We start from the raw sequence: 57121 nt of genomic DNA, 5'->3' as shown, positions 1-57121 counted from the left end.
AGTTCGCGGGCTGCGGAACGCGCACGGCTCACGACGAGCGCGGCATAGAAGCGCTGCATCAGGCCTGGCTTGCTGGCGCGGGTTTCGCCATGGGTCCGGCCCGGTACGGGCAGCAGGTCGGCATTATCCAACACATAGGTCATGGGTCTATCTCCGAAAAACGAAGGACAGTCCCGGTCGCTTCCTCGTTCTCTTATGCGACTAAGGTGGGGTCATTTCGCACTTGCGAGAAGATATGTTCGCATATGCAAGATATGCAAAAAACGCATGCAATCCGTCCATATCCGTTAATGTTTGCGTAGATTGCATAACCAGACAGCACAATGCGATCTCGGCAGGCAGCGCCGTCCCACGGAACGGGCAGCGCCCCGCCGACGCATTTGCGCTGGCGCTTTCGCGGACGCGAGGCGACGATGGCCCGACCTAAGCCGGACCCTGCCATGACCGATTCGACCCTGCCGACCTGCCGTTTCCAGTCCTTCTCCGAGCCGAGCGACCCCAAGCTAGTTGCCGGCCGCGTCGCCGCCCTGCGCAAGGCGCTCGCCGCGCAAGGGCTCGACGGCTTCGTCATCCCCCGCGCCGACGAGCATCAGGGCGAGTACGTCCCGGCCCATATGGCCCGGCTCGCTTGGCTGACCGGCTTCACCGGCTCGGCCGGCAACGCCGTGGTGCTGGCCGACAAGGCCGCGCTGATCGTCGACGGCCGCTATACCATCCAGTCGGCCGAGCAGACCGACACCACGGTCGTGACGCCCGTGCGCATGGAAGAGACGCCGCTGGAACGCTGGGTCGAGCAGAACCTGCCGGTTGGCGGCAAGCTCGGCTACGATCCCTGGCTGCATACGGTCGATGGTCTCGCCCGCCTCGAAAAGGCTGCGGCCGCGGCCGGCGGCAGCCTCATTGCCGTCAAGGCCAACCCGATCGACGCGCTCTGGAGCGACCGCCCGGCGCCGCCGACGGCGCCGGTCAAGGCACACCCGGCCGCCTTCGCCGGCGAGGACAGCGTCTCGAAGCTCGCGCGGATCCAGAAGGCGCTGACAGAGGCCAAGGTCGACGCGCTCGTCGTCTCCGATCCGCATGCGCTCGCCTGGATCTTCAACATCCGCGGCGGCGATGTCGAGCACACGCCTCTACCACTCGGCTATTCGATCGTCCCGCGCGAGGGCCGGCCGACCGTCTTCCTCGCACCGGAGAAGATCACCAACGAGGCGGGCGACGCGATCGGCGCGGTCGGCGAGATCGCTCCACCGGCCGAGCTCGACAAGCAGATCGCGAAGCTCGGCGCAGCCAAGGCCAAGGTCAGGCTCGATGCCACGACCGCGGCCTCCGCGCTCGCGACCCTGATCCGCGAGGCCGGCGGCACGCCCGATGCTGGCACCGACCCGATTGCGCTGATGAAGGCGCGCAAGAATGCGGCCGAGCTGGATGGCGCGCGCAACGCCCATCTGCGCGACGGCGCCGTCATGGTGCGCTACCTGTCCTGGCTGGCGCGCGAGGCGCCGAAGGGCGGTCTGACCGAGATCGACGCGGTGGCCGCACTCGAGGCCGAGCGGCTCAAGACCGGCCTGCTCAAGGACGTCTCCTTCACCACCATCGCCGGCGCCGGCCCCAATGCGGCGCTGCCGCATTACCGCGTCAGCGAAGCCACCAACCGCAAGCTGGAGCCCGGCATCTTCCTGGTCGATTCAGGCGGCCAGTACGAGGACGGCACCACCGACATCACCCGCACCATGGTCGTCGGCACACCGACGGCCGAGATGCGCGACCGCTATACCCGCGTGCTCAAGGGCCATCTCGCGATCTCGCGGCTGGTCTTCGTCAAGGGCACCTCGGGTGCCCAGCTCGATGCCTTCGCCCGCCTGCCGCTCTGGCAGGGCGGCTTCGATTTCGATCACGGCACCGGCCATGGCGTCGGCAGCTATCTCTCGGTGCATGAAGGACCGCAGCGCCTCTCCAAGCTTGGCACCACGCCGCTGGAGCCGGGCATGATCCTCTCCAACGAGCCCGGCTACTACAAGCAGGGCGAATACGGCATCCGCATCGAGAACCTGATCGTCGTCGAGGAGCGGGACATTCCGGGCGCCGACCGGACGATCTACGGCTTCGAGACGATCACCTGGTGCCCCTATGAGCGCGCCCTGATCGAGAAGGACATGCTCGATGCCGGCGAAATCGCCTGGATCGACGCCTATCACGCCAAGGTCTGGGACAAGCTCTCGCCTCAGGTCGAGGGCGAGGCGAAGGCGTGGCTGGAAGCGGCTTGTCGGCCGTTGTGATCGGCATCGTGGGGCCGCCTTCCCTTCTCCCCTTGCGGGAGAAGGTGGCTCGGCGAAGCCGAGACGGATGAGGGGTCGCGCGACCTCTGCCGTCATTGCGAGCGTAGCGAAGCAATCCAGGAGGACGTAGAGCTCTCCCGCCCCTGGATGGCTTCGTCGCTTTGCTCCTCGCAATGACGGCAGAGGTCGCGCGACCCCTCATCCGCCTGCCGGCACCTTCTCCCACAAGGGGAGAAGGGCGATGCTCACATCACCATCCTGAACCCGACCACCGCGATAACCCCGACCGCGACCACACCCAGCAAGGGCAATCGCGTCGCCGCAAGCGCCGTCACCGCCGCGGCGGCGGTCTCCGCCCAGCCGGTCGCGAGCGCGCTCGGCGCGATCACCGCGATCAATACGGCTGGCGGAATCGCGTCGAAGGCGGCCTGCGCCCGTGGCGAGAGGCTGAGACGGCCAGCGAGAGCCAGCCCGGCAACGCGCGTGAAATAGGTCACGATCGCCATACCGAGGAAGGCGAGGAGATTGATCGGATCGACGCTCACGCCTTGGCCTCCTCGGTGACCGGCTGCTCTTCGCCACCGGCGGCAAGCCATGCCGCCAGCAATCCGCAGAGCGCTCCCGCCGCGACATGCCAGGGCGGCCCGACGAGCCGATAGGTCACGGCCGAGGCGATGCCGGCTGCCGCGACCGTCCAGAACGTCACCCGGCCCTTCCAGAAGGCGGCGACGAGCGCGATGAACAGCGCCGTGAAGGCGAAATCGGCACCGAGCCGCTTGGGATCGCCGAGCACTGCGCCGATCATCGCGCCGAGCGTCGAGTTGATCAGCCAGCCCGAAACGAAGGGAATGACCATCGCGAACCAGTAGGCCGGCGTCAGGCGATGCGTGCGGGCGCGCTTCTCGGCCAGGGCCCAGTTCTCGTCGGCCATGTAGTAGAGGCCGAGGAATTTCTGCCAGCGGCTGAAGCCCTGGAGCTTGGGCGCCAGCGAAGCACCCATCAGCACATGGCGCGCGTTGATCAGCAGCGTCGAGAACACCAGCGCGGCGACCGGCGCCGGGCTCGCCCAGAGCTCGATCGCGGCGAACTGCGCCCCGCCGGCGAAGACCATGATGCTCATCAGGAAGACTTCGAAGGGCGAGAGCCCCTTGCTGGCGGCGACCGCCCCAAAAAGCAAACCGATCGGTGCCGCGGCCACGGCAGCCGGCCAGATATCGTTCAGGCCGCGCTTGATGTCGTCACGCATCGTAGACATGGAATCTTGGTTCTCTTGAAGCTTATTGTTCAGCCGGCATGCGCCGCGCGAAAGGCGCCGGGCGTCACCCCAAGCCGCGCCTTGAAGGCCCGCGTTAGATGCGGCTGGTCGCAGAAACCCGTCGCCGCGGCCACATCGCCCAGGCTCTCGCCGCGCCGCAATCGCTCGCGCGCCCGCCGGACGCGGATATCGATGAGATAGGCATGGGGCGTCAGCCCGGTCTCGCGCCGGAACGCCCGGATCAGATGATGCCGGGGCAAACCGGCAAGCGCGGCAAGATCGGCCAGCGACAGGTCTTCCTCGTAGCGTGCCTCGATCGCCCTGCGCGTGCGCGCGACCGGCCCATCCTCGCGCCCGACCGCCTGCACGGTCAGATCGGCATGGCGCGCCAGCATATGGGCATAGGCGCGTAGCAGCGCTTCCTCTCCGGCCAGCGCGTCGGTGCCTTCTTCCAGCAGACGATGCGCGGCGCTGAACAGCGCGGCACCAGCCAGGTCCTGCACCACGGGATCGCGGAAGAACGGCGTGCCGACAGCCTCATTTCCCGTCAGCGAAGCCGCGATCTCCTGCATCAGTTCGACGGAGGGGTAGCTCATCCGGTAGCGATAGCCGCCCTCGCTTGGCGCTCCGTCATGGACGTCGAGCGGGTGGTTCATCACGATATCGCCGGGGCCGGCGCGGAGCTTCTGCCCGCGCGCATGCCAGATCTCGCAGCCCATCTCGATCGTGCCGATCGCATAGGTGTCATGGGCATGCGGGGCATAGGCATGGGTGCGGAAGGTCGCGGCGAGGAATTCGAGTCCGTCGAAGCGGCGCGCGGCGAACAGATGCGCGCTCTCCCCCGCCCTGAGCGGGGTCTCCAGCAAGGCCTGTTCCTGCGAGATCGACTGCATGCCCAAAGATAGCGCAGAAGCCCGCCAACCTGTCTTGAAGAAAAGTGATCGGGCGCATCACGCGCCCGATCGGTTCAGCCATCTGATCATGAGGCCTCAGAGGGCGTGCGCGGCAGCGCCTGCTCCCACCCGTTCGGGGCTCTTGGAGCCCAGCAGCAGCACGCCCAGTCCGCCAACCAGCGTAGCGACAGTCGCATAGGCGATCACGCCGAGCGTCCCGAAGCCATCGACCAGCAGGCCGCCGAAGATGGCACCGCTCGCAATCGCGATCTGGAAGGCGGCAACGATCAGCCCGCCGGCCGATTCGGCCTCCTCTTCCGGCGCGACCCGCACCAGCCAGGTCTGGAAGCCCACCGGGAGCGCGCCGAAGGCGAAGCCCCAGAGCCCGACCGCGATGGCCGAGGCGAGCGGCGACGCGCCGACGAAGAGCAGGCTCACGCCCACCAGCGCGATCAGGAAGGCGCCGAAGATCACCGAGGCCTTGGCGCTGCGTGCCGTGATCGCCCCACCGGCGAAATTGCCGAAGAAGCCGCCGACGCCATAGGCCAGCAGGACGAGCGAGATCGCCTCGACCGAGAGCTTGGGGATCTGCTCCAGGAACGGGCGAACATAGGTGAAGCCTGCGAAATGCCCGGAGATCACCACGACGATGCCGGCAAGCACGAGCGCGATGCTGGGCTGGCCGAGCAGGCGGAACAGCGTGCGGATATCGGGCGAGCCGCGCGCCGGCAAACGCGGCAGCACCGCGATCTGGACGACGAGCGTGGCGACGCCGACCAGCGCCGAGAGCCAGAACACGAAGCGCCAGCCCATCACGTTGCCGAGATAGGCACCGATCGGCGCGGCGCTGACGGTGGCGAGGGAGACGCCGGCGAAGATCAGCGACATCGCCTTGGGCAAGGCGCTGGGCGGCACGAGCCGCATCGCGGTCGCCGCGACCATCGACCAGAAGGCGCCGAGCCCGATGCCGAGCAGGACGCGGGCGAAGAGCAGCGTCGTCAGGTTGGTTGCGACAGCCGCGATGATGCTGGAGACGATCAGCAGGCCGGTCAGCGACCAGATCACGATGCGCCGGTCGATGCCGCGGGTGACGATGGCGGCGGCCAGACCAGCGATAGCTCCGACCACGGCGGTCGCGGTCACCGCCTGTCCGGCGGCGCCGACGGAGACGCCGACATCGGCCGCCATCGGGGTCAGCAGGCTCGCCGGCAGGAACTCGGCCGTGACAAGGCCGAAGACGCCGAAGGTCAGAGATGTGACGGCGGCCCAGGCCGGCTTGTCGCGGGCCTCCTCGGCTGTATCGTCGAATTCGATTGCAGTGGCAGACAGGGAATCTGACATGGGGTTCTCCATGAGGTTGCCGGAAGATGGGCGTGGCCTCATGGAGTTTCCATGCTATATCATCCGCATCTCATGACTGTTCGTCCAGGATTGCCATGACCGCTTCCGCCGACCACCTGACCGAGATGCTGCGGGGCCTGCGGCTCGACGGCGTCGATTACAGCCGCTGCCAACTGGCCGCGCCCTGGGGCATCGTCTATCCGCCGACCCATCAGGCCTATTTCCATTTCATCTCGCGCGGCAGCTGCTGGCTGAAGACGCCGGCCGGCGAATGGCTGGAGCTCGCGGATGGCGATGCCGTGCTGCTGCCGCGTGGCGGCGGCCATGTCCTGGCAAGCTCGCCCAAGGCCCTCGCCTCCCCGCCCTGCGAGTGCCGGGTCCGCGAGTCCTATGGCAATATCTTCGATGTCGAGGGCGGCGGCACGGGCGAGCATATGCTGCTCTTCACCGGGCGCATGACCTTCAATGTCGATCTCGACCACCCGCTGCTGCGTCTGATGCCCGACCTGATGCGGATGAGCGATTTCATCGCTGACGAGCCGGCGCTCCCTCATCTGCTGGAGGCGATGGGCCGCGAGGTCATGCTGGACCGCGTCGGGGCCGGCGGCATCCTCGCCCGCCTCGCCGATGTGCTGGCGGCCGCGATCATCCGCGCTTGGGTCGAGCGCGGCTGCGGCGCCGCCAAGGGCTGGGTCGCGGCCGCGCGCTGCCCGACGATCGGCAAGGTGCTGGCGGCGATCCACGCCCATCCCGAGACCGACTGGACGGTCGAGAGCCTGGCCGAGCTGATGGGTGCCTCACGCTCCGGCTTCGCCGAGCGCTTTGCCGAGGTCGTCGGCGAGACGCCCGCCCGCTATGTCGCGCAGGTGCGGATGCATCAGGCGCGGCAATGGCTCGCCCGCGACAAGTTGCGGATCGCGGTGGTGGCCCAGCGCCTCGGTTACGAGTCGGAAGCCTCGTTCAGCCGTGCCTTCAAGCGGATAACCGGGGTTGCGCCGAGCCAGGTACGGATAGCGGGTGAAGCGGCGCCCGCCGCGATGTTCACTCCGGCGGTTGAGGCGGCGGAGTAGGCAACGTCTCATGCGTCTTGGTCGGGCTTGACCCGACCATCTCAGGACGAGAAGGCGCCCTCTGGTCATGAGATTCTCGGGTCTGCGCTTCGCTCCGCCCGAGAATGACGAGCCTGTTCAGCCGCCCACCAGCTCAAACCACCCCGCCTCGTCGATCACCTCGACCCCGTGCTTGGCGGCATCCTTGAGCTTCGATCCCGCACCCGGTCCGGCGACGAGCAGGTCGGTCTTCGACGACACCGAGCCTGCGACCTTGGCGCCGAGCCGCTCGGCCATCGCCTTGGCCTCGTCGCGAGTCATCCGCTCCAGCGCGCCGGTAAAGACCACGATCTTGCCGGCCACGGGGCTGGCCGAGGCCACCGCCTCCAAAGGCTGCGGCGAGACCTGCGCCAGCAGACGGTCGAGCAGCTCCTCGTTATGCGGCTCGCCGAAGAATTCGATCAGCGCCTCGACCACGGTTGGGCCGACGCCGTCGATGGCGTCGAGTTCCTGTCGCTCGGGCGATGCCTCATCGGCCGCGGCGATGCCTGCCGCTCGCAGCGCCTCTAAGGAGCCGTAATGCCGCGCCAGCAAGCGCGCCGTCGTCTCGCCGATATGGCGGATGCCGAGCCCGAAGATGAAGCGGTTGAGCGGCGGCGTGCGCCGGTCCTCGATCGCATCGAACAGCTTGGCGACGCTCTGGGCGCCGAAGCCCTCCTTGGCCTTGAGCTTCTTCAGAGGATTGGCCGCGTCGCGCGCGGCGAGCGTGAAGATATCGGCGGGCTCCCTGACGGGCAGTTCGGGATCGCCGTGGAAGAACTCGATCTGCTTGTCGCCGAGCCCGTCGATATCCATCGCGTCGCGCGAGACGAAATGCTTGAGCCGCTCGACCGCCTGCGCCGGGCAGATCAGGCCGCCCGTGCAGCGACGGATCGCGTCTTCCTTGCCGCTGCGCGGGTTGAGCTCGCGCGTCGCATGGCTGCCGCAGGCCGGACAGAGCGTCGGGAACTCGTAGGGCTTCGAATCTGCCGGGCGCTTGGCGAGATCGACCGCCTCGACGCGCGGGATCACATCGCCCGCTCGCTTCACCGTCACCGTGTCGCCGATCCGGATATCGGTGCCATCGCGGATCGGCAGGCCCTTGGAATCGAAGCCGCGAATGTAGTCCTCGTTATGCAGCGTCGCATTGGTCACGACGACGCCGCCGACCGTCACCGGCTTCAGGCGCGCCACCGGCGAGAGCGCACCGGTGCGGCCGACCTGGATATCGATCGCCTCCAGCACGGTGGTCGCCAGCTCGGCCGGGAATTTATGCGCGATCGCCCAGCGCGGCGCCCGCGAGACGAAGCCGAGCCGCGCCTGCAGCGCTAGCTCGTCGACCTTGTAGACCACGCCGTCGATATCGTAGCCGAGCGTGGCGCGCTGGCTCTCGATCAGGCGATACTGCGCGATCAGCTCCGCTACGCTTTCGCAGCGCTTCATCAGCGGGTTGGTGCGGAAGCCCCATCGCCGGAACGCTTCGACAACGCCGAACTGCGTCGGAGCAGGCAGCACCGGCATCTCGCCCCAGGCATAGGCGAAGAAGCGCAGCGGCCGCGCGGCGGTGACGCTGACATCGAGCTGCCGCAGCGAGCCTGCCGCCGCATTGCGCGGATTGGCGAATTCGGGCAGCGCCTTCTCGCGCTGGCGCTCGTTGATCCCGGCAAAATCGGCATGGCCGAGATAGACCTCGCCGCGCACCTCGGCGATATCAGGCACATCCGGCCCGGCAAGCGTCCCGGGGATTTCCGAGATGGTGCGGGCGTTGAGGGTAACGTCCTCGCCCTCCTCGCCATCGCCACGCGTCGCGGCCGCGACCAGCTCGCCCTTCTCGTAGCGCAGTGAGAGCGAAAGCCCGTCGATCTTGGGCTCGGCGGTGAAGGCGATGCCGTCTTCCTCCTTGCGGCCGAGGAAGCGGTAGACGCGTCCAACGAACTCGGCGACGGCTTCATCCGAGAAAGCATTGTCGAGCGAGAGCATCGGCACGCGATGGCGGATCTTGGCGAACTTGCCCGACGGCTTGGCGCCGACCTTGCCGCTGACGCCCTCGGCCTCCTTCAGCGCCGGAAAGGCCTCCTCCAGCGCGACGAGCCGGCGACGCTTCGCGTCATAGGCGGCATCATCCATGATCGGCTGGTCGTCCTGGAAATAGGCGTCGTTGGCGGCCTGCACTGCGGCCGCGAGCAGCTTGTGCTCGGCTTTCGCCTTGCGTGGCGTCAGCTCCGCGATCGGCGTTTCGGAGGAGGTGGAATCTGCGGCGTCGCTCATGGCAAACCATTAGGCGAGATGATCGTGACGAGGAAGGGCAGGAACCGACACCTCGTGCCGCTCCAACCCACCCTCAACCCTCATCCTGAGGAGCCGCGCAAGCGGCGTCTGGAAGGATGTTCCGGGAGTCTCCGGTGATAGCTGAAACATCCTTCGAGACGCAGCATTCGGCTGCTCCTCAGGATGAGGGCTATGATCCTCGAGCGGCTCACATCCGCGCGAAAGCCTGCGACAAACCGGGCGTTCGCGCGTATAATTCCAGCGCTGGGAATTGGAAGCTCGACGCCGCAGGCCGTTGACGCCAAGGTTCACGTCGACAGCCATATGGCGAACCGGGCCGGAACCGGGAGACACGCCATGGCCAATCTCGACGGCACAGTTCATGACATTGTTTCGCTCTCGCAGCCGCGCATCAGGACCATCACGACACGGGACCTGACCGAGGCGCTGCTGCGCGGCTGGGAGGATTTCAAGGCGCAGCCGAGCCACCTCGTCTTCGTCGCCCTGATCTATCCCGTCGTCGGCATTCTGCTGGCGCAGCTCACCGTGAGCTACAACATCTTCCCCCTGCTCTTCCCGCTGTTGTCGGGCTTCGCGCTGCTCGGCCCCTTCGCCGCGATCGGGCTCTACGAGATCAGCCGCCGCCGCGAGAAGGGCATGGATTCATCCTGGGTCCATGCCTTCGAAGTGCTGCGCTCGCCCTCGATCGGGCAGATCGCCCTGCTCGGCGCGATGTTGACCGGGATTTTCCTCGCCTGGCTCTTCAGCGCCTGGTTCCTCTATCGCGGCCTGCTCGGCCTGCCCGCCGATGTCTCGACCGCCGATTTCCTGCGCACCGTCTTCACCACCGCGGATGGCTGGATCATGATGGTGATCGGCAATTCGATCGGCCTGCTCCTGGCGATCCTCGCCTTCTCGATCTCGGTCGTGTCCTTCCCGCTGATCATCGACCGGCATGTCGATGCGCCCACAGCGATCCGCACCTCGATCGCTGCCGTCGAAGCCAATCCGCGCGTGATGATGTATTGGGGCCTGATGGTGACCGGGCTTCTGGTGCTCGGCTGCCTGCCGATGCTGGTCGGCCTGATCGTGGTCATGCCGGTGCTCGGCCACGCCACTTGGCATCTCTACCGCAAGGTCATGGGCTGAGGTCCGCAAGCGCCAAGGGGAACCTTTGGCGCCTAAAACGGGTTCACCCCCTGCCAAATCGAGCCGGAAGGCTCCATTCCGTCAGGGGGTTTTTCATGAACAACATCATTTATCTCGTCGGCCTCGTCGTGGTCGTGCTCGCCATCCTCTCCTTCCTCGGCCTGCGCTGAGGAGGGTGGTGGAAAGCGCTCACCCAACGGGCGGCGACGCGAAGCGCACCGATCTTCAAAGAACTAGCGCCGTCATCCCGGGCTTGCCCCGGGATGACGGCGCTTTTGTGTAAAGGCTGAAGCTCAGCCGCGAGGGCCGCCGCGGGGCTTGCCCTTGCCGAAAGGCTTGGGACCGCCCGGACGCCCACCCTCGGGCTTGCCGGCGAAAGGCTTGCCCTTCCCCTCATACGGCTTCTTGAAGCCACCACCCGGCTTGCCATCGTCACGGCGCGGCGGGCGCGCGTCGTCGCGCGGAGGCCTGCTGTCGGCGCGATACGGCTTGCGCTCGTCGCTCCGCGGCGCGCGTTGATTCGCGTCCCGGGGCTCGAAACGCGGCCGCTGCGGCCTGTCGTCGGCAGCAGGCTCATCGCCCCAGCTCTTCCGCGGCGCGGCCGGACGCTCGGCCTTGTCCCCGAAGGCCTTGGCCGGGCGACGCTCGGCCTCGGTCGTCGGCTCGATCACGATCTTGTCGCGATCCGGAATGCGCACCGACTCGTAGAAGCGATCCGCCACATCGGCATCGATCTCGACCTTGGTCTCGCGGTCGAAGATGCGGATCGCGCCGACCTCGTCGCGCGTGATCCGGCCACGGCGGCACAGCATCGGCAGGAGCTGGCGCGGATCGGCGCCCTGCTTGCGGCCGATATCGAGCCGGAACCAGACAGTATCGCCGCGCGGGCCGGCCGGCTTGCGCGCGCGCTCGCCATCCTCACCCTCGTCACGGCCGAACGGGCGGCGCTTGGCGGCATAATCCTCGTTCGTGCGGACCGGGCGGCGCTCGTCGCGGCCGAAACCGGGATCGCCGACCTCTTCCGCCGCCGGCAGGCGGGTACGGTAGAGCCGGACCAGCGCGGCGGCGATGTCGCGCGCCTCGCGGCCCGCCATCAGCGCGTCGATCATGCCGGCATCGTCCTCGGAGCCGTCGCCATTCAGCAGCGGATCGGAGAGCAGGCGCTCCTGGTCGAGAACGCGGATCTCTTCATCCGTCGGCGGGCCGATCCACTCGGCCTCGACCTTGCCTTCCATCAGCAGGCGCTCGGCCTTGCGGCGGCGCGACTGCGGCACCAGCAGAACGCTCGTGCCCTTGTTGCCGGCGCGGCCCGTGCGGCCAGAGCGATGCTGCATCACCTCGGAATCGTTCGGCAGCTCGGCATGGATGACGAGGTCGAGCCCCGGCAAATCGATGCCGCGTGCCGCGACATCGGTTGCGACGCAGACCCGTGCACGGCCGTCACGCAGCGCCTGGAGCGCGGCGTTGCGCTCGTTCTGGCCAAGTTCGCCGGACAGTGCGACCGAAGTGAAGCCGCGCTCCAGCAGGATCGCCTCGAGATGGCGCACGGCGTTGCGGGTGTTGCAGAAGACCAGCGCCACCGGCGCGTTATGGAAGCGCAGCAGGTTGACGACCGCGAGCTCGGCTTCCTTCGGGAAGACGCGCACGGCCTTGTAGGCGATATCGGCATGGCCGCGCCGGGTCGCTTCCACCTCGATGCGCAGCGCATCGCGCTGGTAGCTCTGGGCGAGCTGGACGATCGCCTTCGGGAAGGTCGCCGAGAACAGCAGGCTGCGCCGCTCTGCCGGTGTCGTCTTCAGGATGTATTCGAGATCGTCCCGGAAGCCGAGATCGAGCATCTCGTCAGCCTCGTCGAGCACGACGGCCTTCAGCGCGGAGACGTCGAGGCGGCGGCGCTCGATGTGGTCGCGCAGGCGGCCGGGCGTGCCGACCACGATATGCGCGCCCTCGTCGAGCAGCATCGCCTCGCGGCGCGGATCCATGCCGCCGACGCAGGAGATCACCCGCGCGCCGGTCTGGGCATAGAGCCAGGCGAGCTCGCGCTGCACCTGCAAGGCGAGTTCGCGCGTCGGCGCGATGATCAGGGCCAGAGGCTCGGCGGCGGGGCCGAGCTTCTCGGCCGTGCCCAGCAAGGTCTCGCCGATGGCGAGGCCGTAGGCGATGGTCTTGCCGGAGCCGGTCTGCGAGGAGACCAGCAGGTCGCGCCCGCGGGCAGCATCTTCGATGACGGCACTCTGCACCGGCGTCGGGTCGGAGTAATTGCGATCGGCGAGCGCGCGCGCGAGCGGCGGGCTCGTGAGAGAAAAGGACATACGATAAAGGCCTAAGGGTTGCGGCGCCGACGAAGGAACGGCGCGAAAGCGTGACGATGGGTTCAGGCGGCACTAGAGCATCGGACCGAAAGGCGGAATGCGCTTCTCGGCAAATCCGATGCCAAAACAAAGAATTAGATCGCCCCCCGTCATCCCGAAGGACATATGGCGATCTAACGGGCATGCTGCACCATCGGATGACAGCGGCTCATAAAGCAAAGTGACACAAAAGGAAATGCGGCATTCCCGCGCCCCGCGCAGGGCTGAGCCGGGCCGGACGCGCCTTGCCGGCCCGGCGTCCCCGCCACTAGCTTCCGGCCTCATCGACGATGCGTGATGCCGAAGCGGAGAACACCAATGGTCCAGCAACCCCGCCGCATCGGCGCCTATGAGGTCCAGATCCTGCATGACGGCGTCTTCGAAGCGCCGCTCGATGTCCTCATCCATGCCGATGGCGAGGCCGCCCGCGACGAGGCGGTCGCGCGCTGGGGCAAGCCGAAGGTCAGCATCACCGTGAACTGCTTCGCGCTGAAGGGCCCGGGTGGCATCGCGCTGATCGATACCGGCACCGGCCCGTCCTGGGGCGAAGCGATGGGCCATGCGCCGAGCGCCATGGCCGATGCGGGCATCGCGCCCGAGGACGTCGCCCGCATCCTGATCACGCATCTCCACGGCGACCACGCGCTCGGCCTGTTCGACGGCGACAAGGCACGTTTCCCGAACGCCGAGATCATCGTGCCCGAAGCCGATTTCGGCTTCTACGGCGACGAGGCCAATCGCGCACGGACGCCGGAGAAGAAGCAAGGCGCCTTCGCAATCACAGCCACATTGAAGAAGAACTATGCCGGCCGCATCCGCGCTGTCCCGGCTGGCGAGGCCCATCCGGGCATCAGCTTGATCCCCCTGCCCGGCCACACCCACGGCCATAGCGGCTACCTGATCGAGGGCGACGGCGAGAGCCTGCTGCTCTGGGGTGATGCTCTGCACCTCTCCGATCTCCAGGCCTCGGACCCGGATATCGGCTTCGTCTACGATTTCGACGCCGCGACCGCGCTGGCCTCCCGCCGCGGCATCCTGGAGCGCGCCGCGCATGAGAACTGGCTCGTGTCCGGCGGACATGTCGAAGGGTTCAGGCGGGTGATCAAGAAGGGCGCCGGCTACGAACTGGTCGCGGCCTGACGGCCTCAGCCCCGCAGACCCGCCGCCTGCAGCAGGCGCCCGGCCGCCGCGCGGGCTTCCTCAGTGATCGAGGCGCCGGCCAGCATCCGCGCGATCTCCTCGCGCCGCGCCTGATCCTCCAGCGCCGTGACCCGCGTCACGGTGCGCGAGGCCTCGCCCTCCCCGGCCGATTTGGCGATCAGGAAATGCTGCCCGGCCTTGGCCGCGACCTGCGGCGCATGCGTCACCGAGATCACCTGCACCCGGCCGGCTAGCCGCGCCAATCGCTCGCCGATCGCATCGGCCACGGCACCGCCCACGCCCGTGTCGATCTCGTCGAAGACCAGGGTCGGGGCGGAGCCGCGCTCGGCCAGCACGACCTTCAGCGCCAGCATGAAGCGCGAGAGCTCACCGCCGGAGGCGACCTTCATCATCGGCCCCGGCCGCGTGCCCGGGTTGGTCTCAACCCAGAACTCGACCTTGTCGAACCCCTCCGGCCCGCGCGCGTTCGCATCGCTGTCGATACGCGTGATGAAACGGGCCCGCTCCAGCTTGAGCGGCGGCAATTCGGCCTTTACCGCCGCATCGAGCCGCGCCGCCGACGCTTGCCGCGCCTGCGACAGAGCCTGGGCCAGCCCGACGAAGGCCACTTCCGCCTCGCTCAATTCCGCTTCGAGCCGTGACAGCGACGATTCGCTCTCGTCCAGCGCAGCAAGATCGCTCGCCATCGTCGCCGCCAGCACGGAGAGCCCATCGACCGGCACATCGTATTTGCGACCGGCAGCCCTGAGCGCGAACAGCCGTTCCTCAATGCGCTCCTGCTCACGCGGGTCGTATTCTGCGGCGCGCGTCGCGGCGGCGAGTGCCTCGCCGGCCTCTTCCAGCGCGACGATCGCAGTGTTGAGTGCGGCGATCGAGGGATCGACCAGTTCCGGCGCCTGGCCAGCCCGGCGCTCCAACCGGCGCAGCACGGCGGCGAGCGTCGGAATGGCAGAGGATTGGCCGCCGACCGCCTCATAGGCTTCGTTGAGATCGCGTGCGACCTTCTCAGCCTGCATCATGCCCTGGCGGGTCGCGGCAAGCGCATCCTCCTCGCCGGCCTGCGGTGCGAGCTTGCCGAGCTCTTCGACGGCATGGCGCAGGAAATCCGCTTCCTTGCGCGCCGCCTCGACCCGCAGGCGCTGCGATTGCAGGGCCTGCCGCGCCCGCTTCAATGTCTCGCTTGCACCGGCGACCGCCTCGGCCTGCGCTTCCAGCCCGCCGAAACCGTCGAGGATCGCGCGGTGCTGGGCCGGATCGGTCAGGGCGCGGTCGTCATGCTGGCCGTGGATTTCGACGATCGCGGCGCCGACCATGCGCAGAATCTGCACCGAAACCGGCTGGTCGTTGATGAAAGCGCGGGTGCGTCCGTCGGCATATTGCACGCGGCGCAGGATGAGATCGCCATCGGTATCGATCTCCTGCGCCTGCGCCAGCTTGCGGGCGGGATGGGTCAGCGGCAGGTCGAAGACGGCACTGACCTGCCCTTGAGCCTCGCCATGGCGCACGAGCGAACCGTCGCCGCGCCCGCCGAGCGCCAGCGCGAAGCCGTCGAGCAGGATCGACTTGCCCGCACCGGTCTCGCCGGTGAGCACGCTCAACCCCTCATGGAAGCCGAGATCGAGCCTGTCGATCAGGACGATGTCGCGAATCGAGAGCTGCGCCAGCATCGGCGCTCACGCCTGTCTTTGGAGACGGAAGGGTTGCCCGTGGCCCGTCATGCGAGGGGCCTCCTCTCTCGTCAGAGGCGGTTCAGCCCAACGATCCCGCCGACCGTGCGCGAGAAGCCCTGGAAGGCACGGCTGATATAGGAGCCGCGATCCTCGCGAGGCTCCAGACCGCCGCTCTGCAGCAGGGCATAGGCGTCCTTGTACCAGGGGCTGTCGGGGAAGTTGTGCCCGAGGACGGCTGCCGCCGTCTGCGCCTCGTTGGTGATGCCCAGCGCCATATAGGCCTCGGACAGGCGCATCAGCGCCTCCTCGACATGGCGCGTGGTCTGGTACTTGATGATGACTTCGCGGAAGCGGTTCACCGCGCCGGTGTAGTTGCGCTTCTCCAGATAGTAGCGCCCGACATTCATCTCCTTGCCGGCGAGCTGGTCACGCGCCACCAGGAGCTTCTCCTTGGCGTCGATGACGTATTCCGACTTCGGGTAATTGGCGATGAGCTGTTCCAGCGCCTGGATCGCCTGGCCCGTCCGCTCCTGGTCGCGGGTCGCGTCCGGGATCTGGTTATAATAGGACATCGCCAGGATGTACTGAGCATAAGCCGCATCCGGGCTCGCCGGGTTCTGCGCGATGAAGCGCTTCGAGGCGGTGATCGCCTCTTCCCATTTCGACGCCTGGAAATTGGTATAGGCCGTCATCAGCAGGCCCTTGCGGGCATAGGGCGAGAACGGCGCGGTCTTGTCGATATCCTCGAACCGCTTCGCGGCGCCTTCGCTGTCGCCGCTCTGCAGGCGGGCGAGGCCCTCGTTGTAGAGCTTGTCGGCCGGCGTCACCGGCGTCAGGTCCGGCTTGTAGACCTCCGGCTTGTCGAAGGGATTGAGCGAGGACAGGGTATCGCAGCCGCCGAGCAGCAAGGCGGCGCCCAGCGCGAGGGGGATGCCCCTGCGCGGCGAAAGACCGCGATGGATTGCCGGAAGGCTTTGCCGCGTCACGCTCACGTCGTCCGTCCTCTTTCGATCGTCCCTCGTGCATCGGACCGAAAAGTGGAAGCCACTTTTCGGAACAATCCGATGCTGAAACCAAGGCTGGGTCGCCGCTTTGCGTCTGGTCGGACGCGTGGCGATCCAGTCTCCGGGAAGCATGCCTTACCTCAGACGCTTCCCCCGCGCCACTGCCGAAAATCGGTTATGACGGGATTCCGCATCGCTGCGGCATCTGGGACAAAAACCCGGCGATAGGAAGGCGAAGCTGCGTTTCGCCGCGCCTGGAGCCTCCGGCAAAACCCGGAGGGGCCTCTCAGTGCAGGTCCGGTGCGAAGGCGGCCGGCGCAGCGGCAGCCATCTGCACGGCGCGCGGCGCCGCGAAAACCGGCTGGGATTCGACGATCGCGAAATTCGCGCGATCGGCGAACAGCGCCTGGAGAATCTGGACATTCATCCGGTGGCCGCCGCAATAGGAGCGGAACTCGCCGATGATCGGATAGCCGGCGAGCGCGAGGTCGCCGATCGCGTCGAGCACCTTGTGGCGCACGAATTCGTCGCCGTAGCGCAGGCCCTCGGGGTTGATCACCTTGTCCTCGCCGACGGCGACGGTGTTCTCGAGCGAGGCGCCCTGGGCGAAGCCCGCCTTCCAGAGCTGCTCGACATCGCGCATGAAGCCGAAGGTGCGGGCCTTCGAGATCTCGCTGGCATAGGCCTGCGCGTCGAGGTCGAAGACCTTGCGCTGGCGGCCGATCACGACGCTGTCGAAATCGATCTCGACATCGAGGCGGAAGCCATGCTCGGCCGGCGCGAGCTCGGCGAAGGCGCGGCCCTGCTCGATGCGGACCGGCTGGAGAACCTTGAGATAGCGGCGCGGCGCGGTGAGCGTGGTCATGCCGGTCGCCTCGATGGCGGCGACGAACTCGCGGGCACTGCCGTCCATGATCGGCATTTCCGGCCCGTCGATCTCGACCAGCACGTTGTCGAGGCCCATGCCGGCGCAGGCCGACATCAGGTGCTCGATGGTCGAGACCGAGGCCGGGCCGCGATCGCCAATGACCGTGCAGAGCTCGGTGGCGCTGACCTTGGTGTGCTTGGCGTGGATGAGCTGGGGCGGCATGCCCTCGATGCCCGTGCGCAGGAAGACGACCCCGGAATTGGCGCTGGAGGGCTTCAGGCAGATGCTGGCGGGGGCTCCGGAATGGACGCCGATCCCGGTCAGGGTCACGGCTGCGCGCAGGGTCGTCTGCCGATCGAAGCTCATTCCGTCATCCAATCCTGATCATCGGGATCGCCTCTCATCCGCCTTGGCGGGGTGGCAGGATCACGATGTCTATCCAAGGCCGGCACCGGAGCGAACCCGGCGACGCTGTCGTTCTGATGCGCCGCAAGATAAGCTTTTGGAGCCGCCTCTCAAAATCACGCTTTCTTTCGCTGTGTTACAGCGCTGCTCAGGCAGAGCGGGTCATATAAAGCGCTGAAAGATAAACATTTTCTAACGACGAAAAACCCGCCGCGGATGATCCGCGGCGGGCTTGTTACAAAGCCGTGAGAGGCTCGGGTCCGATCAGTTCGCCTGGCGGCGGAGGAAGGCGGGGATCTCGAGATGGTCTTCCTCGCTGGAGCGAGTCGGCGCGGCGCGGCCATGCGGGTCGAGCTGGCCCTGGGCCGGACGCGAGGCCGGCTGCGGCGCCGGGCGGCGCATGTACTCGGCGTGCGCTGCGCTCGGCGCGGCCGCCTGCGGCATCGGGGCCTGCGGCATCTGGCGCACCGGCGCCGGGGCCGGGGCCATCTCGGCCTCCTCGTCCTTGCGGCCACCGAAGCCGACCGAGGCGAGGCGCTGCATCAGCGACATGCGCTTCTGCTCGACGGCGCTCGGCGGCTGCGGCGCGGGCTGGGCGCCGCGATGCGCGTTGAGCTGGGCCTGCCCGGGAGCCGGCAGATCCTCGACGCGCGGCATGCGGGTCGGTCGAACGACGGCGCGCTCCGGCATCGGCGGGATGAAGCTCTCGTCGAAATGCAGGTGCGGCTCGGCATGGTGGACCGGCTCGGGAGCCGGCGGAGCGGCCATGACGGGGCGCGGCTGCACCGGCTCGATGCGGATGTCCTGCGCGACCTGGGCGATCGGAGCGGGTTCCGGCATCGGCATCGGGGCGACACGGGCGGTCTCGATCACGGGAGCCGGCGGGGCGACCGGGCGGGTGGTGGCGACGGCGGCGTTGCTGCGCAGGCGGGCCTCGGCCTTCAGGCGCTCAGCGACCTGGGCGATGCGGGCCTCGGTGTCGTCGTTCTCGACCAGCGACGAGATCGGCTTGTCGATGCCGGTCGCGACGACGGAGACGCGCACGGTGCCTTCGAGCGATTCGTCGAAGGTGGCGCCGACGATGATGTTGGCCTCGGAATCGACCTCCTCGCGGATGCGGGTGGCGGCTTCGTCGACCTCATAGAGCTTCATGTCGCGCCCGCCGGTGATCGAGATCAGCAGGCCGCGTGCCCCCTTCATCGAGACGTCGTCGAGCAGCGGGTTGTTGATCGCGGCCTGGGCCGCGGTCAGCGCGCGCTTCTCGCCCTGCGCCTCGCCGGTGCCCATCATCGCCTTGCCCATGCCGCGCATCACGGCGCGAACGTCGGCGAAGTCGAGGTTGATCAGGCCGGGGCGGACCATCAGGTCGGTGATGCAGGCGACGCCCGAATAGAGCACCTGGTCGGCCATGCCGAAGGCGTCGGCGAAGCCGGTGGTCTCGTTGGCGACGCGGAACAGGTTCTGGTTCGGGATGACGATCAGGGTGTCGACCGCCTCGTTCAGCTCGCCGATGCCGGCTTCAGCCATGCGCATGCGGCGCTGGCCTTCGAACTGGAACGGCTTGGTGACGACGCCGACGGTCAGGATGCCCATGTCGCGGGCGACGCGGGCGATCGCGGGAGCAGCGCCGGTGCCGGTGCCGCCGCCCATGCCGGCGGTGATGAAGACCATGTGAGCGCCCGCCAGATGGTCACGGATCTCGTCGATGACCTCTTCGGCGGCCGCGCGGCCGACTTCCGGCTGCGAGCCGGCACCGAGGCCCTCGGTGACCTGCAGGCCCATCTGAACGATGCGGGAAGCGCGCGACAGGGCGAGAGCCTGCGCATCGGTGTTGGCGACGACGAAATCGACACCGTCGAGGCCGGCCTCGATCATGTTGTTGACCGCATTGCCACCGGCGCCACCGACGCCGAACACCGTGATCCGGGGCTTCAGTTCCCGGATGTCCGGGGCTTGCAGATTCATCGCCATGGTTGCCTCTTTTGATCCCTTGTCCGGCGCCTGGCGGGAGCCGTCCCGATTGCTACGTTTGACGCCGTGGCCCGCCCTAAGGACGAGCCGTACTCACTAGAAACTGTCTTTCAGCCACCGCCCGACACGCGAGAAATACCCGTCCGTCCCGGTCATCAGAGGCCGCCCGCCGGCCGCGCGCGGCTCGAAATGCTCGACATGGGCGACCTGCGGATAGACCAGCAGGCCGACCGCCGCCGCGAAGGCCGGGCCCTTGCCGGCTTCCGGCAAGCCCTTGATCCCGAGCGGCCGGCCGGTCCGGACCTGGCCGCCGAGGATGCGCCGCGCCACTTCCGGCAGACCGGTGAGCTGGCAGGCGCCGCCGGTGAGGACGACGCGCCGCCCGGCCTGGGCCGAGAAGCCGGCATTGTTCAATCGGTCGCGCACCAGTTCGAGGATCTCCTCGACGCGCGGCTTGATGATCCGCACCAGATGCGACTTGGCCAGATGGTTCGGCATGTCGCGCTCGTCGTCGTCGACCTGCGGCACCGCGATCATGTCGCGCTCGTCGGAGGCGCTGGAGATGCAGGAGCCATGCAGCGTCTTCAGCCGCTCGGCCGCCGAGACGCGGGTCGAGAGGCCGCGCGCCACGTCCATGGTGATGTGGTTGCCGCCGACCGCGATCGCGTCGGCATGGACGAGATGCCCGCCCGAAAACACGCCGAGCGAGGTCGAGCCGCCGCCGAGATCGACGAGGACGACGCCCATCTCCGATTCGTCGTCGACGAGGACCGAGAGGCCGGACGCATAGGGGGTCGCGACCACCGCCTCGACTTCGAGATGGCAGCGCTCGACCGCGAGCATGACGTTGCGCGCCGCCGCCGCCTCGCTGGCGACGACATGCATATCGACCGAGAGCTTGCCGCCGATCAGCCCGCGCGGATCGAGCACACCCGGCACGCCGTCCAGCGCATAGCCGGTCGGCAGGGCATGGAGCACCGCCTTGCCGGGGCGCAGAGCATGGGTCGCGGCGGTCGCGAGCACGCGCTTCACGTCGCCGTCGCCGACGGAGCCGGAGCGCAGATCGACGCTGGCCGCATAATGCTGCGAGCCGATGCGCCCGCCGGTCAGGTTGACGATGACCGACTGCACCTCGACCTTGGCCATGCGCTCGGCCGCGTCGACCGCGGCGCGGATGGCGCGCTCGGCGCTTTCGAGATCGACGATCGCGCCGCCCTTCAGGCCGAGCGAGCGCTGGTGGCCGATGCCGATGATGCGGGCGACATGGGTGCGCCCGCGCAGCCGCTCATTGGTCTCGGCCGGGCTGAGCTCGGCGATCAGGCAGACGACCTTGCTGGTGCCGATGTCGAGAATCGACAAGGTCGCGCTCTTGCGCGACGACAGCGGACGCATGCGGGGGGTCAGGCCCTGGGAGGTGACGTGGTTCACGCCTCGCCTCCCTTCTTCTTGGCCTTGCTCTTGAGCTGGTCGGCGCGCGCCGCGGCCGCCTCCTCCGAGAGCCGCATCGTCACCCGGTCGGGCTGGCGCAGGTCGATGGCGAGCACATCCTTGTCGAGGATGCGGTAATCGCTCTCCAGCGAGACGAGGCGCTGCACCGCGGCTTCCGGCTTGGTCTCGGGCAAGCGCACATCCATGCCGTTGTCGAGTTTCAGGTTCCAGCGGCGCCCGGAGACGAGCGTCGCGGCACGAATATGCTGGGCGAAGGCGCCCGCCTGATTGCGGATCGCCAGATATTCGGCGGCGCGGTTATTGGCGTCCTTGCCGACGACGAGCGGCAGGTAGGCGAAGCGGCCATCGTCCATCTTGTCGATCACCGTGCCGTCGGCCGCGATCACGAAGAGCTCGCCCTTCACCTGCCAGAGTGCGTAGGGCTCGCGCTCGGTCAGCGCGATCGAGACCTCGCCCGGATAGAGCTTGCGGACGGCGGCCTCGCGAATCAGCGGCGTCGCCTCCAGCTGCTTGCGGGCCTCGTCGGCGTCGAAGAACACCAGCGAGGTCTTCGAATCGATGCCGGCCGCGACCAGGACCTCCTGCTCGGACAGGCCCGAGAGGCCGGAGATGGTGACGCGGTCGATGCCGAAGCCGAGCGCCCGCGCGAACATGTGGCGCGGCTCGCCGTAATTGTCCTGCATGGCCTGCCAGTGGCCGCCGAGCACGAACCCGCTGCCGAGGCTGAGCGTGAGGAAGCCGAGCGCCAGCCAGGTGCCGAGGCTCTGCGGCAGGCGCTGGGCCAGCGGCACCGCGACCGCGCTGCGGCGCGAGCGGCGCATCCAGCGACCCTGGCGCTGCTCACCCACCAGCAGCTGGGGGGCGGCAGGCGCGACCGGGAGCCGGGAGAGCGGCCGGGCAGGCGCATATCGGGGCATGGCAACGGTCTTCGTCGTCATCGCTTTCACCGATCGAGGGAGGCGTCCTCCACCATCCATTTGACGAGCTCACCGAAATCCAGGCCCGCATGGGCAGCCAACTCGGGCACCAGGCTGGTTTCGGTCATCCCGGGCTGCGTATTGACCTCCAGCCAGACGAGCGTGTCGCTCTCGTCGTGGTAGCGGAAGTCAGATCGGCTGACGCCCCGGCATCCGATTGCTTGATGCGCCGTTAACGCACACTCTTCGATCTGCTGGTAAATTTTCGGTAAAATTTGCGCCGGACAGATGTGGATCGAGCCGCCTTTCGCGTACTTCGCGTCGTAGTCGTAAAACTCACCGGTTGCGGCTTGTATTTCGGTCACACCGAGGCTGCGGTCGCCCATCACGGCGCAGGTCAGTTCGCGCCCGGCAATGAAGGTTTCGGCCAACAGCATCTCGCCGCAAGGCCAGTCCGGCCGGGCGATTTCCTGCGGCGGGTGTTCCCTGCCCTTCTTCACGATGACGACGCCGACGGAGGAGCCCTCGTCGATCGGCTTGAGCACGTAAGGAGGCGGCAGGACATGCTTCTTGGCAGCCGCGAATCGCGAGACGTTGACGCCATGGGCAACGGGAACGCCTGCCGCCTTCACCACGGTCTTCGCCCGGTCCTTGCGGATCGCCAGCGCCGAGGCCAGCACGCCGGAATGGCTATAGGGAATGCGCAGGATTTCCAGCACGCCCTGGATCGTGCCGTCCTCGCCGAAGCGGCCATGCAGGGCGTTGAAGGCGACGTCGGGCTTCAGCTTCGCCAGCACCTCGGCGATGTCGCGCTGCACGTCGACGCGGGTGACGCGGTAGCCGACGCTCTCCAGTGCCCGCGCACAGGCCGCGCCGCTGTTGAGGCTGACCTCCCGCTCGACGGACCATCCGCCCATCAGCACTGCAACATGTCTGGTCATCGACGCTTCGCTCCTGCGATGCGTCCAACCTCGTTAAACTTGGTTAACAGCGCGTTAACCATGACGAGCCCGGCGTTGACGGGAAGTACCGGCCCGCAACCCTGAAGCCGCGCGAAACCCGCTATGGCCGGGCTTGACCGATCTTCGCGAGCAGCCGCCTCAGCTCGGCGCGCTCCTCCGCCGAAAGCGCGCTGACCAACCGCTCCTCGGTCGCGACATGGCTGACGACGATTCGGTCCACCAGGGCGAAGCCGGCCTCCGTCAGCACGATCCGCAGCGCCCGCCGGTCGGCCGGATCGGGCTGCCGCTCGATCAGCCCGCGCTTCTGCAAGCGGTCGAGCCGGTTCGTCATCGCCGAGGTCGAGATCATCATGTCCGCGGCGAGTTCGGAGGGCGAGAGCGCCCGCCCCCTGCCCTGGCGCCGGAGCGTCAGCAGCACGTCATGGCCGGCGAGATCGAGATCATCCCCCGCGAGATTGGCGGAAACCCCCTCACGCACCCGGTCCGCCGCGCGCCAGAGATCCCCACACACCGCCATCACACTCGTGTCGAGATCCGGCCGCTCCCGCCGCCACTGCGCCAGGATCGAATCCATCGGGCCGCCCTGCGCGTCCCGGCGCTCTTGACTCATTTTCACGCCTCACCTAATTACACGACATCAAATAATTTGACGTCAAAATATCTGACTTCGAACCACCATACCACCTGCCCCTCTCAGGGCAAGCCATACGGACATCCTGCCATGGAACCGAGGATCGCCAGTTTCCCGATCGACCCGGTCTTTCTCGACCGCTGGTCCCCCCGCGCCTTCCAGCCCGAAGAGATCGACCAGCATGCCCTGCTGACGATGCTCGAGGCCGCGCGCTGGGCGCCTTCCGCCTATAACGAGCAGCCCTGGCGCTTCCTCTACGCCCTGCGCGGCGATGCGCACTGGCCGGAATTCCTGGCCTCGCTCGACGACTTCAACCGCGAGTGGGCGCAGAATGCCGCGGCCCTCGTCTTCGTGCTGTCGGATGCCGGCGCAGACGCGGCCGATGCGCAGGCGCAATCCCCGGCGCTGCGCAGCTTCGACACCGGCGCAGCCTGGTCCCAGCTCGCCCTTCAGGCCACCCGGCTCGGCTATCACGCCCACGCCATGGCGGGGCTCGAATACGATGTCGCGCGCCGCAACCTTGCCGTGCCCGGCCGCTTCCGCATCGAGATCGCCGTCGCGATCGGTCGCCGCGGAACGCCGGACCTCTTGCCGCCGGCTCTGCGGGACCGCGAGCAGCCGAGCCTGCGCCGGCCTCTGACGGAAACCGCCTTCGCCGGCCGCTTCCCCGCCTGACCGTCCCGTGACCATCATCCCGCTTGGGAGCCAGCCATGTCGCTCAGCCTCAACAGAACCCTGCTGACCACGATCCTCGTGCCCTGCATCTGGGGCACGACCTACATCATCTTCACCCAGACGCTGCCGGTCGATCATCCGCTGCTCGTCGGCGCGCTGCGGGCCCTGCCGGCCGGATTGCTATTGATGGCGCTCGGCCCCGGCCTGCCGCCGCGTGACAAGCTCCTGCCACTGGCGGCGCTCGGCCTCGCCAATATCGGCATCTTCTTCGCCCTGCTCTTCGTCAGCGCCGCACGGCTTCCCGGCGGGCTCGCCGCGACCGTCGGCTCGACCCAGCCCCTGATCGTCGGGCTGCTCGCCTGGCCCCTGCTCAACCGACGTCCGGGCCGCGGCCAGATCGTGGCCGCGCTCGCCGGGCTCGTCGGCGTCGCTCTGCTGGTGCTCGATCCGCATGCGAAGCCCGATGCAATCGGCATCATCGCCGGCCTCCTGAGCGCCGCCTCGATGGCGACGGGAACCGTGCTGATCGAACGCTGGGGCAAGATGGGTTCGCCGCTCGCGATCGCGGCCTGGCAGCTCACGCTCGGCGGCCTGATCCTGCTGCCGGTCGCACTGATCGCAGAAGGCTTGCCACCGGTCCCCACCGCCCTGAACGGGCTCGGGTTCGCCTATCTCGTGCTGATCGGCACCGCCCTGACCTATTGGCTCTGGATCAGGGGCATCACGACGCTCGGCGCCGGCGTCGCCTTCCTCGGGCTGCTCAGCCCGACCATGGCGACGATTCTGGGCGCCCTGCTGCTAGGCGAATGGCTGAGCCCGCTTCAGTTCCTCGGCATCGCGATCGTTCTGGGCTCGACGATCGTCGGGATGATCCTGTCGCGCCGCCGCGCCTCGGCAGTCGCGGCTACGCCGCAACCCCGAGCCGCTTGATCTCCCACTGCAACTCGAAGCCGGAGTTCTCCTTGACCCGGCGGCGAACCTCCTCGCCGAGCCCCTCGACATCGGCAGCCGTCGCGCCGCCGGTGTTGATCAGGAAGTTGCAGTGCATCTCCGAGACCTGCGCCCCGCCGACGCGCAGGCCACGGCAGCCGGCGGCATCGATCAGCTTCCAGGCCTTGCCGCCATCGGGGTTCTTGAAGGTCGAGCCGCCGGTGCGCTCCTTGATCGGCTGCGCCGCCTCGCGCGCCGCCGTGACTCGGTCCATCTCGGCCTGGATTTCCGCCTGATCGCCCGGCCGCCCCTGGAACAGGGCGGACGTGAAGATGATGTCGCGGGTCGCGGCCGCGCTGTTGCGATAGGTGAAGCCCATATCGGCATGGGAGAGCGTCACGATCTCGCCCTTCCGGGTGACGCCACGCACCGAAACCAGCACGTCGGTGGTCTCGCCGCCATGGGCGCCGGCATTCATGCGCAGCGCCCCGCCGATCGAGCCGGGAATGCCACGATAGAAAGCAAGCCCGTCGAGCGAGGCATCCGCCGCGGCGCGGGCGACCTTGACGTCCGGCACGGCCGTGCCGGCCCGCAGGCGATCGCCGCTCTCCAGCGCGATCTCGCCGAAGGCCTTGCCGCCGAGCCGGATCACGACGCCGGGAATGCCGCCATCGCGCACGATCAGGTTGGAGCCGAGCCCGATCACCGTGACCGGAACGTCCTCCGGCAGCTTCGACAGCAGATAGGCGAGGTCGTCGTCATCGGCCGGCGTGAACAGGATCTGCGCCGGGCCGCCGACGCGGAACCAGGTCAGGCCCGAAAGCTCCTGATTGGCGAGAAGCCGGCCCCGCAGGTCGGGAGCCGAGGCGCGGATATCGGAGGAGAGGTCTGCGAAGGGCATGGCGTCGCTTTAGAGCAGGATGGTCGCGGAGGGAAACGCTCGTCATGCTCGGGCTTGACCCGAGCATCTCTTGCCGAAGGAGGCTCCCTTGCCTCCTCTGGCCGCGATTCTCGAGTCTGCGCTTCGCCCGAGAATGACGGCGGGGTGGACTGCGCGAAATTACCCCTTCAACGCCGCCAGTTCGCCCGGCAGCGCATAGGCCCATTGGGTGATGTTGCCGGCGCCCAGGAACACGACATAGTCGCCCAGCCCCGCCAGTTCCGCCACCATCCCGGCGAGCTTGTCCGAACTCTCCAGAGGCAGCGCATGGCGATGGCCGCGCGCCTTGATGCCGGCGACCAGCGAATCGCGGTCGGCGCCCGCGATCGGCGCCTCGCCGGCCGCATAGGTATCCGCCACGATCACCGTGTCGGCATCGTTGAAGCAGGCGGCGAAATCGTCGAACAGGCTGGACAAACGGGTGTAGCGATGCGGCTGGACGATCGCGATCACCTTGTTCTTCGTCGAGGCGCGCGCGGCCTTGAGCACAGCCGCGATCTCGACCGGATGGTGGCCGTAATCGTCGAAGATCAGCGCGCCGTTCCACTCGCCGGTCTTGGTGAAGCGGCGCTTGACGCCACCGAAGCCGGCCAGCGCCTCGCGGATGCGCTCGACCGGGATGCCCAGATCGTAGGCGACGGCGATCGCAGCCGTGGCGTTGAGCGCATTGTGATGGCCCGGCATCGGCATGATGAGATCACGGATCACCTCGTCGCGTCCGGTCTTGCGGTCGCGGATCAGCAGCGTGAACTTCGCCTGCCCGCCGGAGAGATCGATGTCGATCAGGCGGAAATCGGCCTGCGGGTTCTCGCCATAGGTGACGACGCGGCGGTCGGTGATCTGGCCGACGAGCCCCTGCACCGTCGGATGGTCGATGCACATCACCGCGAAACCGTAGAACGGCAGGTTCTCGACGAAGGAGCGGAAGGCCGCCTTGATCGCGTCGAAGGTGCCGAAATGATCGAGATGCTCGGGGTCGATATTGGTGACGATCGCGACGTCGGCCGGGAGCTTCAGGAAGGTGCCGTCGGACTCGTCGGCCTCGACCACCATCCAGTCGCTCTCGCCCATGCGGGCATTGGTGCCGTAGGCGTTGATGATGCCGCCGTTGATCACGGTCGGGTCGAGCCCGCCCTTCTCCAGCAGCGTCGCGACCAGCGAGGTCGTGGTCGTCTTGCCATGGGTGCCGGCGATGGCGACGCAGCTCTTCAGGCGCATCAATTCGGCCAGCATCTCGGCGCGGCGCACGACCGGCAGGCGTTTTTCGCGAGCGGCGAGCAGCTCCGGATTATCGCGCTTGATCGCGGTCGAGACTACGACGACCTCGGCCTCGCCGAGATTCTCCGCCTTGTGGCCGACGAAGGTGGTGATGCCCTTGTCGGCGAGGCGCTTGACATTGGCGCCGTCGGAGGCGTCCGAGCCCTGCACCTTGTAGCCGAGATTGTGCAGGACCTCGGCGATGCCGGACATGCCGATGCCGCCGATGCCGACGAAATGGATGGAGCCGAGCTTCGGCGGCAGCTTCATGGTCCTGGAATCCTGTCAGTTCGAATGATTGGCCGTGGCGATCACGAGATCGGCCAGGCGGTCGGCGGCGTCAGGGATGCCGGCGCTCTTCGCGTTTGCGGCCATCGTCGTCAAGTGTGCGGGCTGCGCGATCAACTTCGACAATTCGGCAGCAAGATGACGCGGCGTGAAGTCCGGCTGGAGGATGCGGGTCGCCCCGCCCACGCCTTCGAGGAAGGCCGCGTTCGCCGCCTGGTCCTGGTCGAGCGAGCCCGGCAGCGGCACGAGCAAAGCCGGCCGGCCGATCACGGTGAGTTCGGCTACGGTCGAGGCGCCGGAGCGGGCGATCACGAGCTGCGCCGCCGCCATCTGCGCCGGCAGGTCCTTGAAGAAGGGCGCGATCGTCGCCTGGACGCCGAGCGTCTCGTAGATGCCGCGCACGCGCCCGTCGTCCTCGGCCCGCGCCTGCTGCACGATGGTCAGGCGCGCCCGCTCGGCCTCGGTGAGGAGCTCAATCGCCGGCGGCACGATATCGGCCATGATGCGCGCGCCCTGGCTGCCGCCGAAGACGAGGAGGCTGATCTTGCCCTCGCCTGGCCAGTCGTATTCGCGGCCTGCGGCCTCGATCACGGCGGGGCGCACGGGGTTGCCGACATGCCGGCACTTGGCCTGCTGGGCCTCGGTGAGCCCGCCGACCCTCGCGAAGCCGGTCGCGATCACGTCGGCGCGGCCAGCAAGGAAGCGGTTGGCGCGGCCGATCACCGCGTTCTGCTCGTGGATCAGCGTCTTCACCCCGGCAAGCGACGCGCCGAGCACCGGCGGCACCGTCGGATAGCCGCCGAAGCCGACGACCACGGCCGGCTTCACCTGCCCGATGATCCGCCGCGCCGCGAACGTGCCCTTGGCGATGGCGAACAGCGCCTTGGCCTTTTGCAGCGGCGAACGACCGGACGGCGTCGCCGCCGGCACCGCATGCACCGCCTCGGCCGGGAAATTGCCGGCGAACTCGGCGGCGCGCGTATCGGTCATCAGCACGACGCGCATGCCCTTGGCGTGCAGCGCGTGGCTCAGCGCCTCCGCCGGGAAGAGATGGCCACCGGTTCCCCCGGCCGCCAGCATGATCAGCTTGCCCATCCGGTCAGCGCCCGAAATCGACGGCACGCGGGCGGCGTCTGGTCAATGCCAGCAGGAAGCCGGTGCCGACCGCGAGCGAGAGCAGCGAAGAGCCACCATAGGAGATGAAAGGCAGGGTCATGCCCTTGGCCGGCATCATGTGCAGGTTGACCATCATGTTGATCGCCGCCTGGATGCCGAAGAGCAGGGCAAGGCCGGTGACCGCGAGGCGGATGAACGGGTCCTCCGCCTTCTGCGCCACGAACAGCGCCCGGATCACGATGGCCGCGAAGAGCGCGACCAGCAGCATGCAGACCACGATGCCGAATTCCTCGGCGGTCACCGCGAAGATGAAGTCGGTATGGGCGTCGGGCAGGATGCGCTTCACGGTGCCCTCGCCCGGGCCTTTGCCGAGCCAGCCGCCCTGCGCGAAACTCTCCAGCGCCGTGTCGACCTGGAAGGAATCGCCCGAGCCCTTGTCCATGAAGCGCTCGATGCGGGCCCGAACGTGCGGCACCAGTTCATAGGCGACCAGGATGCCGACAGCGCCGACGCCGCCCAGCCCGATCACCCAGAACCAGTGCAGGCCGGCGACGAAGAACAGCCCGCACCAGACGAGGCTGACCAGCATGGTCTGGCCGAAATCGGGCTGGAGGACGAGCGGCACGATGGTGATCGGCAGCAGCAGCAGCGCCAGGATCGTGCCCGGCAGGTCCGGCCGGCGCGTGCCCTCGGCGAAGGCCCAGGCGGCCATGATGACGAAAGCGGGCTTGAGGAATTCGGACGGCTGGACCGAGCCCAACGGCCCGAGTGTCAGCCAGCGCTTGGCGCCCTTCACCTCGACACCGAAATAGAGCGTCGCCACCACCATCGCGAGCGAGCCGAGATAGATCAGCAGCGCGGCGCGGCGCACCTGGCGTGGCGTCATCAGCGAGACCCCGAGAAAGATCGCCATCGCGCCGACGAGATAGGCCGCCTGCCGGTTGACGAAATGGAAGGTCGAGAGCCCCAGACGCTCGGCCACCGGCGGCCCGCCCGCCATCAGCAGCACAACGCCCGAGACCATCAGGGCGACGAGCGCGGTCAGAATGAGGCGGTCGATCGACCACCACCAGCGGCCGCTGAGAGAAGGTTCCGCGCGCGAGACCATGACGGGTATCCGATCGACAAATTCGGCGCGGCCGAAACCGCGCTTGCGTGACGAATCACTCTGTCAATGAATGGTTAACCGATTGATTCCGATGCCCCGGATCGGCGGCATCCGAGCCTCGCGATCCACAGCCGCGCATGGCGCTTCGTGGCCTTTACGGCGCAGCTTCGGCCACCTCGATCAGCCTCTCGCCTCAAATCGGACTCGTGCCGCCGCTCAGATGCAGGGGCCGCTCCTGACACGCATTGTCGGCTCATGCCGGGAGTTTCACGCCGCACCCGTCTCGACAGCGAAAGGACTGATCATGGCCATCGCCAAGAATACGATCTGCCTGTGGTACGACAAGAACGCCGAGGCTGCCGCCCGCTTCTATGCCGAGACTTTCCCGGACAGCGCCGTGAACGAGGTCTTCCGCGCACCGACCGATTTCCCCTCCGGCAAGGCCGGCGACGTGCTGACCGTCACCTTCACCGTGCTCGGCATCCCCTGCCTCGGCCTGAATGGCGGGCCGACCTTCAAGCACAGCGAGGCCTTCTCCTTCCAGATCGCGACCGAGGATCAGGAAGAGACGGACCGCTACTGGAACGCCATCGTCGGCAATGGCGGGCAGGAAAGTGAATGCGGCTGGTGCAAGGACAAATGGGGCCTGTCCTGGCAGATCACACCGCGCGTGCTGACCGAGGCGCTGGCCGTCGGCGGCGAGGAAGCGAAGCGCGCCTTCGCCGCGATGATGACGATGCAGAAGATCGACGTCGCCGAGATCGAAGCTGCCCGGCGCGGCTGAGACGCGACTGTTCCAGCGAAGCCCCTGGCTGCGATCGAGAGCAGGACGACAGGCCGCGCCGCAATTCCGTCACCCCGTCCGTGATCGATCCCGCAGCGACGCGATTCAAGCGCCGCTTGATTCGCGATCGGGAGGACAACTTGCGGAAGATTTGGCGTGGTGTTGCCCTCGGCGTGCTCGCGCTCGCCGCGCTCCTCTATGTCGGTAACACGAACCACCTCGCACCGGCGCGCGGCGGCGGCCCCGTCCTGCTGGCGCATCGCGGCATAGCCCAGCAGTTCGACACGGCCGGGCTGACGCGGGACGGCTGCACCGCAACGCGCATGCTGCCGCCGACCCATAGCTATCTCGAAAACACGATCGCTTCGATGCAGGCGAGCTTCGAGGCCGGTGCCGACATCGTCGAGCTGGACGTCCACCCGACGACGGACGGGCAGTTCGCAGTCTTCCACGACTGGACGGTCGATTGCCGCACCGATGGCCTCGGCGTCACGCGCGAGCACAGCATGGCCGATCTCCGGAAGCTCGACCTCGGCTACGGCTACACCGCCGATGGCGGCAAGAGCTTTCCCTTCCGTGGCAAGGGTATCGGCCTCATGCCGACGCTCGACGAGGTCCTGCAGCGCTTTCCGGACAAGACCTTCCTGATCAACGTGAAGAGCAACGACCCGACCGAAGGCACGAAGCTCGCCGCGGTCCTCAACGCCCTGCCGCCGCAGCGGCGCGCGACGCTTCTGGTCTATGGCGGCGACAATCCGATTGCGACCCTGCGGGCGCAGGCGCCGGATATCACGGCGATGTCGCGCGCTTCGCTGAAGACCTGCCTGCTGCGCTATCTCGGCACGGGCTGGACGGGCATGGCGCCGGATGCCTGCCGCTCGATGGTCGTGTTCGTGCCGATCAACATCGCGCCCTGGCTCTGGGGCTGGCCGAATCGCTTCCTCGCGCGGACGGAGGCCGTGGGCAGCCCCGTCTTCGTGCTCGGGGACTATCGCGGCGGCGAGCATTCCACCGGCATCGACAGCAAGGCCGATATCGAGCGCCTGCCGGCGGGCTATGCCGGCGGCGTGTTCACCAACGAGATCGAGGCGGTCGCGGCTGCGCTCAAGCCCCGCAAGCCGGCGGCACCCTGACGAAGGCTGGCGGTTAGCGCTTGCCGCCGAAGGGCTCGAAGCCCGGCAAGTCCGCGACGAGCTTGCGGAACCTGTCGCCGCGCACTTCGAAGTTCGGGAACTGGTCGTAGGAGGCGCAGGCCGGCGAAAGCAGCACCGCGATCTCGCCCTCGCCCGTCGCCGCCAGAGCATCGCGCGTGGCATCGGCCACGGCCTTGTCGAGCGTGACGCTGCGCTCATAGGCGACGCGCCCGTCATCGTCGAAGGTCGCAGCGAAGAGGTCGCTCGCCGCACCGATCAGATAGGCGCGGGCGATGTTCGGGAAATAGCGGCGCAAGCTTTCGATGCCGCCATCCTTGGCCTTGCCGCCGAGGATCCAGAAGATGCCGTGGAAGGAGGTCAGCGCCTTCTCGGTTGAGTCCGCGTTGGTCGCCTTGGAATCGTTGATGAAGACGACTCGACCAATGCGGCCGAGCTCCTCCATGCGATGCGCCAGACCCGGATAAGTCTTGAAGCCGGCCGCGATCTCCTCGGCCGTGAGGCCGAGCGCTGAACAGGCGGCGAAGGCAGCCGCCGCATTCTGCGCATTGTGCGAGCCTCGCAGGGAGCCGATGCCGGCGAGATTGGCGACGACCTTAGGCTTGCCGTCCTTGACCTCGACGATGCGCGTATCGAGCCGGCCCTGATTGGCGGTGACACCGGCGAAGACGCCTTCGTCGAGCGGCTGCTCGCCGCTGATCTTCACGAGCGGGCGGCCTGCGGCAGCGCGGCGGCGCGCCATCTGCTTGGAAGCCTCGTCATCGACGCCCACCACCGCGATATCGGCCGCCGCGACCAGCCGCTCCTTGATCGCCGCATAGTTCTCCAGCGAGCCGTGCCGGTCGAGATGGTCCGGCGTCAGGTTCATCTGGATGCCGACGGTAGGCTGAAGCGAAGGCGCGAGATCGATCTGGAAGCTCGAGCACTCGATGACATGGATGCGGTTCGCAGCCGGCGGCTCCAGCGCCAGCACGGCGGTGCCGATATTGCCGCCCATCTGTACGTCGCGGCCGGCTTGCTTCAGCACATGGGTGATCAGCGCCGTCGTGGTCGATTTGCCGTTGGTGCCGGTGATGCAGACGACCGGCGAATCCGGTGCGACCTTCGCCCGCTCCAGGAAGAACAATTCGACATCGCCGATGATCGCGACGCCGGCAGCCTTGGCCTTGCCGACGGTCCAATGTGGTTCGGGATGGGTCAGCGGCACGCCGGGCGAGAGCACGAAGGCAGCGAAACCCGACCAGTCGGCGCTCGCAAGATCGACGATGGCGATGCCCTCGGTCGCAGCCTTCTCCCGGCTCTTCTCGTTATCGTCCCAGGCCGCGACCTCGGCACCGCCCATCTTGAGTGCGCGCGCCGTGGCGAGCCCCGAGCCACCGAGGCCGAACAGGGCGACCTTGCGCCCGGCGAAGACTGTGACGGGCGTCATGCGGGCACTCTCAGCGCAGCTTCAGCGTGGCGAGGCCGACCAGCGCCAGCACGACCGAGATGATCCAGAAGCGGATCACGACCTGCGGCTCGGTCCAGCCCAGCTTCTCGAAATGGTGGTGGATCGGCGCCATCAGGAAGACGCGCTTGCCCGTGCGCTTGAACACGAAGACCTGGATGATCACCGAGAGCGCCTCGACCACGAAGAGGCCGCCGACGATGGCGAGCACGATCTCGTGCTTGGTCGCGACCGCGATGGTGCCGAGCAGGCCGCCGAGACCCAGCGAGCCGGTATCGCCCATGAAGATCTGGGCCGGCGGCGCATTGAACCAGAGGAAGCCGAGGCCGGCACCGATCACCGCGCCACAGATGACGGCGAGCTCGCCCGCGCCGGGGATGTGATGAATCTGCAGGTAGTTCGCGAAGATCGCGTTGCCGACGAGATAGGAGATGAAGCCGAAGGTGCCGGCCGCGATCATCACTGGCACGATGGCGAGCCCGTCGAGCCCGTCGGTCAGGTTCACCGAATTGCCGGCGCCGACCACGACGAAGGCAGCGACCAGCGGGAACAGGATGCCGAGCGGAATGATCGCTTCCTTGAGGAAGGGCATCGCGAAGCCCGACGAGATCGCCGGCGGCTGCGTCTGCATGATGAAATAGCAGGCGATCAGCGCGACCACGACCTCGATCGCGATGCGCGCCTTGCCCGAGAAGCCCTTGTGCGACTGCTTGGTGACCTTGAGATAGTCGTCATAGAAGCCGATCGCGCCATAGGCCGCGGTGACGCCGAGCACGATCCAGACGTAAGGGTTGCGCAGGTTGCCCCAGAGCAGCACCGCGACGAACAGCCCGGTCAGGATCATCAGCCCGCCCATGGTCGGCGTGCCGCGCTTGGCGAGATGCGATTCCGGCCCGTCGGTGCGGATCGGCTGGCCCTTGCCCTGCTTGATCCGCAGCCAGGAGATGGCCGAGGGCCCGAAGAAGAAGACGAAGAGCAGCGCCGTCGCGGTCGCCCCGCCTGCGCGGAAGGTGATGTAGCGGAAGACGTTCAGCACCGGGAAGGTGCTGGCGAAGTCGGCGAGCCAGACGAGCATGCTGCAGGGTTCTCTTGTAAATCAGTCTTCGGCAGGCACGGCAGGAAAGCGCGCGAGGATCGCCTTGACGATCGGACCCATGCGCGTGCCCAGCGATCCCTTGACCGTGACGGTGTCGCCGGCGCGAATCGCATCGAGCACGAGCGGCTCCAGCTCGCTCGCGGTGGCGGCATAAGCCCCCCGCATGGCGGAAGGCAAGCTTTCATGCAGCCCTTTCATCAGCGGGCCGCAGGTGAAGACCTTGTCGATCCCGTTCGAAACCAGCGGCTCGGCCAGTCCCCGATGCAGCTCCGGGCCGGTCTGCCCGAGCTCCAGCATGTCGCCGAGCACGGCGATGCGCCGGCCCCGGCCCTCGACCGGCAGGCGGCCGAGATTCTCGATCGCGGCGCGCATCGAGGCGGGATTGCCGTTATAGCTTTCGTCGAGCAGCGTGATCCTGCCGCCCGGCACCTGCAGCACCTGCCGCGCGCCGCGCCCGGCCGGTGGCGTGAGATCGCCCAGCGCCAGCGCCGCCAGTGCGAGATCAGCGCCGAGTGCATGGACGGAGGCGAGCACGGCGAGCGAATTCAGCACGATATGCTTGCCGGGGCTGCCCAGCCGGTAGGTCACGGGCTCGCCGAAGACGCGGGCCTCGACAGTCGACATATCGGGCTTCAGCGCGCAGAAGATCAGCTTCACATCGGCATCAGGGCTTTCGCCGAAGGTGATGATCCGCCCGGCGGGACCGGACTTGGCGATGTCGCGCAGCAATTCGGATTGCGGGATATCGGCGTTGACGATCGCCGTGCCGCCCTTCTCAAGCTCCCAGTAAACACCCGCCTTTTCCTCGGCGATCCCCTCCAGCGAAGCGAAGGCGGCGAGATGCACGGGCTGGATCGTGGTGACGATTGCGACCTGCGGGCGCACCATCCGCGCCAGGGGCACGATCTCGCCGGGGCTGTTCATGCCGATCTCGTAGACGCCATAGGCGACGTCGGCGGGGGTGCGACATAACGTCAGCGGCACGCCCCAGTGGTTGTTGTAGGAGGCAACCGGCGCATGGGTCTTGCCCTGGCGCGAGAGCACGAGGCGCAACGCCTCCTTGGTGCCGGTCTTGCCGACCGAACCGGTGACGGCGACGACACCGGCCTTGAGCTCGGCCCTGCGCGCGGTGCCGGCATGCTCCATCGCCTTCAGCACGTCCGGCACGACGGCGAGCGCGCCGACGCCCTCGAACTGAGCGGCATGGGCTTCGTCGACCACGGCGAGCGCAGCGCCCTTGTCGAGCGCAGCCTTGACGAAATCATGCCCGTTGCGGGCCTCGCCGGTGATGGCGAAGAAGACGTCGCCCGGCTCCAGCGTGCGGGTATCGATCGAGGCGCCGGTCACGACCGGCGGCACGGCGCCCTCGGGCCGCGCGCGCAATGCCGCGATCAGCTTGTCTCCGGTCCAGAGCGGGGCGCCCATTACTTGATCTCCGATAGCGCCTTGCGGACCACGTCATGGTCCGAGAAGGGCAGCGTCCGGTCGCCTATGATCTGGCCGGATTCATGGCCTTTTCCGGCCACGACCAGCAAATCCCCAGGCTTCAGCATCTTTACGGCCGCGTTGATCGCTTCCTCGCGGTCGCCGATCTCCCGGAGCTTGGGCGAAGCGGCCATGATCTCGGCCCGGATCGTCGCCGGGTCCTCGCTGCGCGGATTGTCGTCGGTGACGATGGCGATATCGGCCTTCTCGGCCGCGATCGCGCCCATCAATGGGCGCTTGCCCTTGTCGCGATCGCCGCCGCAGCCGAAGACGCAGATCAGGCGCCCGGTCGCATAGGGCCTGAGCGTCGTCAGCACCGCCGCGAGCGCATCGGGCTTATGGGCGTAATCGACGACGACAAGCCCGCCATTGGCCTCGCCGACACGTTCGAGCCGCCCTGCGACGCCCGTTAGTCCGGAGATTGCCTGAAGCGATGCCGCCTTGTCTTCGCCGGTCGCGATGGCGAGCCCGGCTGCGACCAGCGCATTGCCGGCCATGAAATCGCCCACCAGCGGCAGGTCGACCGACAATTCGCGGCCGTCGAAGCCGACGGTCAGCCGCTGCGAGAAGCCATCGCGCTCGTTACGCAGCAGGGTTAGCGCCTCGCCCTTGCGGCCGATGCCGATGATCGGATGCCCCGCCTTGGCCGCAGCTTCAGCCGCCTCCTTCGCATAGGGCTCGTCGCGGTTGACAACGACCGGCGCGCCCGCCGGAAGCAATTCCCAGAGCCGCAGCTTCGCGGCGAGATAGTCCTCGACGCTCGGGTGATAATCGAGATGGTCGCGCCCGAGATTGAGGAAGGCACCGGCGCTCAGGCGCACACCGTCGAGGCGGCGCTGGTCGAGCCCATGCGAGGACGCCTCCATCGCGAGATGCGTGATACCTTCGCCCGCGAGCGTGTCGAAGGAGGCGTGCAGCGAGAGCGGGTCCGGCGTTGTCAGCGAGCCGTAATCGGCGCCCTTGCTGGTCACCACGCCGATCGTGCCGACGCTCGCCGCTTCATGGCCGAGTGCCTGGAATATCTGCCGGGTGAAATCCGCAACCGAGGATTTGCCGCTGGTGCCGGTCACCGCGACGATGGTCTTGGGCTGGCGCGGATGGATTTTCGCTGCGGCGAGCGCCAGCGCGAGGCGGGGATCGTCGACCTGTGCAAAGGCAACGCCCGCCGGCAGGTCGGCCGGACGCGGACCACCCGAGACGATCGCGACCGCGCCATGCCCGACCGCATCCATGATGAAGCGCGCGCCATCGGCCTTGGCGCCGGCGAGCGCGACGAAGACATCGTCGCCGGTCACCTTGCGGCTGTCGAAGGCGACGCCATGCACTTGCTGGCTCGCGGCCTCAGCCTCGAAAATCTCGGGGAAGAGGTCTCCGAGTGTCCAGGACATCGCGTTCATCATTCCGTTGTCCTTGACCGCATCCGGCCGTCATTCTCGGGCGAAGCGAAGCGTAGACCCGAGAATCTCAGGCCGGAAGAGGCTTCCAAGCCTTCTGTGTCGAGAGATGCTCGGGTCAAGCCCGAGCATGACGGTCGAGACCCGGCCATCGTCGCGCGCTCAGCGCGAACCCCAGGCGCCGAGCCGCGCCATCAGCGGGAACGGCGACGGCGGCGGGTCAAAGCGCGGGTTGAGCCCCAGGATCGGCCCGGCGCGTTCGATCACGCGGCCGGTCGTGACGCCGGCATTCCACGCCGCGGTCGAATAGCCGCCGCTCTCGGCATAGCCCTTCGGCTCGTCATAGATCGCAAGGAACAGGTATTTCGGCTTGTCGGATGGGGCGATCGCCGTGAAGGTCGTGAAGTTCTTGTTCTTGGCGTAGCGGCCGTTGATGACCTTCTCGGCCGTGCCGGTCTTGCCGCCGACGAAATAGCCTTCGACATTGGCCTTGCGGGCCGAGCCCTTCTCGCCGTTCAGCCGCATGATGAAGCGCATCGCCTCCGAGGTCTCGGGCTTGATCACCCGCGTCGCGACCTGGCGCGCCTCCTCTTCGGTCCGCTTCAGGAAGGTCGGCTTCATCAGGTAGCCACCATTGACCAGCGCCGCCACCGCCGTCAGCGCCTGCAGCGGCGCGACCGCGAGGCCGTGACCGAAGGCGATGGTCGCGGTGTTGATCTCGCCCCAGCGCTGCGGAACGATCGGGGCCGCGCTTTCCGGCAGCTCGGTCGTCATCCGGTCGAGCTGCATCATCTTCCTGAGGAAAGCCTTGTGACCGTCGACGCCGACGGCCAGCGCCATCTTGATCGAACCCATGTTCGACGAATGCAGGAAGACTTCCGGCACGGTGAGCGTGCGGCCGGTGCCGTGGTATTCCTTGATGACCTGACGGCCGAACCGCATCATGCCACCGGCGGTCGAATAGCTCGAATTGATGTTGGCCTTGCCGGAATCCAGCGCCATCGCGATGGTCAGCGCCTTGAAGGTCGAGCCCATCTCGTAGACGCCGACATTCATCCGGTTGATCCGGTCCTTCTCCAGCGCGTCGACCGGGTTGCCGGGGTCGAAATCAGGCAGCGAGACCAGCGCGATCACCTCGCCGGTGTTCACATCCATGATCGCACCGGCCGCCGCGATGGCCTTGAAGCGCTCGAGTCCCTTCGACAGTTCGTCGCGCAACAGATGCTGGACGCGCAGGTCGATCGAGAGCTTCACCGGCTTCAGGTCGGAGGCCTCGGTCGCCAGCCCCGCCCCGTTCAGGTCCTGCAGGCCCTGCGAGTCGATATATTTCTCGATGCCGGCGATGCCGACATTGTCGATATTGGCGAAGCCGAGCACATGGGCTGCGGCAGTGCCGTTGGGATAAACGCGCTTGTTCTCGGGCACGAAGCCGACGCCGGGAATGCCGAGCCGGTGCACCTCCGCCTGCTGGCGCGGCGTGATCTCGCGCTTGACCCAGACGAAGCCCTTCTTGGTAGCGAGCTTGTCGCGCAATTCCTTGGCGTCGAGATCCGGCAGCACCGCCGTCAGAAGCTCGGTCGCCTCGTCCTTGTCGAGGATGCGGCGCGGCTCGGCGAAGACCGAGACCGTGCGGATATCGGTCGCCATCACCTCGCCGTTGCGGTCGACGATATCGGGTCGGGCGGCGGAGATCGCGTTGGAGGTCGCGCGGCGAAGGCCGACCTGCTCGTTGGGCGCCACGCCGAGATAGACCAGCCGGCCGGTAATCGCGAGGAACAGCGCCGAGAAGCCGAGGATGACGAGGCCGACGCGCGGCTCGCTCTTCTCGCCGCTCATGCGGAAGACATCGCGCAGCCAGGCCAGGCGCCCGCGCTTGACGGCGATCTCCTCCGGCCCCGCCTGCTCTGCCACCGGTGCCTCCTGATCGATCGAGCGGCTCATGGCATGGCTCCCGGCGTCGTCGCGCCTGCCTTGGTGTTACGCGGCGTCTCGGTCGGCAGGCCCAGCCCGAGATCCTCGAGCTTGCGGCCGATGGCATCGACCTTCGGGCCGCGGTTCGGGACGTCGGAGGGCTTGACGACCTGCGTCACCACGAAGGGCTGCAGGTCGAGATGGCGCTCGGCCAGCATCTGGACGCGGTCGGGCCGGTTGAGGAACTGCCACTCGGCCTTGAGCACGGCAATGGCGTCGCGCTCGCGCTGAGTCTTGGACTTGAGCTTCTGGAGATGCTCGGTCGCCAGCGTCGTCTCGTATTTGATCGAATAGGCATAGACCGCCGAGGAGACCAGCGCGCCGATGGCGATGACATGCAGGAGCTTGATCACGCTCAGGGCCTCCGGCGCGGCTGCGGGTCGGGGACGGTGGAGAGCGCGACGAGCCCGGCATCGGCCCGGCGCGACGGCGCGTCGTTGCGTGCGGCGGCGCGCAGCTTGGCCGAGCGCGCCCGCGGATTGGCCCGCATCTCGGCCTCCGTCGGCGCGACGGCGCCCTTCTCGACCAGCCTGAAGGTCGGCTGCGCAGCGGCCACCGCCGGCGCATGGCGCGAGCCCGCCGGCACCCGGCCGGAACGCTCGGCGAAGAACTGCTTGACGATGCGGTCTTCGAGGGAATGGAAGGTCACCACGACGAGCCGACCGCCCGGCTTGAGGACGGTCTCGGCCGCATGCAGCGCCCGGACCAATTCGCCGAGTTCGTCATTGACCGCGATGCGCAGCGCCTGGAACACGCGGGTCGCCGGATGCGCCCCGCCCGGCTCGCCCCAAACAATGCTGGCGACGAGATCGGCCAATTGCTTGGTGGTCGTGATCGGCGCCTTGCGGCGGGCCTCGATCACGGCCCGCGCCACGGCGCGCGAGCGGCGCTCCTCGCCGTAGTGGTAAAAGATATTGGCGAGCAGCCCTTCCTCGGCCTCGTTGACGAGGTCGGCGGCGCTCTGCCCGGCGCTGCTCATGCGCATGTCGAGCGGCCCGTCGAAGCGGAACGAGAAGCCGCGCTCGGCCTGATCGATCTGCATCGAGGAAACGCCGATATCGAGCACGACGCCGTCGAGCGGCGCCATCCTGAAGCGCTCGGCCTCCTCGGCAAGCTCGCCGAAATTGGCCTGCGACAGCGTCAATCGTCCAGCCATCGCGGCGACGAGATCGGCCCCGCCGGCGATCGCCGAGGGATCGCGGTCGAGCCCGAGCAGGGCCACATTCGGCGCGGCCTCGAGGATCGCGCGCGAATAGCCCCCTGCCCCGAAGGTACCGTCGAGATAGCGCCCGCCGGCCTGCGGCGCGAGCGCGGCCAGAACCTCGGCGAGCAACACGGGCACATGACGAACCGGTCCGCCAATGGCTCCGCCGGAACGGTCGCCATGGTCCGTCATGTGCCCGAGCCTCCCGTTGGAATGGTCAAACTGCCGAGCGTGCGCTTCACGTCGCGCAGGCGCGTCCGCGCCGCGTCGAGATGCGCGCGGAACCGCTCCGGCTCCCAGATCTGAAACTTGTGACCATGGCCGACGAAGGTCACCGCGTCGCCGATGCCGGCATGCGCTTTCAGCGCCTCGCTCAGCACCATCCGCCCCTCCGTGTCGATCTTCAGCACCTCCGAGGTGCCGTTCAGCGCGGTCGAAAGCAATTCCCACTCGTCCGAGAACGGCGAGAAGCGCGCGAGGATATCGTCGATCGTGGCCCGAAGCGCATTGCCGCCGGCATCCAGCGCCGGCAGGTCGAGGCCCTGATGAACATAGAGGCCCTCGTAGCCATCCTTCGCCAGAACCGCGCGGAAGCTCGATGGAATGGAGACACGCCCCTTGGCGTCGAGCCGGTTCGTGAAATTCGAGACGAAGCGGTCCGTCAACGCCGCCTCCCGGCCTGCTCTTCAAGGCGCCACTGCTGAGATGGGCGAGCGGCGAAAAGACTCCCCGTCGAGGCGGGCAAGGCAGCCCAGCAAGCCAAATTCCGCGCGGCACACGGAGCCTGACCCTTGGTTTGCCTGCCGGCTTCGACGGGATGATTTGGGATAGCATGGGCCTATATGGGCGTCAATGGAATCACAGGCGCAACGGCGCACCCGCGGGGACTCTCCGCCATCACAGCTCGTTAAGGTTAAGTATCCGTAAGCACGCGCAATTCGGCGCTGCCCGACCCTATCGGCAGGCGGAGAAACGCATCAGCGCTGCGAAAAATTTTTACGAAAGCGGGGCGTTATTTTCGGCGAGCCGCGCAACGGCTTCCGACAAAAGCCTCACAACTCCCAGCTTCGCGTCAGTGCACCGGATCCACGGCCACGAACAGAGCGTCATTCTCGGGTGGAGCGGAGCGCAGACCCGAGAATCTCAGGCCGGAGAAGCTCTGGAGCCCACTGGTCATGAGATGCTCGGGTCAAGCCCGAGCATGACGATCGTGAGTGCCATGTATTTGTGGCTCGCCCCTTCGAGCTGCCCGGAATGACAACCGTCGCGGCTACGGCAAAAAACCGCCCTCAATCGTCGCGCGGTGACGCCAGCAGCGCATCGCGGACAAGCCCGAGCTGGTCGCGCAATCGCCCCGCCTCCCCCGCCACCCCGCCCAGCGCCTCGCCGACGGCGTCCTGCACGCAGCGCCCCTGCTCGCGCAGACCCTCGCCTTTCTCGGCGAGATGGATGCGCACCTGCCGCTCGTCGCGAGCGTCGCGCTCACGACGGATTAGGCCGGAGGCTTCGAGCCGCTTCAGCAGCGGCGTCAGCGTGCCGGAATCCAGCATCAACCGCTCGCCCAGCTCCTTCACCGTCAGCCCATCCTGCTCCCAGAGCACGAGCATCACGAGATATTGCGGATAGGTCAGCCCGAGCGCGGCCAGGATCGGGCGATAGGCCCGGTTGAAGGCATGGCCGACCTGATAGATCGCGAAACAGAGCTGCTGCTCCAGACGCGGCATGCCATCCCCGGCCTTGTCCTGCTTCGCCATAGCGCCCTCGCCGACCACCTTGTTTCACGGAAAGCCGAAAGCGGCCCCACAATCAACTGCTCTCGGCCTTGCTCAAATTAATTGTTGACAATCTAATTGTACACAATCTATATGGCAAGCATCGCTTCACCCAAGGAAGGAAACCCGATCATGAAGACGCTCTATACCGCCCATGGTTCCGCCACCGGCGGCCGCGAAGGCCAGGCCGCGACCGATACCGGCAACGTCAAGCTCGTGCTGAACACGCCCAAGGAACTCGGCGGCGGCGGCGGCGAAGGCACCAATCCCGAGCAGCTCTTCGCCATGGGCTATTCGGCCTGTTTCCTCGGCGCGCTCAAGTTCGTCGCCGGCAAGGAGAAGGTGAAGATTCCGGATGACGCGAAGGTCTCGGCCGATATCGGCATCGGCGCCCGCGACGACGGCCAGGGCTTCGGCATCACCGCCAAGCTGACCGTCTCGATCCCCGGCCTCGACAAGGCCGCGGTCGAGGACCTCGTCAAGAAGGCCCATGTGGTCTGCCCCTACTCGCACGCGACGAAGGGCAACATCCCGGTCGAGACGACGGTGGCCTGAGGGCTCACCATCAATCAACACGCGCCGTCATCCCGGGCGCAGCGAAGCGAAGATCCGGGATCCATGCCTGAACCTTCTTCGGAAGCGCTCCGGCATGGATCCCGGGCCTCCCTACGGTCGCCCGGGATGACGCGATTATTGGAATTACGTCGAAAAGTCGGGAAGCAAGGTGCCAATCGGCCTGTAAGCCGGGTTCTGGATGGCTACCGGATTTCTCCGATAACGTGACGGCCATTCCTCTGGGACGCGCATTGCTGCGCGCCTCGAGCAACCAACCCGGACGACAAGGCACAGAAACCTGCCCCTGCCCGCTTGCGCGGGCAGCATCGTCCCTATTCGGTTTTGCTCCCGGTGGGGCTTGCCATGCCGTCCCCGTTGCCGGGTCCGCGGTGCGCTCTTACCGCACCTTTTCACCCTTACCCTGCCGGAAAAGCCGAAGCTCTCCAGCGCAGGGCGGTTCGATCTCTGTGGCGCTTTCCCTGGAGTCGCCCCCGCCGGACGTTATCCGGCACCGTGTTTCCGTGGAGCCCGGACTTTCCTCCCTCGCAAGCGAGAGCGGCCGTCCGGCCGACTGGCGAGGGGGAGATGCGCGCTGGCGCGCCCGGCGTCAAGCGAAACCGGGCGGTATCAGGTCAGTTGCGAGCCGTGATCGTGCGCACCTTGGCGCAATAGGTGCGATTGGCGCCGCTCATGCGGTTGGTCATGTGGCCGCTCTGATACTTCATGATCGTGCGGCAGGTGTCGCCGCCGGCCATCTTATAGGCCATGGCGAGGTACTTCATGCCGTAGCGCGCATTGGTCTCGGCATCGAGCAACCCGCTCGCGCTGCCGGAATAGCCCATGCCGCGCGCCGTCTGGTGGCGGATCTGCATCAGGCCGTAATTGCCGGCATGCGAGGCGCGCGGATTGTAGCGGCTCTCGACGCGCACGACGGCGTCGGCCAGCGAGAACGGCACACCGTTGGCAGCGGCATGGCGGGCGACGATCGCCTTGATGCCCTCGGAGCCGGCCGGAGCAGCGAGCGCGCGGCTGGCGCGGGTCTCGGTCTTGTCAGCTTCAACCTTGGCGGCTTCGGCCTTAGCGGCACGGGTCGCGGACTTCGCCTTGGGAGCCTCGGCCTGGACATCCTCGCCCTTGCCTTCAGCAGCCTTGGCGCGGGCGATCTCGGCGTCACGAACGAGCAGCGATCGGGGGTCCGTTTCCGCGTTGACGAAATCCTCGGCCAGAGCAACCCCGGAGAGGCTAATCAGGCACGCAGCCGCAAGACCACCACAGATATATCGCATGTCGAATTTGAACCCCATTGAGCCATGACTGGCCGATGGGGCTGCTCAACTGATGGTCGAATGTGTCGATAATCTGGCGCATTCCACAGAAAAACGCATAACAATTAGCGTATACAGGAATTTATTCTATATTTAACTATTCAGTATTCATATGTATTCGTTCGCGCGAAAAACTTCGCCGGCTCCCCGCCCCCGGATGCGAATCAAGCAGGCGAATCAGCCGCCACATTTCAGCCGCATTCCCGGCCGGAACTGCATTTTTGGCGCGGCAGGCCGTCGCACCGAGCGCTCTTGCGCGATATCCCTCCCTCCTTTCATCATCCGCGCATTCGGATTCACCGGGATCGGTTTTGTGATGGCTTCCTCTTTCTGGGGCGCTCTGGGGGGCGGCGGGCTCGGGCTCGTGATCGGCGGCCCGCTGGGCGCGCTTCTCGGCGCGCTCGCCGGCCATGTCCTGGTCGATCGCGAGGGCGCGCCCTTCGGCCCGGCGCCGCGCGAGTTGGTCTTCACCACGGGTCTCGTCGCGCTCGCTGCCAAGATGGCACGCTCGGACGGCGTCGTGACCTGCGACGAGGTCACCGCCTTCCGTCGCATCGTCGAGGTTCCGCCCGACCAGCAGCAGCGCATCGAGCGCCTGTTCGACCTGGCCAAGCAGACCAGCGCCGGCTTCGAGGCCTATGCCACGCAGATCGCCGGCGCCTTCAAGGACGAGCCCGCCCTGCTCGAGGACGTGCTCGACGGGCTCTTCCTGATCGCCGCCGCCGATGGCGCGATCCACGAGGCCGAGCACGCCTATCTCCAGTCCGTCGCCGGCATCTTCGGCATCACTGAGGCTGATTTCGCCCGGATCGAGGCCCGCCATGCCCGCCGGCCGGACGATCCCTATCTCGTGCTCGGCGCCAGCCGCGAGATGAACGACGCCGAGCTGAAGCGGCATTACCGCCGCCTCGTCGCCGAGACCCATCCCGATCGCGAGATCGCCCGCGGCCTGCCCGAGGAAGCGGTCGCGATCGCGACGCGCCGCATCGCCGCCATCAACGCCGCCTGGGACGCGATCCAGAAGGAACGCGGCATGAGCCGCAGCCTCGCGCCCGAACCCGCCTGAGCCAGCCTGAATGACCGATATCGCCCCGCCGGACGTGGCCAAGCCCGACAGCCGCTTCGCCGCGAAAATCTTCCCCTCGCCGAATCATGGCGAGCGCAAGCATGCGGACGGCACGCCCGGCCGCCGGCCGGACATGCTGATCCTGCACTACACCGGCATGCCGGTCGCGGGCGAAGCGCTGCAATGGCTCTGCAACCCGGTGGCGCAGGTCTCCTCGCATTATTTCGTCTTCGAGAACGGCCACACGCTCCAGCTCGTGCCGGAGGGCCGGCGCGCCTGGCATGCCGGCGCCTCGCATTGGGCCGGCGAGACCGACATCAATTCGGGCTCGATCGGCATCGAGATCGCCAATCCCGGCCATCCCGGCGGCCTGCCCGACTATCCCGAGGAGCAGATCGTCGCGACGCTGAACCTCTCCCGCGACATCTGCGAGCGCTGGTCCATCCCCCCGGAGCGCGTGCTCGCCCATTCCGACATCGCGCCCGGCCGCAAGATCGATCCCGGCGAGAAATTCCCCTGGCGCCGCTTCGCGGAAGCCGGCGTCGGCCTCTGGGCGGAACCGGCCCCGATCCGCGGCGGGCGCTTCTTCGCGCGTGGCGAAAGCGGCCAACCGGTCGAGGCCTTGCAGGCGATGTTCGCCATGCTGGGCTATGGCGTGACCGTCGACGGCGTCTTCGACGAGAAGCTCGAAGCAGTCGTCGCGGCCTTCCAGCGCCATTGGCGTCAGGACAAGGTCGACGGCGTCGCCGATTCCTCGACGATCACGACGCTGCGGGACCTGCTCGCCGCCACGCAAGCCGCCCGCACCGCCTGAACTGCGGCTAAGCCAAAGATTGCAGGAAGTTAACTCGCCGGACAGCGCGCTTTCTGGCAAGCTCTTCTTCGCTCGCGCCCAGGCGCGGACGGGATGGGGAAACGACCTTGCGCAGATGGCTGATCGGAACCGGGCTGATCGTTCTCGCGGCGGCCGGCGGCTATTGGGCCCTGCGCCCCGCCGGCAGCAACGCCAATGAGCCGCCCTATCGCACGGCGCCCCTCGATCGCGGCCGCATCACCGCCGCCGTGCGCGCCACCGGCACGCTGACGCCGGTCACCACCGTCCTCGTCGGCTCGCAGCTCTCCGGCCAGATCGTCGAGGTCCTCGCCGACTATAATTCGCAGGTGAAGGCCGGACAGGTCGTCGCCCGCCTCCAGAGCGACCAGATCCGCACGCGCCGCGACGCCGCCCAGGCCGATCTCGAACAGGCCCGGGCCGATCTCGTCGTCAAGACCGCCCAGCTCGAACGCGCCCGCGCTGCCCGCATCAAGGCGGATTCCTTCATCCGCGATATCGAAGCCCAGCGCGCCCGCACCTCCGCCCAGCTCGCCGATGCCAAGCGGACCTTCGAGCGGCAGGACCAGCTCTTCAACCGCTCCACCGGCTCGCAGCAGAACCTCGACACCGCCCGCACGCAGGTCGAGGTCCAGACCGCCTCCCTCGCCTCGAACGAGGCCCAGCTCGCCTCCGCCCGCGCCGAACTCAAGGGGCTCGACGCCGATATCCAGCTCGGCGAGGGGCAGGTCCAGTCCGCCCAGGCAGTGATCGCAGCCCGCGATGCCAAGCTCAGGGACATCCTGATCGATCTCGAACGCACGCAGATCCGCTCGCCGGTCGATGGCGTCGTGGTCCAGCGTCAGGTCGATCTCGGCCAGACCGTCGCCGCCTCGCTCTCCGCGCCGACGCTGTTCCAGATCGCGCAGGACCTGCGCACCATCGACATCTACGCCAATATCGACGAGGCCGATGTCGGCCGGCTGAAGCCCGGCCAGCCGGTCTCCTTCACCGTCAACGCATATCCCAACCGCAATTTCCAGGGCCGGGTCGAGATGGTCCGGCTCGGCGCCCAGACCATCCAGAACGTCGTCACCTATACCGGCATCATCCGCGTCGAGAACCGCGACATGGCGCTCCTGCCGGGCATGACCGCCAATCTCCAGGTCGTGACCGAGGATCGGCCGGACGCGCTGCGTGTGCCGAATGCCGCCCTGCGCTTCCGCCCGGCCGGCGCAGCGGGTGCGCCCCCCGCCGGCTCAGGCACGAGCCCCGTGGCGGTTCCGGATGCCGGCGAGCGCGCGCCGCGCGCCGCCAACGCCCTGCGCGAGCGGATCGAGACCGAATTGCAGCCGACGCCCGAGCAGAAACAGGCGATCGCCGAGATCCTCAGGGAACGTCGCGGCAACCGCGAAGCCATGGCCGGCCTCTCGCCGGAGGAGCGCCGCGCCGCCTTCCGCGCGGCCGGCGCCGAACTGGTCACGAAGATCGGCGCGGTGCTCGACCCCGAGCGGCGCGCGAAGCTCGAAGCCATCATGCAGGAAGGCCGGCGCGCCGCGCCGAGCCGTGGCATCCCCGGCCGCGTCTATGTGCTCGACGAAGCCGGCCAGCCCAAGCCCGTGCCCGTCATGCTCGGCCCGACTGACGGCGCCTTCACGGAATTGCTCGGCGGCGAGGTCAAGGACGGCGCGCAGGTCGTCACCGGCGGCGGGCCGCGTGTGACGACGGCGCCGGAACCGCCGGCCTCCCGCGCCCGCGGGCCGCGGCTGTTCTGAGGGCGCCGCGATGCCCCTGATCGAAACCCGTGACCTCTCCCGCGTCTATGATCTCGATTCCGGCCGCGTCACGGCGCTGGACCGGGTTTCGCTCGCGATCGAGGCCGGCGATCTCGTCGCGGTGATGGGGCCATCCGGTTCGGGCAAGTCGACTTTCATGAACCTGATCGGCTGCCTCGACCGGCCGAGCGGCGGCCATTACGTGCTCGACGGCGTCGCGGTCGAGACCCTCTCCGGCGACGGCCTCGCAGAGCTGCGCAACCGCAAGCTCGGCTTCGTCTTCCAGCAGTTCAACCTGCTACCGCGCATCGATGCCTGCGCCAATGTCGAATTGCCGATGGTCTATGCCGGCGTCACCCGCGCCGAGCGGAAGCGGCGCGCGCTTGCCGCACTCGCCCGCGTAGGCCTCGCCGAGCGCGCGCATCACCGCCCGATGCAGCTCTCCGGCGGCCAGCAGCAGCGCGTCGCCATCGCCCGCGCGCTGGTCAACGAGCCGCGCCTGCTCCTCGCCGACGAGCCGACCGGCGCGCTCGACAGCCGCACTGCGCTGGAGATCCTCGCGCTCTTCCAGGACCTGAACCGCGAGGGCGTCACCGTGGTCCTCGTCACGCATGATGCCGAGGTCGCCCGCCACGCACGCCGGCTGATCCGCTTCCGCGACGGGCACCTGCTCAGCGATCTCCGGCAGGAACCGGCCGACGCCCGCGCCGCGCTCGCAGCCTTCGACGCCGGTATCGGCCTGCCGGAGGCCGCCGCATGAGCCTGACCGAAGCGATCCGCTCCGCCCTCTCCGCCATCGGAGCCAACGCCCTGCGCTCGGCCCTGACGATGCTCGGCATCATCATCGGCGTCGCCGCCGTCATCGCCATGGTCGCGATCGGCTCCGGTGCCCGCGCCCGGGTCACCGGCCAGATCAAGTCGCTCGGCGCCAATCTCGCGATCATCCAGTCCGGCAACGTCACGCAGGGCGGCGTACGCCTCGGCGCCGGCGCCTCCTCGACGCTGACCGACGAGGACGCCGCCGCGATCCTGCGCGAGGTCGAGGACGTCACGGCCGCCGCACCGGTCCTCATCACCCGTGCGCAGGCCGTCTATGCCGGCGCCAACTGGTCGACCCAGATCACCGCCACCGATCTCGACTTCTTCGCCGCGCGCGAATGGGAGATCGGGTCGGGCCGGCTGTTCGAGCCCGAGGAACTGCGCAAGGGCGAGATCGTCGCCGTGATCGGCCAGACGGTCGCGCGCAACCTCTTCGGCGAGGAGAACCCGCTCGACCAGCAATTCCGCATCCGCAACGTGCCCTTCAAGGTCATCGGCGTGATGGCATCGAAGGGCCAGTCGGCCCTGGGGCAGGATCAGGACGACGTCATCTTCGTGCCGCTCGACACCGGCCGGCGCCGCATCGTCGGGCGCAACTATGCCCGCGACCGCTCGGTGCAGAGCATCATGGTCAAGTTCGCGAACGAAGAAGCGATCACGCCGGGCATCGCCGAGGTCACAGCCCTGCTGCGCCAGCGCCACCGGCTGATGGAGGATCAGGAGGACGACTTCATCGTCCGCAACCTCACCGAGATCGCGAATACCGCAACCGCCGCCGCGACCACGCTGTCATGGCTGCTTGCGGCCGTCGCCGCCGTCTCGCTCCTCGTCGGCGGCATCGGCATCATGAACATCATGCTGGTCTCGGTGACCGAGCGCACCCGCGAGATCGGGCTCAGGCTCGCGGTCGGCGCGCGCCAGAGCGCCGTGCTGACCCAGTTCCTGATCGAGGCGACGACGCTGGCGACCATCGGCGGCGCGGTCGGCGCCGGGCTCGGCATCGCGGCAGCGCTGACCATCGCTCATGTCGCCGGCTGGCCCTCGGTGATCTCGATCCAGACCATCCTGATCGCGGTCGGCGTCTCCGGGCTGATCGGCGTTTTCTTCGGCTTCTACCCGGCGCGCCGGGCCGCGAGGCTCGACCCGATCGAGGCGCTCCGGCGCGAATGAGGCAGGGGATTTTCTCGCACTGCGCAAGGGTCGCTTAACCCCGCCCGCCCTAGGCTGCCCTTGAGGCAGTCAGGAGGCGGACCGTGAACAGCCAGCAGCTCACCGCGGCAACGCAGCCCCTCTACGATCGCGCGGTCGCGGCTGCCGCTGTCGGTGCCTGGGAATGCAATCTCGCCAATGAATCGTTGAGCTGGACCGACGGGGTCTACGACCTGTTCGGCCTGCACCGCGGCTCCGCCATCTATCGCAGCGCGACGCTGGATCTCTACGAGGAGCGCTCGCGCCGCGAGATGAACCAGCTGCGCAGCAAGGCGATCAGCACGGGCCAGGGCTTCGCGCTGGATTGCCGGATCAAGTCAGCGAATGGCGACAAGCGCTGGATGCGCCTCATCGTCGGCGTCGGCTATGAGCACGGCCGGCCGATCCGCATCTTCGGCTCGAAGCAGGACGTCACCGCCGAGAAGGGGCTTTGGAGCGAAACCGCGGCGCTGGTGCGGGCGAACGCAACAACGAACCTCACCGCGCGCCGCAGCTTCACCGACGCCGTTCGGCAATTCCGGCAGGAACGCGGCCGCGAGCCCGAGCGCTTCGCGCTTGCCATCTTCGAGATCGATCGGTTCGCGACTCTCCTCGAGAATTACGGCCGCCCCGCGGGCGACGATGTGATCCGCAATTTCGGCGAGCGGCTGCGCCGGCTCTTCCCCGACGCGCTGGCCATCGACCAGACCGGCCCCGGCGCCTTCGCCCTGCTGCTGCGCATGCCCGGCGACAAGGGCTATCTCGCCTCGATGCTGTCCGGCACCCGCAAATTGCTGTGCCGGCCGATGCCGCGCGGCAATCACGTCATCGATTTCACGCTCTCGATCGGCGCGGCCCTGCTGACGCCGGAGGGTTATCGCGAGCAGAACGAGATCTTCGCGGGCGCCGAGGCCGCGCTCCAGGTCGCCGGCATGGCCGGGGGCGACTGCGTCCGTGTCTTCGACGGGCCGGTAGCCGCCGTCAGCCGGGTCGTGCTCGCCGGCTGACATCGCTGAAACGCTCCGGCTGCCGTTAGCCCTGCCCGGTCAGGCGGCCTCTCCGCGCGCCAGTGCCTTGAGCTTGGCGCCAACCTCCGCAATCGCCTGAATCGCCGGCACGTATTCGCGGCCTAGTGGCGTCAACGCGTATTCCACCGAGGGCGGCGAGCCCGGCAGCACCTTCCGCGCGACGACGCCCTTGGCCTCCAGGCCGCGCAACCGGGCGCTGAGCATCTTGGCCGAGATCGCGGGGATGTCGCGGCGCAGTTCGCCGAAGCGGCGCGGGCCGCCGCTCAGAAACCAGACGACATTCGGCGTCCAGGCTCCGCCGAGCACCAGCATGCAGGTGCCGACATCGCAGGTCTCCGGCGGCTCCGGAGACCGATTCCTGCGAATTTTCAATGCCATGCGGACCCCCCCCGGTAACCGGGAGGATACCGGAAAATGCAGTTACGACAAGTAATGAGGTATACAAAGGTTATCATCGGAACCTAACCATGGCGCATCACCGATCCACGGAGATGAACCGTCATGAAGCTCTATTTCGCACCCGGCGCCTGCTCGCTCTCGCCCCATATCGCGCTCCGCGAGGCCGGCCTGCCGTTCACCCTCGAAAAGGTCGACATCGTCACCGGCAAGACCGCGAGCGGCGAGGACTTCGCCGCGACCAATCCCAAGGGCTACGTTCCCGCGCTGAAGCTGGACGACGGCAACGTCCTCACCGAAGGCGCCGCGATCGTCCAGTACATCGCCGACCTCGCTCCATCCGCCGGCCTCGCTCCCCGCCCCGCTACGCTGGAACGGGCGCGGCTGCAGGAATGGCTCAATTTCCTCGCAAGCGAGCTGCACAAGGCGTTCTCGCCCCTGTTTCGGCCCGGGACGGACGCGACCGGGCGGCAGGAAGCCCGGGCAGCGATCGCGAGGCGCCTCGGCCATATCGAGGCCGAGCTCGCCGATGGACGCAGCTACCTGCTCGGGGACGCCTTCAGCGCCGCCGATATCTATCTCTTCGTCATCGCGGGCTGGGCCGAAGGCAAGGAGATCCCTCTCTCGGCCTGGCCTCGCCTGACGGCCCTGCTGGAGCGCGTCGCGGGCAGGGACAGCGTGCGGGAAGCGCTGAATGCCGAACGCCTCGCCGCCTGACCCGAGGCACGGCACCATGAACGCGCAATTCACCCCGATCGAGGCCCTGCTCGGCCACTATTTCGACGGCCTCCATCACAGCGACGCGGCCCTTCTGGGCCGCGTCTTCCATCCGCAGGCGGTCTACGCCTGCGCCACCGATGGGCGGCTGACCCACATGACGATGGACGCCTATCTGCCGATGGTGGCAGCCCGCCCCTCCCCGGCCAGCCGTAAGGAAAAGCGGCACGACCGGATCATCTCGATCGCCTTCGCCGGGCCGGTCACGGCGCTGGCCAGGGTGGAATGCGCCATCGGAGAAAAGCGCTTCACCGACCTGCTCAGCCTCGTCCAACTCGATGGCGAGTGGCGCATCATCGCCAAGGTCTTCCATTTCGATCTCGTGCCCGTGGCCTGACGAGAGCGGCACCCGAATGCAGATCAGGGAGTTCGGTCACAACACTGTCGCAGGGGAAGCTCTAGAAGAAAGCGATCGATCGAGACCTCACCTGCGGCCGGGATCGGCCCGGCCTTGCCGGGGCGGTTACGGCCGCGCCGCAAGCCTCGCCGGTGCATCAGCCCCGGCCGCGCCGGGAATCTCCGATGCAGATCGACATCTTCTCGCAAGTCATCGTGCCAGTGATCGGCGGCCTGGGCATCTTCATGCTCGGGCTCGAATTCATGAGCAACGGCATCCAGTCGCTCGCCGTCAACAAGATGCGGGCCCTGCTCGCGCGGATCGCCGGCACCCCGTCCAAGGGCGTGCTCGCCGGCACCTTCATCACCGGCGTGATCCAGTCCTCGACCGCGATGACCGTCATGGTCGTCGGCCTCGTCAATGCCGGCGTCATCGGCCTCAGGCCCGCGATCAGCGTGATCATGGGCGCCAATATCGGCACGACGCTGGGCAACGGCCTGATCGCGCTGCCGCTCGGGCCGCTTGGGCTGCTGCTCGCCGGCATCTTCGCGCTGCTGCACATCTTCGCCAAGACCGACAAGGTCAAGAACATCGCGCTCGCCTGCATGGGCTTCGCGCTGATCTTCTACGGCCTCAACCTGATGACCGGCGGCCTGCGCCCCCTGCGCAACATGCCGGAGGTGATGGGCGTGATCTCGGCGCTCAAGGCCGACACCTATCTCAACCTGATCTATTGCGTGCTGATCGCCGCCGGCATCACCGCGATGATCCACTCCTCCTCCGCGACGATTGGCATCGTCATGGGGCTCGGCGCCGCCGGCATCCTCGACTGGAAGACCGCCGTCGCCTTCTCGCTCGGCGCCGATCTCGGCACCACGATCACCTCCTGGATGGCTTCGCTCAACCTGTCGAAGAACGCCAAGCGGGCGGCCTACGCCCATATCTCCTTCAACATCATCGGCGTGATGGTGACGATACCGCTCTTCTTCATCTCGATGGACGTGCTGACCTGGGCGATGCAGTGGTTCGGCGGCGATCCCGGCGTGCCCGTGATCAAGGACGGCAAGGAGACCTTCCCGCTCGTGCCGGTCGCGGTCGGCCTCTACTCGACCTTCTTCAACATCTTCAACACGCTGCTGCTCTTCCCCTTCGTCGGCGTGTTCGAGCGGGTTCTGTCGCGGGTCGGCGCCACCTCCGCCGAGGATATCGAGGACTATTCCCAGCCGCGCTATCTGGTGAAGGCCCATGATCATGCCGAAGCCGTGCAAGCGATCCGGCGCGAGACGGGCCGCTATCTCGAGGCCGCCCGGCTCTTCATCGATATCGCCAGCGGCAAGCCGGACGCGCCGGACAAGATCGAGGAGCACTATGCCGCGATCGACATCCTCAACCGCGACATCCGCGCCTATACCTCCGGCATGTTCACGCCCGAGATGCCCTATGCCCGGGCCGATCTCGTCGCCAGCCTGATCGAGGAAGAGGATTTCACTGCGAGCCTCGGCGAGACGCTCTACCAGATCGCCCGCCGCATCGAGCGCCAGCCCTTCGGCGAGCAGGGCCGAAAGCTCGTCGACACCGTGCTCGACAAGGTCTCCGAGACGCTTGCCACCATTGTCCCGATCGGCCAGGAGCGGGCCCCGGCGACCGGCATGGCCGAAGCGCGCAATGCCGAGCTCCTCGCCCTGCGCGAGCGCTGCCTGCGCCTCGGCTCGGAACTGCCCTGGGTCGAGCGCGGCGCGATCCTTGCCTTGCTCGGCAGCGCCGAACGCGCCTTCTTCCTGATCGAGCGCATCGATGCCGAGCGCCGCTCGGTCTCGCGCGAGATCGCGGCTGCGCCGGCCGGCGCAAAGGCCGGAGAAGCCGGCCTCGGCGGCCTGACCCCTGCGGCCGTTCCGGCCTGAGCCGGCCCATCTCGCAACATCAGCCGAAAGCCGCCCCATCGGGCGGCTTTCTTGTGTCAGAGGAGCTTGGTGAAGACGATCTGCCCGTCGAGGCCCCGGCCCATATCGCGCCAGCCATGGCGGACATAGAAGCGCTCCGCCCGCGTGCCGGCGCCGGTTTCGAGCCAGGCCTGGGCATGGCCCGCAGCCTTCAGCCCGATGAGAGCCTCATCTAGCAAAGCGCGGCCATGGCCCCGCCCCTCCTGCGCCGGATCGATGAACAGCGCCCAAATCAAGCCGGTCTGATGGTTGGCGCAGGCGAAGCCCGCAATCTCGCCTGCCTCTTCCGCGACGACGAAGATCGCCTGCTCGCGATACCAGGCGACATCCGCGTCCGTCACCTTCGACGGGTCGTTCAGGATGTTCTCGCGCACGTCCATACGGATAGCGCGGATGCGCGGATCATCCGCCGCCACCGCCTTGCGGATCAGCCTTGCCTCGTCAGTCGTCACGAACACTCTCCATCGCTGCGGCAGGCGTGATGCCCGCGACAGTGCTGGAAGGCAACTACTCCGCCGCCTGCAGGCGATAGGCGGCCGTGTCGTAGTTGAGGATCGGCGCCAGCCAGCGTTCGACCTCCTCGATCGTCATGCCCTTGCGCTCAGCATAATCCTCGACCTGATCGCGCTCCACCTTGGCGACGCCGAAGTAGTAGGCTTCGGGGTGCGCGAAATAGAGCCCGGAGACCGAGGAGCCCGGCCACATCGCATAGCTCTCGGTCAGCTTCACGCCGACGCGGCGCTCCGCCTCGAGCAGACGGAAGAGCGTCTCCTTCTCGGTATGGTCGGGCTGGGCCGGATAGCCCGGCGCCGGACGGATGCCGCGATATTCCTCGCGGATCAAATCCTCGTTCGAGAAGGTCTCGTCCGGCGCATAGCCCCAGAACTCCTTGCGGACGAGCTGGTGCATGCGCTCGGCAAAGGCCTCGGCGAAGCGGTCCGCCAGCGCCTTGACCATGATCGAGCGATAGTCGTCGTTGTCGCGCGCGAACTTCTCGGAGATGCGCTCTTCCTCCGCGCCGGCCGTGACGGCGAAGGCGCCGATGTAATCGGGCGCGACGCCTTCCGGCGCGACGAAATCGGACAGGCACATGTTCGGCTTGCCGTCGCGCTTCGAGAGCTGCTGGCGCAGACCATGGAAGGTCGCAAGCTCGTCCTGCCGGCTCTCGCCGGTATAAAGGCGGATATCGTCGCCGACGGCATTGGCCGGCCAGAAACCGATCACCGCCTTCGGGTTGAACCAGCGCTCCTCGACGACGCGCTTCAGCATCGCTTGCGCATCGTCCCAGAGCGCGCGCGCGGCCTCGCCCTGCTTCTCGTCCTGCAGGATCGCCGGGAAGCGGCCCTTCAATTCCCAGGTCTGGAAGAACGGCGTCCAGTCGATCACCGGCACGAGATCGGCGATGTCATAGGTGCGGAAGGTGCGCGTGCCCAGGAAGCTCGGCTTCGGCGGGACATAATTCGCCCAATCCGTCTTGAAGGGATTGGCGCGCGCCTTGGCCAGCGGCAAGCGTTGCTTGTCGGCCTCGGAGCGGCGATGCGCCTCGGCGACCTTGGCGTATTCCGCCTGCACGCCCGCGACATAACCCGGCTTCTGTTCCGACGACAGCAGGCTGGAGACCACGCCGACGGCGCGCGAGGCGTCGTTGACATGCACGGTCTGGCCGGCGCTGTAAGCCGGGTGGATCTTCACCGCCGTATGGACGCGGCTCGTCGTCGCTCCGCCGATGAGCAGCGGGATATCGAAGCCCTCACGCTCCATCTCCGAGGCGACCGTCACCATCTCGTCCAGCGAAGGCGTGATCAGCCCGGAGAGGCCGATGATGTCGACCTTCTCCCGGCGCGCCGTCTCCAGAATCTTCTGCGTCGGCACCATTACGCCGAGGTCGATCACCTCGTAATTGTTGCACTGGAGCACGACGCCGACGATGTTCTTGCCGATATCGTGGACATCGCCCTTCACCGTCGCCATCAGCACCTTGCCGGCGGCCGAACGCTCGGAGCCGCCGTTCAGGCGCTTCTCCTCCTCCATATAGGGCATGAGATAGGCGACGGCCTGCTTCATCACGCGGGCCGACTTCACCACCTGCGGCAGGAACATCTTGCCCGAGCCGAACAGGTCGCCGACCACATTCATCCCCGCCATCAGCGGGCCTTCGATGACGTGCAGCGGCTTGGCAGCGTTCAGGCGCGCCTCTTCGGTATCGACATCGATGAACTCGGTGATCCCCGCGACCAGCGCATGCTCCAGCCGCTTCTCGACCGGGAGTTCCCGCCAGGCCAGGTCCTTGCCGGACGCAGCGACCGAACCGTCGCCCTTGAAGCGCGGCGCGGCTTCCAGCAGGCGCTCGGTCGAATCCTTGCGGCGGTTGAGGACGACATCCTCGCAGAGCTCGCGCAGCTCCGGGTCGAGATCGTCATAGGAGCCGAGCTGGCCGGCATTGACGATGCCCATGTCCATGCCGGCCTTGATGCAATGGTACAGGAAGACCGAATGCATGGCCTCGCGCACCTTCTCGTTGCCGCGGAACGAGAAGGACAGGTTCGAGACGCCGCCCGAGATATGGGCATGCGGCAAGGTCTCACGGATCGCGCGCGTCGCCTCGATGAAATCGTTGCCGTAGTTGTCGTGCTCCTCGATGCCCGTCGCCACCGCGAAAATGTTCGGGTCGAAGATGATATCCTCGGGCGGGAAGCCGATCGTCTCGGTCAGCAGCTTGTAGGCCCGCGTGCAGATCTCGATCTTGCGCTGGAAGGTGTCGGCCTGGCCGACCTCGTCGAAGGCCATCACGACGACCGCCGCGCCATATTGCCGGCAGATCCGCGCC

The 57121-nt window shown here is 67.5% G+C and carries 50 protein-coding genes and 1 other RNA gene (1 of these 51 cut by a window edge); 18 read left to right on the top strand and 33 right to left on the bottom strand.

The annotated features are described in order from the left end of the window. Window positions 1-143 carry the 5' portion of a hypothetical protein gene (locus AC3WMA_RS20280; protein ID WP_492287158.1) on the bottom strand. Its footprint begins 100 nt before the window's first position, so 143 of the gene's 243 nt are visible here — the first part of the coding sequence; its start codon is at window positions 141-143; its stop codon lies off the left edge, out of view. A 297-nt stretch (window positions 144-440) separates the two neighbouring features. On the opposite strand from AC3WMA_RS20280, the gene AC3WMA_RS20275 reads away from it, so the two are divergent. After that, window positions 441-2276 (top strand): aminopeptidase P family protein, encoded by a 1836-nt coding sequence (locus tag AC3WMA_RS20275; protein WP_492287157.1) that lies wholly within the window; start codon window positions 441-443, stop codon window positions 2274-2276. A gap of 245 nt (window positions 2277-2521) precedes the next feature. On the opposite strand, the gene AC3WMA_RS20270 is transcribed toward AC3WMA_RS20275, so the two are convergent. From AC3WMA_RS20270 to AC3WMA_RS20255, 4 genes are all read right to left on the bottom strand, one after another. Beyond that, a complete protein-coding gene (locus AC3WMA_RS20270; protein WP_492287156.1) occupies window positions 2522-2821 on the bottom strand; it encodes an AzlD family protein in 300 nt (99 codons plus the stop codon). Then, window positions 2818-3531, bottom strand: a complete 714-nt coding sequence (locus AC3WMA_RS20265) for an AzlC family ABC transporter permease (RefSeq protein ID WP_492287155.1) — start codon at window positions 3529-3531, stop codon at window positions 2818-2820. Before AC3WMA_RS20265 ends, AC3WMA_RS20270 begins: the two co-directional genes overlap by 4 nt. 29 nt (window positions 3532-3560) lie before the next feature. Next, entirely contained in the window at window positions 3561-4424 is an 864-nt protein-coding gene (locus AC3WMA_RS20260; protein ID WP_492287154.1) for an AraC family transcriptional regulator, read from the bottom strand. A gap of 96 nt (window positions 4425-4520) precedes the next feature. Continuing rightward, entirely contained in the window at window positions 4521-5765 is a 1245-nt protein-coding gene (locus AC3WMA_RS20255; protein WP_492287153.1) for an MFS transporter, read from the bottom strand. 95 nt (window positions 5766-5860) lie between these two features. Between AC3WMA_RS20255 and AC3WMA_RS20250 the strand changes: the two genes are divergently transcribed. Beyond that, window positions 5861-6835, top strand: a complete 975-nt coding sequence (locus tag AC3WMA_RS20250) for an AraC family transcriptional regulator (protein WP_492287152.1) — start codon at window positions 5861-5863, stop codon at window positions 6833-6835. Between the two features lie 117 nt (window positions 6836-6952). Here the strand turns inward: AC3WMA_RS20250 and ligA are convergent, their stop codons facing one another. Beyond that, window positions 6953-9121 carry an NAD-dependent DNA ligase LigA gene (gene ligA, locus AC3WMA_RS20245; RefSeq protein WP_492287151.1) on the bottom strand — a complete coding sequence of 723 codons (2169 nt, stop codon included), beginning with the start codon at window positions 9119-9121 and terminating at the stop codon, window positions 6953-6955. Between the two features lie 357 nt (window positions 9122-9478). Here ligA and AC3WMA_RS20240 point away from each other — a divergent pair, with 357 nt between their 5' ends. Continuing rightward, window positions 9479-10270 carry a DUF2189 domain-containing protein gene (locus AC3WMA_RS20240; RefSeq protein ID WP_492287150.1) on the top strand — a complete coding sequence of 264 codons (792 nt, stop codon included), beginning with the start codon at window positions 9479-9481 and terminating at the stop codon, window positions 10268-10270. A 293-nt stretch (window positions 10271-10563) separates the two neighbouring features. Here AC3WMA_RS20240 and AC3WMA_RS20235 read toward each other — a convergent pair whose 3' ends face one another. Further along, window positions 10564-12582 (bottom strand): DEAD/DEAH box helicase, encoded by a 2019-nt coding sequence (locus AC3WMA_RS20235; RefSeq protein WP_492287149.1) that lies wholly within the window; start codon window positions 12580-12582, stop codon window positions 10564-10566. Window positions 12583-12939: 357 nt separating this feature from the next. On the opposite strand from AC3WMA_RS20235, the gene aidB reads away from it, so the two are divergent. Further along, window positions 12940-13761 (top strand): AidB family quorum-quenching N-acyl homoserine lactonase, encoded by an 822-nt coding sequence (gene aidB / locus AC3WMA_RS20230; RefSeq protein ID WP_492287148.1) that lies wholly within the window; start codon window positions 12940-12942, stop codon window positions 13759-13761. Window positions 13762-13766: 5 nt separating this feature from the next. On the opposite strand, the gene recN is transcribed toward aidB, so the two are convergent. The 8 genes from recN to AC3WMA_RS20190 form a co-directional block, all read right to left on the bottom strand. Continuing rightward, entirely contained in the window at window positions 13767-15449 is a 1683-nt protein-coding gene (gene recN / locus AC3WMA_RS20225; RefSeq protein ID WP_492287147.1) for a DNA repair protein RecN, read from the bottom strand. A 71-nt stretch (window positions 15450-15520) separates the two neighbouring features. Continuing rightward, the gene (locus AC3WMA_RS20220; RefSeq protein WP_492287439.1) at window positions 15521-16438 is read right to left on the bottom strand and encodes an outer membrane protein assembly factor BamD; all 918 of its coding nucleotides are present in this window, start codon (window positions 16436-16438) and stop codon (window positions 15521-15523) included. Between the two features lie 304 nt (window positions 16439-16742). Next, window positions 16743-17690: a UDP-3-O-acyl-N-acetylglucosamine deacetylase gene (gene lpxC, locus AC3WMA_RS20215; protein WP_492287146.1), complete on the bottom strand. Its 948-nt coding sequence runs from the start codon at window positions 17688-17690 to the stop codon at window positions 16743-16745. Between the two features lie 303 nt (window positions 17691-17993). Next, window positions 17994-19700: a cell division protein FtsZ gene (ftsZ, locus tag AC3WMA_RS20210; RefSeq protein ID WP_492287145.1), complete on the bottom strand. Its 1707-nt coding sequence runs from the start codon at window positions 19698-19700 to the stop codon at window positions 17994-17996. Between the two features lie 96 nt (window positions 19701-19796). Next, a complete protein-coding gene (gene ftsA / locus AC3WMA_RS20205; RefSeq protein WP_257734567.1) occupies window positions 19797-21092 on the bottom strand; it encodes a cell division protein FtsA in 1296 nt (431 codons plus the stop codon). Window positions 21093-21124: 32 nt separating this feature from the next. Beyond that, on the bottom strand, window positions 21125-22087 hold the full coding sequence (locus AC3WMA_RS20200; RefSeq protein ID WP_492287144.1) for a cell division protein FtsQ/DivIB: 963 nt from the start codon (window positions 22085-22087) through the stop codon (window positions 21125-21127). Between the two features lie 5 nt (window positions 22088-22092). Continuing rightward, on the bottom strand, window positions 22093-23007 hold the full coding sequence (locus AC3WMA_RS20195; protein WP_265060244.1) for a D-alanine--D-alanine ligase: 915 nt from the start codon (window positions 23005-23007) through the stop codon (window positions 22093-22095). Between the two features lie 121 nt (window positions 23008-23128). Continuing rightward, window positions 23129-23638 (bottom strand): MarR family winged helix-turn-helix transcriptional regulator, encoded by a 510-nt coding sequence (locus AC3WMA_RS20190; RefSeq protein WP_492287143.1) that lies wholly within the window; start codon window positions 23636-23638, stop codon window positions 23129-23131. Between the two features lie 111 nt (window positions 23639-23749). On the opposite strand from AC3WMA_RS20190, the gene AC3WMA_RS20185 reads away from it, so the two are divergent. After that, the gene (locus AC3WMA_RS20185; RefSeq protein ID WP_492287142.1) at window positions 23750-24334 is read left to right on the top strand and encodes a nitroreductase family protein; all 585 of its coding nucleotides are present in this window, start codon (window positions 23750-23752) and stop codon (window positions 24332-24334) included. A 36-nt stretch (window positions 24335-24370) separates the two neighbouring features. Continuing rightward, window positions 24371-25264, top strand: a complete 894-nt coding sequence (locus tag AC3WMA_RS20180) for an EamA family transporter (RefSeq protein WP_492287141.1) — start codon at window positions 24371-24373, stop codon at window positions 25262-25264. Here AC3WMA_RS20180 and murB read toward each other — a convergent pair. From murB to AC3WMA_RS20160, 4 genes are all read right to left on the bottom strand, one after another. Then, window positions 25239-26165: a UDP-N-acetylmuramate dehydrogenase gene (gene murB / locus AC3WMA_RS20175; protein ID WP_492287140.1), complete on the bottom strand. Its 927-nt coding sequence runs from the start codon at window positions 26163-26165 to the stop codon at window positions 25239-25241. The two genes, AC3WMA_RS20180 and murB, sit on opposite strands and share 26 nt — an antisense overlap. Window positions 26166-26324: 159 nt before the next feature. Continuing rightward, the gene (murC, locus tag AC3WMA_RS20170) at window positions 26325-27731 is read right to left on the bottom strand and encodes a UDP-N-acetylmuramate--L-alanine ligase (protein ID WP_492287139.1); all 1407 of its coding nucleotides are present in this window, start codon (window positions 27729-27731) and stop codon (window positions 26325-26327) included. A 15-nt stretch (window positions 27732-27746) separates the two neighbouring features. Then, window positions 27747-28844, bottom strand: coding sequence for an undecaprenyldiphospho-muramoylpentapeptide beta-N-acetylglucosaminyltransferase (murG, locus tag AC3WMA_RS20165; RefSeq protein WP_492287138.1), 1098 nt, complete (start codon window positions 28842-28844; stop codon window positions 27747-27749). 4 nt (window positions 28845-28848) lie between these two features. Continuing rightward, complete coding sequence (locus AC3WMA_RS20160; protein WP_492287137.1) at window positions 28849-29973, bottom strand: FtsW/RodA/SpoVE family cell cycle protein; 1125 nt, start codon at window positions 29971-29973, stop codon at window positions 28849-28851. Between the two features lie 304 nt (window positions 29974-30277). On the opposite strand from AC3WMA_RS20160, the gene AC3WMA_RS20155 reads away from it, so the two are divergent. Together AC3WMA_RS20155 and AC3WMA_RS20150 are read left to right on the top strand one after the other, a co-directional pair. Beyond that, window positions 30278-30757, top strand: a complete 480-nt coding sequence (locus AC3WMA_RS20155) for a VOC family protein (protein WP_492287136.1) — start codon at window positions 30278-30280, stop codon at window positions 30755-30757. 140 nt (window positions 30758-30897) lie between these two features. Next, a complete protein-coding gene (locus tag AC3WMA_RS20150) occupies window positions 30898-31890 on the top strand; it encodes a glycerophosphodiester phosphodiesterase family protein (RefSeq protein WP_492287135.1) in 993 nt (330 codons plus the stop codon). 13 nt (window positions 31891-31903) lie between these two features. On the opposite strand, the gene murD is transcribed toward AC3WMA_RS20150, so the two are convergent. The 9 genes from murD to AC3WMA_RS20105 form a co-directional block, all read right to left on the bottom strand. Next, the gene (murD, locus tag AC3WMA_RS20145) at window positions 31904-33337 is read right to left on the bottom strand and encodes a UDP-N-acetylmuramoyl-L-alanine--D-glutamate ligase (RefSeq protein WP_492287134.1); all 1434 of its coding nucleotides are present in this window, start codon (window positions 33335-33337) and stop codon (window positions 31904-31906) included. Between the two features lie 10 nt (window positions 33338-33347). Further along, window positions 33348-34430 carry a phospho-N-acetylmuramoyl-pentapeptide-transferase gene (mraY, locus tag AC3WMA_RS20140; protein ID WP_492287133.1) on the bottom strand — a complete coding sequence of 361 codons (1083 nt, stop codon included), beginning with the start codon at window positions 34428-34430 and terminating at the stop codon, window positions 33348-33350. Window positions 34431-34451: 21 nt separating this feature from the next. Next, the gene (locus AC3WMA_RS20135; protein WP_492287132.1) at window positions 34452-35876 is read right to left on the bottom strand and encodes a UDP-N-acetylmuramoylalanyl-D-glutamyl-2,6-diaminopimelate--D-alanyl-D-alanine ligase; all 1425 of its coding nucleotides are present in this window, start codon (window positions 35874-35876) and stop codon (window positions 34452-34454) included. Next, window positions 35876-37324, bottom strand: coding sequence for a UDP-N-acetylmuramoyl-L-alanyl-D-glutamate--2,6-diaminopimelate ligase (locus AC3WMA_RS20130; protein WP_492287131.1), 1449 nt, complete (start codon window positions 37322-37324; stop codon window positions 35876-35878). Before AC3WMA_RS20130 ends, AC3WMA_RS20135 begins: the two co-directional genes overlap by 1 nt. A gap of 168 nt (window positions 37325-37492) precedes the next feature. Continuing rightward, window positions 37493-39271 carry a peptidoglycan D,D-transpeptidase FtsI family protein gene (locus tag AC3WMA_RS20125; protein ID WP_492287130.1) on the bottom strand — a complete coding sequence of 593 codons (1779 nt, stop codon included), beginning with the start codon at window positions 39269-39271 and terminating at the stop codon, window positions 37493-37495. Further along, complete coding sequence (ftsL, locus tag AC3WMA_RS20120; RefSeq protein WP_492287129.1) at window positions 39268-39654, bottom strand: cell division protein FtsL; 387 nt, start codon at window positions 39652-39654, stop codon at window positions 39268-39270. Before ftsL ends, AC3WMA_RS20125 begins: the two co-directional genes overlap by 4 nt. A gap of 2 nt (window positions 39655-39656) precedes the next feature. Continuing rightward, on the bottom strand, window positions 39657-40697 hold the full coding sequence (rsmH, locus tag AC3WMA_RS20115; RefSeq protein WP_492287128.1) for a 16S rRNA (cytosine(1402)-N(4))-methyltransferase RsmH: 1041 nt from the start codon (window positions 40695-40697) through the stop codon (window positions 39657-39659). Further along, on the bottom strand, window positions 40694-41170 hold the full coding sequence (locus tag AC3WMA_RS20110; protein WP_492287127.1) for a division/cell wall cluster transcriptional repressor MraZ: 477 nt from the start codon (window positions 41168-41170) through the stop codon (window positions 40694-40696). Before AC3WMA_RS20110 ends, rsmH begins: the two co-directional genes overlap by 4 nt. A gap of 624 nt (window positions 41171-41794) precedes the next feature. Continuing rightward, a complete protein-coding gene (locus AC3WMA_RS20105; protein WP_492287126.1) occupies window positions 41795-42259 on the bottom strand; it encodes a MarR family winged helix-turn-helix transcriptional regulator in 465 nt (154 codons plus the stop codon). Between the two features lie 150 nt (window positions 42260-42409). On the opposite strand from AC3WMA_RS20105, the gene AC3WMA_RS20100 reads away from it, so the two are divergent. Beyond that, complete coding sequence (locus tag AC3WMA_RS20100) at window positions 42410-42832, top strand: organic hydroperoxide resistance protein (RefSeq protein ID WP_492287125.1); 423 nt, start codon at window positions 42410-42412, stop codon at window positions 42830-42832. Between the two features lie 168 nt (window positions 42833-43000). Here AC3WMA_RS20100 and rnpB read toward each other — a convergent pair. Then, an RNA gene (gene rnpB, locus AC3WMA_RS20095) (RNase P RNA component class A) lies at window positions 43001-43407 on the bottom strand. 57 nt (window positions 43408-43464) lie between these two features. Continuing rightward, on the bottom strand, window positions 43465-44118 hold the full coding sequence (locus AC3WMA_RS20090; RefSeq protein ID WP_492287124.1) for a lytic transglycosylase domain-containing protein: 654 nt from the start codon (window positions 44116-44118) through the stop codon (window positions 43465-43467). Window positions 44119-44473: 355 nt separating this feature from the next. On the opposite strand from AC3WMA_RS20090, the gene AC3WMA_RS20085 reads away from it, so the two are divergent. From AC3WMA_RS20085 to AC3WMA_RS20060, 6 genes are all read left to right on the top strand, one after another. Further along, the gene (locus tag AC3WMA_RS20085) at window positions 44474-45223 is read left to right on the top strand and encodes a TerB family tellurite resistance protein (protein ID WP_492287123.1); all 750 of its coding nucleotides are present in this window, start codon (window positions 44474-44476) and stop codon (window positions 45221-45223) included. A gap of 10 nt (window positions 45224-45233) precedes the next feature. After that, entirely contained in the window at window positions 45234-46037 is an 804-nt protein-coding gene (locus AC3WMA_RS20080) for an N-acetylmuramoyl-L-alanine amidase (RefSeq protein WP_492287122.1), read from the top strand. Between the two features lie 107 nt (window positions 46038-46144). After that, window positions 46145-47809: an HlyD family secretion protein gene (locus AC3WMA_RS20075; protein ID WP_492287121.1), complete on the top strand. Its 1665-nt coding sequence runs from the start codon at window positions 46145-46147 to the stop codon at window positions 47807-47809. Window positions 47810-47819: 10 nt separating this feature from the next. After that, a complete protein-coding gene (locus tag AC3WMA_RS20070) occupies window positions 47820-48569 on the top strand; it encodes an ABC transporter ATP-binding protein (protein WP_492287120.1) in 750 nt (249 codons plus the stop codon). Further along, on the top strand, window positions 48566-49798 hold the full coding sequence (locus AC3WMA_RS20065; protein WP_492287119.1) for an ABC transporter permease: 1233 nt from the start codon (window positions 48566-48568) through the stop codon (window positions 49796-49798). Before AC3WMA_RS20070 ends, AC3WMA_RS20065 begins: the two co-directional genes overlap by 4 nt. A gap of 83 nt (window positions 49799-49881) precedes the next feature. Beyond that, the gene (locus AC3WMA_RS20060; RefSeq protein ID WP_492287118.1) at window positions 49882-50823 is read left to right on the top strand and encodes a sensor domain-containing diguanylate cyclase; all 942 of its coding nucleotides are present in this window, start codon (window positions 49882-49884) and stop codon (window positions 50821-50823) included. 39 nt (window positions 50824-50862) lie between these two features. On the opposite strand, the gene AC3WMA_RS20055 is transcribed toward AC3WMA_RS20060, so the two are convergent. Beyond that, complete coding sequence (locus AC3WMA_RS20055) at window positions 50863-51222, bottom strand: winged helix-turn-helix transcriptional regulator (protein WP_492287117.1); 360 nt, start codon at window positions 51220-51222, stop codon at window positions 50863-50865. A 123-nt stretch (window positions 51223-51345) separates the two neighbouring features. Between AC3WMA_RS20055 and gstA the strand changes: the two genes are divergently transcribed. The 3 genes from gstA to AC3WMA_RS20040 all read left to right on the top strand — a co-directional run bounded on the left by gstA (window position 51346) and on the right by AC3WMA_RS20040 (window position 54255). Continuing rightward, a complete protein-coding gene (gene gstA / locus AC3WMA_RS20050; protein WP_492287116.1) occupies window positions 51346-51957 on the top strand; it encodes a glutathione transferase GstA in 612 nt (203 codons plus the stop codon). Between the two features lie 16 nt (window positions 51958-51973). Then, entirely contained in the window at window positions 51974-52354 is a 381-nt protein-coding gene (locus AC3WMA_RS20045; protein ID WP_492287115.1) for a nuclear transport factor 2 family protein, read from the top strand. Between the two features lie 185 nt (window positions 52355-52539). Then, entirely contained in the window at window positions 52540-54255 is a 1716-nt protein-coding gene (locus tag AC3WMA_RS20040) for a Na/Pi cotransporter family protein (RefSeq protein ID WP_492287114.1), read from the top strand. A 56-nt stretch (window positions 54256-54311) separates the two neighbouring features. Here the strand turns inward: AC3WMA_RS20040 and AC3WMA_RS20035 are convergent, their stop codons facing one another. Together AC3WMA_RS20035 and metH are read right to left on the bottom strand one after the other, a co-directional pair. Continuing rightward, window positions 54312-54746, bottom strand: a complete 435-nt coding sequence (locus AC3WMA_RS20035) for a GNAT family N-acetyltransferase (protein ID WP_492287113.1) — start codon at window positions 54744-54746, stop codon at window positions 54312-54314. 55 nt (window positions 54747-54801) lie between these two features. Continuing rightward, a partial coding sequence (gene metH, locus AC3WMA_RS20030) for a methionine synthase (RefSeq protein WP_492287112.1) occupies window positions 54802-57121 on the bottom strand: 2320 nt, incomplete at its 5' end.

This window comes from Allobosea sp. FW305-C-101 (assembly GCF_058783685.1).
This window is presented reverse-complemented; position numbering and strand designations above follow the sequence as displayed.

Coding starts and splice junctions, on each gene's coding strand:
- AC3WMA_RS20275 (WP_492287157.1), top strand. CDS start 441: ATGACCGATTCGACCCTGCCGACCTGCCGTTTCCAGTCCTTCTCCGAG.
- AC3WMA_RS20195 (WP_265060244.1), bottom strand. CDS start 23,007: ATGACCAGACATGTTGCAGTGCTGATGGGCGGATGGTCCGTCGAGCGG.
- murG (WP_492287138.1), bottom strand. CDS start 28,844: ATGGGCAAGCTGATCATGCTGGCGGCCGGGGGAACCGGTGGCCATCTC.
- AC3WMA_RS20080 (WP_492287122.1), top strand. CDS start 45,234: ATGACCGATATCGCCCCGCCGGACGTGGCCAAGCCCGACAGCCGCTTC.
- AC3WMA_RS20100 (WP_492287125.1), top strand. CDS start 42,410: ATGAAGACGCTCTATACCGCCCATGGTTCCGCCACCGGCGGCCGCGAA.
- rsmH (WP_492287128.1), bottom strand. CDS start 40,697: ATGACGGACCATGGCGACCGTTCCGGCGGAGCCATTGGCGGACCGGTT.
- AC3WMA_RS20135 (WP_492287132.1), bottom strand. CDS start 35,876: ATGGGCGCCCCGCTCTGGACCGGAGACAAGCTGATCGCGGCATTGCGC.
- aidB (WP_492287148.1), top strand. CDS start 12,940: ATGGTCCAGCAACCCCGCCGCATCGGCGCCTATGAGGTCCAGATCCTG.
- AC3WMA_RS20055 (WP_492287117.1), bottom strand. CDS start 51,222: ATGGCATTGAAAATTCGCAGGAATCGGTCTCCGGAGCCGCCGGAGACC.
- AC3WMA_RS20190 (WP_492287143.1), bottom strand. CDS start 23,638: ATGAGTCAAGAGCGCCGGGACGCGCAGGGCGGCCCGATGGATTCGATC.
- murD (WP_492287134.1), bottom strand. CDS start 33,337: ATGACGCCCGTCACAGTCTTCGCCGGGCGCAAGGTCGCCCTGTTCGGC.
- AC3WMA_RS20235 (WP_492287149.1), bottom strand. CDS start 12,582: ATGTCCTTTTCTCTCACGAGCCCGCCGCTCGCGCGCGCGCTCGCCGAT.
- AC3WMA_RS20200 (WP_492287144.1), bottom strand. CDS start 22,087: ATGACGACGAAGACCGTTGCCATGCCCCGATATGCGCCTGCCCGGCCG.
- lpxC (WP_492287146.1), bottom strand. CDS start 17,690: ATGAGCTTCGATCGGCAGACGACCCTGCGCGCAGCCGTGACCCTGACC.
- murB (WP_492287140.1), bottom strand. CDS start 26,165: ATGCCCTTCGCAGACCTCTCCTCCGATATCCGCGCCTCGGCTCCCGAC.
- recN (WP_492287147.1), bottom strand. CDS start 15,449: ATGCTGGCGCAGCTCTCGATTCGCGACATCGTCCTGATCGACAGGCTC.
- AC3WMA_RS20125 (WP_492287130.1), bottom strand. CDS start 39,271: ATGAGCCGCTCGATCGATCAGGAGGCACCGGTGGCAGAGCAGGCGGGG.
- AC3WMA_RS20255 (WP_492287153.1), bottom strand. CDS start 5,765: ATGTCAGATTCCCTGTCTGCCACTGCAATCGAATTCGACGATACAGCC.
- AC3WMA_RS20085 (WP_492287123.1), top strand. CDS start 44,474: ATGGCTTCCTCTTTCTGGGGCGCTCTGGGGGGCGGCGGGCTCGGGCTC.
- AC3WMA_RS20240 (WP_492287150.1), top strand. CDS start 9,479: ATGGCCAATCTCGACGGCACAGTTCATGACATTGTTTCGCTCTCGCAG.
- ftsZ (WP_492287145.1), bottom strand. CDS start 19,700: ATGGCGATGAATCTGCAAGCCCCGGACATCCGGGAACTGAAGCCCCGG.
- gstA (WP_492287116.1), top strand. CDS start 51,346: ATGAAGCTCTATTTCGCACCCGGCGCCTGCTCGCTCTCGCCCCATATC.
- AC3WMA_RS20130 (WP_492287131.1), bottom strand. CDS start 37,324: ATGTCCTGGACACTCGGAGACCTCTTCCCCGAGATTTTCGAGGCTGAG.
- mraY (WP_492287133.1), bottom strand. CDS start 34,430: ATGCTCGTCTGGCTCGCCGACTTCGCCAGCACCTTCCCGGTGCTGAAC.
- AC3WMA_RS20160 (WP_492287137.1), bottom strand. CDS start 29,973: ATGGTCTCGCGCGCGGAACCTTCTCTCAGCGGCCGCTGGTGGTGGTCG.
- AC3WMA_RS20040 (WP_492287114.1), top strand. CDS start 52,540: ATGCAGATCGACATCTTCTCGCAAGTCATCGTGCCAGTGATCGGCGGC.
- AC3WMA_RS20155 (WP_492287136.1), top strand. CDS start 30,278: ATGGCCATCGCCAAGAATACGATCTGCCTGTGGTACGACAAGAACGCC.
- AC3WMA_RS20065 (WP_492287119.1), top strand. CDS start 48,566: ATGAGCCTGACCGAAGCGATCCGCTCCGCCCTCTCCGCCATCGGAGCC.
- AC3WMA_RS20105 (WP_492287126.1), bottom strand. CDS start 42,259: ATGGCGAAGCAGGACAAGGCCGGGGATGGCATGCCGCGTCTGGAGCAG.
- AC3WMA_RS20180 (WP_492287141.1), top strand. CDS start 24,371: ATGTCGCTCAGCCTCAACAGAACCCTGCTGACCACGATCCTCGTGCCC.
- ligA (WP_492287151.1), bottom strand. CDS start 9,121: ATGAGCGACGCCGCAGATTCCACCTCCTCCGAAACGCCGATCGCGGAG.
- murC (WP_492287139.1), bottom strand. CDS start 27,731: ATGAAGCTGCCGCCGAAGCTCGGCTCCATCCATTTCGTCGGCATCGGC.
- AC3WMA_RS20260 (WP_492287154.1), bottom strand. CDS start 4,424: ATGCAGTCGATCTCGCAGGAACAGGCCTTGCTGGAGACCCCGCTCAGG.
- AC3WMA_RS20070 (WP_492287120.1), top strand. CDS start 47,820: ATGCCCCTGATCGAAACCCGTGACCTCTCCCGCGTCTATGATCTCGAT.
- AC3WMA_RS20090 (WP_492287124.1), bottom strand. CDS start 44,118: ATGCGATATATCTGTGGTGGTCTTGCGGCTGCGTGCCTGATTAGCCTC.
- AC3WMA_RS20185 (WP_492287142.1), top strand. CDS start 23,750: ATGGAACCGAGGATCGCCAGTTTCCCGATCGACCCGGTCTTTCTCGAC.
- AC3WMA_RS20265 (WP_492287155.1), bottom strand. CDS start 3,531: ATGTCTACGATGCGTGACGACATCAAGCGCGGCCTGAACGATATCTGG.
- AC3WMA_RS20250 (WP_492287152.1), top strand. CDS start 5,861: ATGACCGCTTCCGCCGACCACCTGACCGAGATGCTGCGGGGCCTGCGG.
- AC3WMA_RS20045 (WP_492287115.1), top strand. CDS start 51,974: ATGAACGCGCAATTCACCCCGATCGAGGCCCTGCTCGGCCACTATTTC.
- ftsA (WP_257734567.1), bottom strand. CDS start 21,092: ATGCGTCCGCTGTCGTCGCGCAAGAGCGCGACCTTGTCGATTCTCGAC.